The organism is Halomonas sediminis (genome assembly GCF_044871105.1).
Classification (GTDB): domain Bacteria; phylum Pseudomonadota; class Gammaproteobacteria; order Pseudomonadales; family Halomonadaceae; genus Vreelandella; species Vreelandella zhuhanensis.
In genome coordinates, this window is sequence record NZ_CP085246.1 from 1 (window position 1) to 57,671 (window position 57,671).

Consider the following 57,671-nt stretch of genomic DNA (forward strand, 5'->3'; position numbering starts at 1 on the left):
GTGTCGCTCGCGCTCTGGCAGCAGTGCCTGGATTACCTGCAGGACGAACTGAATTCCCAGCAGTTCAATACCTGGATTCGCCCATTGCAGGCGGAAGAAGGGGAGTCCAATGAACTGTGTTTGCTGGCACCCAATCGCTTTGTACGCGATTGGGTGAGCGACAAGTACGCCAAGCGTATCAGTGAGCTGATGCGCGAGCTGGCACCGGCCAAACCTCCTAAGGTGAGCCTGACGGTGGGCAGTCGTCGTCCCGCTACGTCGGCACCGCAACTTCGGGAGTTAGGTCATCCTGTCTCTGCTGCACCGCACAGATCAGTGGCACCCACGCCGCATACGCAGCGCCGGGGTGATATTGGCGATGAGCGTGAAATCGATCAATTGCGTGAGGAAAATGCCGCTCATCGTCGACGCGGTAACGCCCGCCAGGTTCAGGTGGAAGGTAGTCTCAAGCATGGTAGTGGACTGAATCCGAATTTCACTTTCGATACCTTTGTGGAAGGCAAATCCAACCAGTTGGCGCGCGCGGCGTCACGTCAGGTATCGGAAAACCCCGGTGGGGCTTACAACCCTTTGTTTCTCTACGGTGGGGTAGGCTTGGGTAAAACCCATTTGATGCATGCCGTGGGCAATGCGTTAGCCACGCGGCGGGAAAACGCCCGTGTGGTGTATCTGCATTCCGAGCGCTTTGTCGCGGATATGGTAAAAGCGCTACAGCTCAATGCGATCAACGATTTCAAACGTTTCTATCGCAGTGTCGATGCGCTACTGATTGATGACATTCAGTTTTTTGCCGGCAAAGAGCGCTCTCAGGAAGAATTCTTTCACACCTTCAATGCCCTTCTGGAAGGTGGTCAGCAAATGATTCTGACCTCCGATCGTTATCCCAAGGAGATCAGTGGGGTGGAGGAGCGCTTGAAGTCGCGGTTTGGCTGGGGCTTGACCGTTGCAATCGAACCGCCCGAGCTTGAAACCCGGGTGGCGATTCTGATGAAGAAGGCCGACCAGGCCAAGGTCGATTTGCCGCATGATGCCGCCTTCTTTATCGCTCAGAAAATTCGTTCCAACGTGCGGGAGCTGGAAGGTGCCTTGAAGAAGGTGATTGCGGACTCCCATTTCATGGGCAAGACGATCACTCAGGATTTTATCCGCGAATCCCTTAAGGATCTGCTGGCTTTGCAGGACAAGCAGGTGGGTGTGGATAATATCCAGCGTACGGTGGCTGAATACTACAAGATCAAATTGGCGGATTTGCTTTCCAAGCGGCGCTCACGCTCGGTAGCCAGGCCTCGGCAGGTAGCCATGGCGTTGGCCAAGGAGTTGACCAACCACAGCTTGCCGGAGATTGGCGATGCCTTTGGCGGGCGGGACCATACCACTGTGTTGCATGCCTGTCGCAAGGTGAAGGCGCTACAGGAAGAAAATGCGGATATCCGTGAGGATTACAAGAACCTACTGCGTCTTCTGACCAGCTGATACACTGAGTCGGCCGCAAGTTGTCTGGCCAAATCGTCTGGCCAAGTTTCCAGAATAAGCCCGGAGTGTTGATGAAATTTACTATTTCCCGTGAGGCGTTGCTGCGCCCGCTGACACTGGTGGCTGGCGTGGTAGAACGACGCCAGACGCTGCCTGTGTTATCCAACGTGCTGATACAGGTAGAAGGCGATCAGGTCGCGTTGACTGGTACCGATCTGGAAGTCGAGCTGATCGGGCGTACCGTGGCAAGCCATGTGGAAACGTCCGGCAGTGCCACGGTGCCAGCGCGTAAACTGATGGATATCTGCAAGTCATTGCCGGATCAAGCGGAGATCCAGCTGGGCATGGAAGACGGACGTGCCGTACTGCGTAGCGGGCGCTCTCGCTTTACACTTTCCACCCTGCCTGTGGCGGAATTTCCCAATATTGAAGACACCGAGGGTAGTCAGGAACTGAGCCTGCCACGCGGCACCTTGAAGCATTTGATTGAAGCCACTTCCTTTGCCATGGCACAACAGGATGTTCGCTATTACCTGAATGGCATGTTGCTGGAGATTAAAAGCAATCTTGTACGTACCGTGGCCACCGACGGCCATCGTCTGGCGATGTGTTCTCGTCCGATCGACGTGGCGCTTGAACAGTCTTACAAGATCATCGTGCCTCGCAAGGGCATCCTGGAATTATCACGGTTGCTGGATGACAGTGACGAGCCTGTGAGCCTGACCTTGGGCGCGGCCCATGTGCGGGCGCATACGGGAGATTTCACGTTCACCTCGAAATTGATCGACGGTAAATTCCCTGATTATGAGCGTGTTGTACCGCGAGGCGGCGACAAGGTACTGATTGCCGAGCGTGCCCAGCTGCGCCAGGTGCTCTCACGTACCGCTATTCTATCCAACGAAAAATATCGTGGCGTTCGGCTGCACCTGGAAGAAGGCAATCTCAAGGTAATGGCCAACAATCCCGAGCAGGAAGAGGCGGAGGAAAACGTCAGCGTGGAATATAGTGGTCCGGCCATGGAGATGGGCTTCAATGTCGGTTATCTGGTGGATGTACTGGCGACACTCAATGGAGACCGTGTCCAGATGACGTTGGCAGACCCCAATAGCAGTGCCTTGCTCGAAGAGCCCGGCGGTGGGGATGCCTTGTACGTGGTGATGCCGATGCGTCTGTAAGGTGCTGGACGGATAAATGACCGGCCGGCGCGGCTGATGATTCAGTAGCGCCGTCTCCGCTTGCACATCAGTGCTTTGCCTGCTCAGTACTTTGTCTCGCCATTCTTTTCCGCTGCTTTGTCTCAGCCTTTCCTATCGAGAATCGTAATGAGCCTGGATCAATTGGTATTTCAAGGCCTGCGAAATCTTCAGTCTCTGAAGATGGCTCCGTCTGAGCGTATCAATGTAATCCACGGCGATAACGGCAGTGGTAAAACCAGTCTGTTGGAAGGTATTCATATCCTGGGCATGGGCCGCTCCTTTCGTACCCGTCACCTCAAACACGTCATTGCCCATACGGCTCCTTCGCTCACTCTTTACGGGAGTATAGCGGCTGACCCTCCAGTCACCCTAGGGGTACGCCGCAGCCGGGCAGCCAGTGAGCTGGAAATGCGGCTCAAGGGGCAAAAGGTGCCGCGTCTCTCCCAGTTAGTAGAGGCATTACCTATCCAGCTGATAAATCCCGACGCTTTTCGGTTATTGGAAGGTTCTCCGAGTGGACGGCGGGAATTTCTCGATTGGGGAGTGTTTCACGTGAAACATGAATTTCTGACTATCTGGAAGCGAGTCAGGAGGGCGTTGAAACATCGGAATGCACTTCTCAGGCATGGTAGAATAGAGCCGAATCTGTTATCGGCTTGGGAAAGAGAATTGGCCGTTTGGGGTGACCAGATAGATAGGTTACGCCAAACCTGGTTCAAGGAGTTTCTGCCAATGTTCGAAGAAACTCTCCAGGCGCTGCTCCCCCTTACCGGGTTAACGTTGAGTTATTCGCGTGGCTGGGATAAGTCCCGGTCCTTGGCGGAAGTGCTGGTTCAGGCCAGAGGGAGCGATGGACAGATGGGATTCACGCAACAGGGGCCACAGCGTGCCGATCTCAAGATACGCCTCAACAAGCAGCCCGCTGTGGAGGTGCTTTCCAGAGGCCAGCAAAAGTTGGTAGTCAGTGCACTGAAATTAGCTCAGGGCCGGCTTCTGGAAAGCATCACAGCAAGGCATTGTGTGTACCTTATCGATGATTTGCCGGCAGAGCTTGATGTCCAGCATCGGCAACGTTTCTGTCAGCTGCTCGAGCAAATGCAGTGCCAGGCATTTATCACCAGTGTTGAACCGAGCGCCTTGAACGACGTATGGCATGCTGCCACGCCGGTACGCATGTTTCACGTGAAACATGAGAGCAACGGCGAAAGCCAGCTGCTCTTGGAAGAATAGGCGATGTTGGAACGACAGACTTCACGACGGAGTGGTCAATGAGCGAACAAGCTTACGACTCATCAAGCATTAAGGTTCTCAAGGGCCTGGATGCGGTACGCAAGCGTCCCGGTATGTATATCGGCGACACGGACGACGGGACGGGCTTGCACCATATGGTGTTCGAGCTGGTGGATAATTCCATTGATGAAGCGTTGGCCGGTCATTGCAGTGAGATCCGCGTCATCATTCATCCCGATGAATGCGTCACGGTAAGTGATAACGGGCGTGGTGTTCCCACGGAATTGCATGAGGGCGAAGGCGTTTCCGCTGCAGAAGTCATCATGACCGTGTTGCATGCAGGGGGAAAGTTTGACGACAACTCCTATAAGGTTTCCGGTGGGTTGCACGGCGTCGGTGTTTCCGTGGTCAATGCGCTATCTGAAGAGCTTCGGCTAACCATCTGGCGCCAAGGCGAAGTATTTGAGCAGATTTACCATCATGGGGTGCCTCAGGCGCCTCTAGCGGTGGTGGGCAAGACGGAAAAAAGTGGCACCCGCGTGCATTTCCGCCCCTCTACCGATACCTTCGCCAATATTGAATTTCATTTCGATATTCTCGCCAAGCGTTTGCGTGAGCTCTCCTTTCTGAATTCCGGCGTAGCCATCCGCTTGACGGATGAGCGTAGTGGCAAGGAAGAACGCTTCCATTATGAAGGTGGGTTGAAAGCCTTCGTCAACCACTTGAACACTAACAAGACCGTGTTGAACCCTGTGTTTCATTTCAATGCCGTGCGTGAGGATGGGGTTGAGGTGGAAGTGGCCATGCAATGGAATGACACCTTCACAGAAAATATCTTCTGCTACACCAATAATATCCCCCAGCGCGATGGCGGTGCCCACCTTGCGGGCTTTCGTGCCTCTTTGACGCGCACCCTGAATCATTATATTGAAGCTGAAGGATTGCTGAAAAAATCCAAAGTCAGCACCACGGGTGACGATGCACGTGAAGGGCTAACGGCGATTATTTCGGTCAAGGTTCCAGACCCGAAATTCTCCTCGCAAACCAAGGACAAATTGGTTTCGAGTGAGGTGAAAACCGCTGTTGAGCAGGAAATGGGCCGGTTGTTTTCCGAGTATCTTGTTGAAAAGCCCTCGGAAGCCAAAGCCATCGTCAATAAGATGCTAGATGCCGCTCGGGCTCGGGAAGCGGCGCGTAAGGCACGCGATATGACCCGGCGCAAGGGCGCTCTGGATATCGCGGGCCTGCCGGGTAAACTTGCAGACTGTCAGGAAAAAGATCCTAGCCGGTCGGAGCTCTACCTGGTCGAGGGTGATTCAGCCGGGGGCAGCGCCAAGCAGGGGCGTGACCGGCGTACCCAAGCTATTTTGCCACTCAAGGGCAAGATACTGAACGTCGAGAAGGCGCGTTTTGACAAGATGCTTTCTTCTGCTGAAGTGGGTACCTTGATTACCGCCTTGGGGTGCGGTATTGGCCGTGAAGAATTCAACCCGGATAAGCTGCGTTACCATTCGATCATTATCATGACCGATGCCGACGTTGATGGCTCGCACATCCGTACGCTTTTATTGACCTTCTTCTTTCGCCAGATGGCGGAGCTGATTGAACGTGGTCATGTATTTATTGCCCAGCCTCCGCTATATAAGATCAAGCGTGGCAAGCAAGAGCTCTATCTGAAAGACGAGCAAGCCATGGTGGATTATCTCACCACCACCGCTTTGGACGGTGCGCGCCTGTACGTCAATGCGGATGCACCGGGTATCTCCGGTTCTCAGCTTGAAGCGTTGGTTGTCCAGTATCGTGACGTGATGAAGCGGATTGATCGTCTATCACGGGTCTATCCCAAGGAAGCTCTGCGCAAAGTGGTGCATGCGGCGCGTTTGAATGGCGAGCAGAGCCTGAAAGATCGCATTACCATGCAGCACTGGATCGACTATCTGCAACAACAAATGGACGCGATGGTGGCTTATGAGGGCGGGCCACGTTATTACTTCCGCCTGGAAGAGGACACTGAGCGCGGCCTGTTTTTACCCGCGGTTTCGTTGGTCGCACATGGTGTGACGACGGACTATCAATGGGAACTCGATTTCTTCGAGAGCATTGACTACCGTGCGATGGCAAGCCTAGGTGAAACGCTGGATAGTTTGCTGGAAGAGGGTGCTTACATTGCGCGTGGTGAACGGCAGAAGCCTATCCATACCTTTAGTGAGGTGTTGGAATGGCTGATGCATGAAGGGCAACGTGGTCTTTCCGTGCAGCGCTATAAGGGATTGGGCGAAATGAACCCGGACCAACTATGGGATACCACCATGGACCCTGATAGTCGCCGTATGCTGCGTGTGACGATTGAAGATGCTGTTGCTGCGGACATGATGTTCAATACATTGATGGGAGACGAAGTTGAGCCACGGCGTGACTTCATTGAAACCAATGCGCTGGCTGCCAACCTAGATGTTTGAGTATAGATGTTTCACGTGAAACATAAAAAACGCCGCCTTGAGCGGCGTTTTTTATACATTAGCATATGAGGTGATTTTTTTTGAGAGCAGCCAATCAGTAAACGTTTCGAGATTTTCAAACACACGAACATTTTCCAATCCCTTACCCTGAGCCTCAGTCCACGTTCCTTTTCCGGTTCTAACTAGAACAGGCTGGCATCCTCGAGCTTCTCCTGCTTCCAGGTCGCGCAGACTATCTCCCACCATCCAGCTACCTTCAAGCGTCTCTAGCTGTAATGCGTGGCGAATTTCATCTAGAAGCCCTGGCTTGGGCTTACGACATTCACAGTTATCATTTGGCCCATGAGGGCAGACTGCGATATACGCAATCTTTCCTCCCGCCTGACTAACCAACTGATGCAGGCGACTGTGCATGGCTTCCAGGGTAGCAGTATCATAGTAGCCACGGCTGATTCCGGATTGATTGGTGGCTACGGCTACCGTAAAGCCTGCCTTCGAAAGTCGAGCTATAGCGTGTATTGACGAGGCGTAAGGAATCCATTCATCCAATGATTTTACATAGGCGTCGGAGTCCTGATTGATCACGCCATCTCGGTCAAGAATAACCAGCTTCTGTGCAGAAAGCATAAATGGGCCTAGGGAACTAAGGAAATTTTCAATGTTTCACGTGAAACATAGCATGACTGAAAAGCACGAGAACCAAGGTGTTTCACGTGAAACAAAAAACCCGACATAAACCGCCGGGTTAGGAAATAGTAGATAAAAAATGCTGCTGACAAGGTTACTGTTGCAATTGCGCGATATCCGCGACTTCCAGAAATAGAGCTTGCAGGCTGGCGAGTAGCGCCATTCGGTTACGCCGGATGGCATCGTCTTCGGCCATCACCATCACCTGATCAAAAAAAGCATCGACCGGCTCACGCAATGTGGCTAACGCATCAAGCGCTTCCATGTAATGCGCTGCGGCAAAAAGCGGCATGACGCTATCGCGACGTGTCGACAAGGCCTTGAACAGCGCCTGTTCAGCAGGTTCTTGGAGAAGCTCGCCCTGTACTTGAGTACTGCCGTCATGGTTTTGTTTGCTCAAGATATTGGAAACGCGCTTGTTGGCTGCCGCCAGGGCGGCGGCTTCTTCACGGTGAGTGAAGTTCTTGACCGCGCGAAGCCTGCGAGCAAAGTCGAGCGGCTTGGACACCGGACGTGAACGCACCGCCAGGTACACTTCGGCGGAAATCCCTTCTTCCTGACCCCAGGCACGGAAGCGATCCAGCAGATAGGTGAGAACTTCCTCTACCAATCCTTCCGTCTTGGGCAGGTTGCTGTGCTGCGCCACGGCCAGTTCGAGAAGCTCACGCAAGTCGAGATTCAGCTCACCCTTGACCAGGATGTTGAGTACGCCGATAGCGGCACGGCGTAGCGCAAAGGGATCTTTTGCGCCGGTGGGGCGCTGTCCGATGCCGAAGATACCGACCAGGGTATCCAGGCGATCCGCCAATGCCAAGGCCTTGCCGGTGGAGGTGTGCGGAATGATATCGCTGGCAAAGCGTGGCAGGTATTGCTCTTCAATGGCCTCGGCGACTTCCTTGGGCTCACCATCCTGGGCAGCATAGTAGTGCCCCATGATGCCTTGGAGCTCGGGAAATTCCAGTACCATTTCGGTAACCAGGTCACACTTGGCAAGCTCGGCAGCGCGTTCGGCGTAGCTCACGTTTGAATGAGTACGCTCGGCAATAGCGCCAGCGACTGCACCAATACGTCGTGCCTTGTCGGCCAGGGTGCCCAGTTGCTGCTGGAATACCACGTTTTCCAGGTCAGACAGGCGAGCGGCCAAGGGTTGCTTGCGATCCGTTTGATAAAAGAAAACGGCATCGGCCAGACGCGGGCGAATGACCTTTTCATTGCCGGCAATCACCTGCTGAGGATCGTGGCTGTCGATATTGGAAACCGTGATGAACAGCGGCTTGAGCTTGCCGTCGGCATCGAGAAGATGGAAGTATTTCTGGTTGGCCTTCATCGAAGAGATCAGGCATTCCGCCGGCACTTCCAGAAAGCGTTCATCGAAACTTCCTGTCAAGGCGACGGGCCATTCCACCAAGCCGCTGACTTCGGTGAGCAGTGCTTCGTCAATCACCGCTTCGGCGTGCTGGACTTCCGCTTCGGCAAGCACCTGCTCACGAATGCGTTCGCGTCGCCGCTGACGGTCCACCAGTACATAGGCGTCTTCCAATACGCTGACATAATTTTCGGCGTGAGAAAGCTCGATTGCCTCGGGTGCATGAAAGCGATGCCCGCGCGTGGTACGTCCAGCGTCCAACCCCAAGGCTTGGGTCGGCACCACCTCGTTGCCGTAAAGTACCACTAGCCAATGAACGGGGCGGGAAAATTCCACCCGGGAGGCGCCCCAACGCATATTCTTGGGAACCGGCAGGGCGGCGATCGCTTGGCGAATGATCTCAGGGAGGAGAGTTTGAATGGCCTCGCCTTGTTGCTGCTCGCGATAGCCCAGCCAGGTGCCCTTGTCGGTTTCCAGATGAATCAGTTCATCCACACCGACGCCGCAGGAGCGGGCGAAACCTTGCGCTGCCTTGGTGGGCATGCCTTCCTTGAACGCCGCCGCCAGGGCAGGACCACGGCGTTCTACATTACGGTCAGGCTGCTTGTCGGCTAGCTCCTTGACTTGAACGGCCAGCCGTCTTGGGGTGGCATAGGCGGTTATTGAAGAAAAACCGACCTCGGCTTGCTTGAGGCCGTTATGGATGCCTGTGGCCAGTGCATCGGAGAGAGCATCGAGGGCCGTGGGTGGGAGTTCTTCGGTGCCTAGTTCCAGCAGTAAGGTGGTCGCAGCCATTTATGCATCTCCCTGTTCGGCGAGTAGTTCACGGCGTAACGCTTCCGGTGCCATGGGGAAGCCGGCGGCCTTGCGTGATTCCAGATAGGCGTGAGCCACATCGCGTGCCAAGGTGCGAACACGCAGGATAAAGCGCTGGCGTTCGGTCACGGAAATCGCGTGGCGGGCATCCAGAAGATTAAAGGTGTGCGAGGCCTTGAGCACTTGCTCGTAAGCGGGTAATGGCAACCTGGCTTCCAGCAACTTTCCGCACTCGCGTTCCTGATGGTCAAAGGCGGCGAACAAGTGCTCCACATCCGCGTGTTCGAAGTTATACGCCGATTGCTCACGCTCATTCTGTAGATAGACGTCGCCATAGGTAACTCGGCTACCATCCGGGGCGATTGCCCATACCAGATCGTAGACACTGTCCACGTCCTGAAGGTACATGGCAATGCGTTCCAGGCCGTAGGTCAGCTCACCAGTCACCGGGTAGCATTCAATGCCCCCGGCTTGCTGGAAATAAGTGAACTGGGTCACTTCCATGCCGTTGAGCCAGATTTCCCAGCCCAGCCCCCAGGCTCCCAGGGTGGGTGACTCCCAGTTATCTTCGACAAAGCGAATGTCATGAACCAAGGGGTCGAGGCCGAGGTGTTTGAGTGATCCTAGGTAGAGCTCCTGGATCTCGCTGGGTGAAGGCTTCATCACTACCTGAAATTGATAGTAATGTTGCAGGCGGTTGGGGTTTTCCCCGTAACGGCCATCGGTAGGGCGGCGCGAAGGCTGTACATAGGCCGCATTCCAGGTCTCAGGGCCGATGGCGCGAAGAAAGGTCGCGGGATGAAAGGTCCCTGCACCCACTTCCATGTCCAGTGGCTGGAGGATCACACAGCCTTTTTCTGCCCAATATTGTTGCAAGGCGAGAATCAAGCCTTGAAAGGTCGACACGTCTGGTGTCGGCCCGGTTGTCGAGCTGTTTGTCGAGACAGTCATCGCGGAAAGCACCGTTGGCCATGAATTCAGAAGAGGTCAAGTATACAATCCCAGGGACAGGGGTTATAGGCACGCAGGCCAAGACTCTTAACATGAGGGAGAAAGCAGCATGATAGTAGTCACAGGCGGTGCCGGATTTATCGGATCAAATCTGGTCAAGGCACTCAACGACCGTGGACGCAGCGATATCCTGGTAGTGGATGATCTGCGCGATGGAACCAAGTTCGTCAATCTGGCGGATGCAACGCTGGGCGACTACTTGGATAAGGATGATTTCCTGGCACGTGTGAAGGCGGCTTTGCACGGTGAAATAAGTGACTTGCCTGACATCGAAGCCATCTTTCATGAAGGTGCCTGTTCGGATACCACCGAATGGGATGGGCGTTTCATGCTGGAGAACAACTTTGAGTATTCCAAGGTATTGTTGAATTTCTGCCAGCAGCGCGGCATTCCCTTTCTGTACGCTTCTTCAGCCGCCACCTATGGGGGCAGCGAGGTGTTTCAAGAAACCCCGGAATGCGAGAAGCCGCTGAATGTTTACGGCTACTCCAAACTGCTATTCGATCAATACGTGCGTTCACGCTGGAGCGAACTGACCGCGCAAGTGGTAGGGTTTCGTTATTTTAATGTGTATGGGCCACGTGAACAGCACAAGGGCAAGATGGCAAGCGTGGCTTATCATCATCATATCCAGGTACGCAACGGGGAAACGCTCAAGTTATTCGGTGCCTGGGATGGCTATGACGCCGGCATGCAAAGTCGTGATTTCATCTACGTAGGCGATGTGGTGGATGTGAATTTATGGTTTCTTGACCATCCGCAAAAATCCGGCATTTTTAACTTGGGTACTGGCCGAGCGGAACCGTTCAAGGCCATTGGTGAAGCGGTAATTGGCTATTATCAGCAAGGAAAAATCGACTATATTCCTTTTCCCGAAGAGCTCAAGGGGCGTTATCAAAGTTATACCCGGGCGGATATCAGTCGCTTGCGCGAAGCGGGTTGCGATATTGACTTCAAGACCGTCGCTCAAGGTGTGCAAGCCTATATGGAGCGCTTGAATGGTGGATAATGCACCTCGCATTCTGGTGGTGGGTCCTTCCTGGGTCGGTGACATGGTCATGACCCAGAGTCTTTTTATCACCTTGAAAAGACGCTATCCGGGAAGTTACCTAGGGGTGGTCGCTCCGGCCTGGTCACAGCCGATTCTTGGTCGTATGCCCGAAGTCGACGAGGTGATACCGCTGACGGTGGGACATGGCGAATTCGGCTTTTCAGCACGCCGTGAATTGGCCAAACGCCTGGAAGGGCGCTTTGACCAGGCGATTGTGCTGCCGCGTTCTTGGAAAGCGGCCTTGGTGCCGTTTATGGCACGCATTCCCCGGCGTATCGGATTCTTGGGTGAGCAGCGTTACGGCCTGCTCAATGAACGACGCAAGCTGAATAAAAGCATGCTCAACCAAACCGTCAAACGCTTTGTCTCGCTCGGCCTTTCGCAGGAGCAAGCCGTCTCGGGAACGTTTGCTATGCCTGCACCGCGCCTGGAAATCGACTGCGATAATCTGGTCAATCTGCGCCTGGCGCATGGGCTTTCCTCACGTCCGGCGATCGGCATGATGCCGGGGGCGGAATACGGTCCGGCCAAGCAGTGGCCATTGGCCCATTTTCATGCCCTGGCCAAACAGCTGGTTGAGGATGGTTTCGAGATTCGCGTGCTAGGCGGCCCCAAGGATGTCGCCGCCGGCGATAGCATTGTCGAGGGGTTGGTGCATGCGCATAACCTCTGTGGCAAGACGCAGCTGGCCGATGCAGTTGACTTGCTGGCGGATTGCCAGCAAGTGGTGACCAATGATTCAGGTCTGATGCATGTGGCAGCGGCAGTGGGCACCCGGGTACAAGCCATTTATGGCTCGTCATCACCCCTCTATACGCCGCCGTTGACTGATAATGCCGCCATCCATAGCCTTGAGCTTTCCTGCTCGCCTTGTTTCAAGCGCACTTGCCCGTTGGGCCATACCAACTGCTTGAACCAGTTGGAAGTGTCGCGGCTGTATCAGGCGATTGCCCGTGATGCGAAGGCGCCGTCCAGCCTGATACCTACCCGACAGGATTGAGAAGAGCGCTTAATGCGTGATAGTGATTTGATCGGCCTGGTCAGCCGGTGTTTCCAGCATCTGATCGAAAGGGAATTCCTCGGAAGAGCGACTCTTGGGTGCCAGGCCTTCCCACAAGCGTTGTTGCAGGGCGGTTTCTTCTTGCAGGCGTTCATTGACGACGTCCAGCCCATGCTTCTCCACCAATGTAGCGGGGGAGTCACGCAGCAGAGATACGCCTAACCCGGCGCGCCCTTCCTCGGGAGCGAATCCCAGGGCATCGAGTAACGTGGGAAAGACATCCAGCATGGAGGATTCACGCTGTATACGCGCCGGCTCAAGGTCATCACTGAGCATGATGAGGGTATTGTCGCGCTCCATCGTGACCAATTCATCCCATACGGATACTCGCATGGTGAGATGGTCACTCATAAGCACTACCAAGGTGTTATCGAGCAAACCTTCTGCCTGGAGCCGTTCAATGAGATTGCGCGCCAGCCAAGAGGAACATTCCACGGAATAAAGAATATCCTGACTATCGAATTCTCCCTGACGTTCACGACAGGCGCGTGTTGGATAACCGCTTGGTGCGTGACCGGTGATGCTCAGGTTGACCAGCCCCCAAGGGCCATCTTTTGCCGCCAACCGCCGAATTTCTTCGACGGTGATGTCATACAGGGAATCGTCATAGATGCCCCAGCTGTTGGTGTACTCGGGGTCATCGAGTTGGGGTTCGAGTTCTTCTTTACCCTGTACCCTGTCGAAGCCGTGGCCACGATAGAACAGCCCCTTACCGGCAAATTGCGTGCTGGCCCCCCCCAGATAGCTCAATTGATAACCACGTTCGGCAAGGAGATCGCCGAGACAATCTACACCCGGCACCACTTTGGATAGCGGTTCAAATTGGCTATCGTGCAATAGTCCTGCCGGCATCAAGGGGACGCCGCATTGGCTGGCGATCATGCCCGCCATGGTCCAGCCGGTATTGTCCATCTGACGCACTCCCTCGAATACCACGCCTGTCTCGCCCAATTTATCGAGGCTGGTATAGGCCTCACCGAATCGCTCATCGGCATAGGTGCGCTCGATGCTTTCCAGATACATCAGCAAGAGGTTGGGGGGATTTTCTTGTTCCGAGAGTACGGGAGGTGTGTAGCGGCGTTCCAGCCAGGCACCGTCATCGGTAACGATGGATGCACTGCGTTGGCCGAGACCATAAAGCAGGGGATTGGCGGCTAACAACACCAGCGCGAGAAACCTTTCCGTCCGTCGCCAGCGCTGGTCGCGGCGTACCAGCCAGGTGACCGAAAATAACAAGGCCACCATGCTGAGTGTATAAAGTACAGCTGCCACCGTTCGACCTGAACCACCGTGCTCGCTCATCCCCGCCTGAAGATGAAAGAACACAGCACCCAAATCAACGTTACCGAAGCTGGCGGCCAGGTAGACGTAGAGTCCCCACAGCACGAGGGGTACCAACGACCAAGGCCATACCTTGCGGTAACGCAGCTGAGCAGCAGGGTCGCCCCATTTCCACTTGAGACCGGCCGCTACCCACACGGTTGCGATGGGTAACAACGACCAGAGAGGTAAACGCGTCAATACAGCAACGGTGTAGCCAAGGCATAGACCGATGATGGATAGGGCCCAGTGATGTGTTTTGATGGATGACATGGGAAAAAATATTCTCAACATGATAAAATTTTCTGTTAGATTCGAATTTAATGAAGCCGTAAATTATACTAATCGATGCCTCATAGAGTGAAATTCTTTTTTACGGATTTTTAATTACAAGCCTGATAAAACTAGGTTTTTAAAATGATTAGTGCCAATATTATAACATTGAATGAAGAGTCAAACATTGGAGAATGTATAGATTCTGTGCTTCAGGTATGCGATGAAGTTGTCGTGGTGGATTCTGGAAGTATTGATAAAACAGTGGAAATAGCTAAATCAAAGGGTGCGAAAGTAGTTTTTCAGAACTATTTAGGCGATGGTTTTCAAAAGAATATTGCTAATGAATATGTAAAAAATAAGTGGATCTTAAGCATTGATGCCGATGAAAGATTAATGCCTGAGGCGGTGAAAAGCATAAACGAAATAGATTTTGAAAATGCTTCTTTCAATGCTTATGCTTTTCGCCGTCGAAACATGATTGGTTCCAGGTGGATTCGTCAATGTGGGTGGTATCCAGATTTTTGTGTGCGTCTTTATAACAAAGATATATGTCAGTTTAAGAAAGTAGAACAGCACTCTAGTATTGAGACAGATAATGTAAAATTTATTGACGCGGACTTAGTTCATTATTCATTCTCAAATATAGGTGAGTTGTTTGCTAAGCCCGGAAGGAATTTTAGTGGGCGAGCGGCAAAAATTTTGTATAAAAAAGGAAAAAAAGTAAATTCTTTTTCTCCGTTTATTCATGGAAGTAGTGCTTTTTTAAAGAAATATTTATTCCAGCGAGGGTTTTTGGAGGGAGTCGATGGAATGACAGTTTCCATGAGTGCAGCGATTAGTAGTTATTTAAAATATGCTAAGCTCCTTGAGTATAATCGTGACCCTTTTGTGCGTGAAAAAGAAGATTTTAATAAAATCTGGTAGTTATTGAAAGGAGAAAATCTTGAAACTGGTCCATGTAAATTTGGCAAAAGGCTTTGGAGGTGGCGAACGGCAGACAGCTTTATTGATTAAGGCTCTCTCTAGTTACAATGATTTACAGCAAATTTTGGTATGTCGAAAAGATTCACCTTTGCGTAAGCTTCTATCAGAGGTAGTTGGGCTAAAATTTATCAAGACAAACCATCAGTTAGCAGGTCACTCCTTGATAAAAGATGCTGACATTGTACATGCTCATGATGCAAAAGGTGTACATTGGGCTTGTTGGCACTATCTTACCAAACGAACGCCCTATATTATAACCCGGCGGGTGAACTCACCGGTGCGCAAAAAGGCAAGCAATCAATGGTGTTACCGTCACGCTGCGCGACGAATTGCTATTTCCTATTCTATCCAAAAGGCACTTAGTGATCGTGGGTGGGGAGAGTTAGATTTAATTGCTGATGCTTATTCAGGCTTCAGTTTTTCAAAAAAAATTAGCCAGTCTTTTAGAAATGAATTTGCTGGTAAATTCTTGGTTGGTCATGCTGGCGCATTGGTGGATAGGACAAAAGGCCAGCGTGTCTTATTGGAAACAGCTCGGTTAGTAGAAGTAGAGTATCCGGATATTCATTTTGTTTTTTTTGGTGAAGGAAAAGATGGCGCGATTCTTCAACAGGAGTCAGCGGATCAGGCTAATGTCACATGGATGGGATTCAAGGAAAATATTGGTGATTACTTGGCTGGATTGGATGTGTTTGCCTTCCCTTCTCGTAATGAAGGACTGGGCTCTGTTTTGCTAGATGTTATGGATGCAGGAGTTCCCGTCATTGCATCGAATGTAGGAGGCATCCCAGACATAGTAAAACATGGAGAAACGGGACTCCTATTTGCTTCGGGGAGTGCCTCACAGCTGACGGATAGACTGAGAAAACTCTATTTGTCTACTGAGCTAAGGAAAAGGCTGCAGACCCAAGCCTATGCCCAAGTGAAAAAATATGCGCCTGAAATGATGGCAAGAAAATATCTGAATGTGTATCAATCCACTCTAAATTCTACTCCGAGGTGAACCTTGGCATATGACATTCCCTATATACCGGCTACTTCTTTTGTTAATTTAACAGAAGCTGACTTGATAGGAAGAGGAAATAAAAGAGCCTGCTATAAGCACCCGGATGATTCGAGACTGTGTATTAAAGTGGCGCGTAATGCCGGTGCCTGGCATGAAAATGTCATTGAATGGATTTATATTAACCATCTCAAGCAACAAGGTGTACCTCTCGATCACTTGATCGACTGTTACGACTGGACCAATACCAATTTTGGCCCGGGGCTGGTATTCGAGCGGGTCATGGATGAAGATGGCACTCCCTCTCCGACTCTGGCGGAAGCGATCAGGACCAGAAGGGTTGAAATAAGCGATATCTCTCCCATGCTGGTATATTTAAAGGAATGGGCTATTGGTTATAGTGTGGTAGTGGCTGAGCTTAATAGCGTCAATTTGCTTTTGCAGAAAAAAAATGGTGGCTACAACCTGATGATGGTAGATGGGGTAGGGGGGAGAGATAGAATTACCTGGAAATTTTACATGTATCGAAAGTCAAAATTGTTTTCACGCATGAAAACGCGAAAGCAAATAAAGCGCTTGGAGCCGGTATTGTTTGATGAGGTTAGTAATATATGTGCCTATGATAGATATGATATTTGATTAGGTTTCTGGTAAATTTTAAAGTTAAAGAGACGATGATGAATAGAGCGCACAAAAACTCAAAAAAGTTTTTGTTTTATTTAAGGTCTTATTTTTATTGTCTGATGCCTTCTTTTATTTGGAGTGGTTTGTTTTTTAAAGATTTGAAAGTTTTTTGTCAAAAAGAAAGTTCGAAATATATAGAGTTTAGGGTTAGTTATTATAATTCTATTGTCAATGATTTTACACCCTCCTCTGCTGCAGTAACAAATAATAAGTTTAAAAGAGATGGAGAGATATCATCCTATTTTTTTGATATGAAACCGTTGGTTAATGGTTTTCCTGAGGGATTGAGATTTGATTATATTTTTGGAGATGTTAGGGGAGTTCCGGATTGTCCAGCATTCGTCAAGAGTCGCCCCATTTGTACAGATAATTCAAACTCAGTATTGCTTAAATTAAATAGTGTAAGGCATTATTATTTTTATCCTGATAAGTTCGATTATGATGAGAAAAAACCATATTTAGTGTGGCGAGGTGCAAGCCACCAGCCTCACAGAAAGTTCTTTGTAGAGAATTTCTATAATCATCCGATGTGCAATGTGGGAGATGTACATAAAAAATCTTTGGGAGAGCCATGGCACAAGGACGTTATGTCAATAAAGGAGCAGTTAAAATATAAATTTATTCTTAGTATAGAAGGGAACGAAGTTGCAACTAATTTGAAGTGGATTATGGCTTCGAATTCCTTGTGTTTCATGACTAAGCCTAAGTTTGAAACCTGGTTCATGGAAGGGACGTTACAAGCTGGTGTGCATTATGTGGAACTGAAAGATGATTATTCTGATCTGGAAGCCAAGATTACTTATTATAGAGAACACCCCGAAGAAGCCAAGCGAATCATTGGCCACGCCAACGCTTATGTAGCGCAATTCATGGATGAGAAGCGTGAGAGGCTGATAGGGCTACTGGTTATGCGTAAATATTTTGAAAAATCGGGTCAGTTACCTCCATTATTGTAATATCCCTGATAAATCATTGGCATGGTCGGGGAGTCGGTAAATTTCTTCACAGATCTCTCAAGCCTGCCCAGGTTAGACTGCTGCCATTTACCCGGTCGGCGCAGCCGACAGCGATCCAGGTCAATCAGCCATACCTGATCTTGGTTATTCACGAGCAGGTTGCGTGCATTGAGGTCGACGTGGTCCAGGCCTGCCTCGTGAAAACGTCGGACTGTTTCTCCCACCTGTCTGAGCAAGGTGGTATCAGCGCTACCCTCCAGCAAACGGTCCGCCAGGGCGCGGGCGCCGGGGATGCGCACGGTGATCAGTGCCGCTTCATAGGTGAGGCCATGGCGCGTCACACTTGCGGCAACCGGCCTGGGTACTGGCAGGCCGCGCTCGAAAAGCTCAGCGGTAAGACGCAGTTCGCGAAAGGCGCGCGTTTTTTCAAGGCCTGTCCAGAGGTAGCGAGCATCGCTGAGCCTGGCGATCAAGCCGCCACGGCGGTAGGGCCTAAGTACCCACTGAGCATTGCCTGCGTCCAGAAAAAGACTCGAGCCTCGGCCCGGTGCTTCCCCGACTACCTTGCCCTGGCGACGCCAGTGATCAGGCTCGAACCATGCGCAACCGATTTGGTGGGAAAGGCCGGCGTCACATAAACTGTCCACCTCATGTAAAATGAGACTCTTTCCCTGCTGGAGTGTCGCCAAGCGCATGAAGTCCCCTTTGCCTGTTAATCCCGAACATATCGCCATTCTTCGCCTTTCCGCGCTGGGCGATGTGTGCAATCTGGTGCCGACGGTGCGTGCCTTGCAGCGCCAATGGCCGAATGCACGCATCACCTGGATCATCGGCAAGGGAGAATACAGTTTACTGGCCGGGCTTTCCGGGGTCGAGTTCATCGTTTACGACAAGGCGACAGGGCTTGCCGGCATGCGCACGCTGTGGCGGGAGCTTTCCGCGACGCGTTTCGATGCGTTGCTGCACATGCAGCAAGCCATTCGCGCAAGCATCCTGTCGCTGGGCCTGAAAGCTGAGGTGCGTGTCGGTTACGACAAGGCGCGCGCCAAGGATGCCCAGCACTGGTTCACTCAGTACCAGCTGGCTCCGCATCCCCGTGCGCATGTACTGGAATCGTTCATGGATTTCGCCCGGCTGCTGGGAGTGGAAGATGACTCCCTGGAATGGAACATGCCGGTGCCCGGCATCGCCTATGAAGAGGCCTTATCACTGAGTGGCGAAGCCCCTTATCTGGTGATCAACCCTTGCAGCAATGCGCGCTTGCGTAATTTTCGCAACTGGTCGGTGCAGGGCTATGCCAGTGTGATCGAGCATGCCTGGGTGCAGCATGGCCTGAAAAGTGTGTTGACCGGAGGAGGAAGCTCCCAGGAGCGCGAAATCGGTGACCAGATTCAGCAGCTGTGCCAACCGCAAAGCATCATCAACGCCATTGGCGGTACCTCACTGAAAGGCGTCCTGGCCTTGATCGATAACGCCCGAGCCGTGATTGCGCCCGATACCGGTCCGATTCACATGGCCAACGCGCTAGGCACTCCGGCATTGGGCCTCTACGCCACTACCAATCCGGAGCGGGCCGCGCCTTATCAGTGGCGCGAGTATGCCGTCAATGCCTACCCGGATGCAGTGCGTACCTACTTGCACAAAAGTGTGGAAGAAGTGAGTTGGGGGCAACGTGTACGCCACCCCGATGCCATGGAGCTCATTAGCGCCGAGCATGTAATCGCCAAGCTGGATAGTCTTTTGGCCGATACCGTGCCGCAACCACCCGATTATTCATCCGAGACAGGAAGCGCCCATGAAAGTTGATCTCACCGCCTTCGAGCAAGCTCGGGTACTGGTCGTCGGTGACGTCATGCTGGATCGCTATTGGCATGGCGGTACCTCGCGCATTTCCCCCGAGGCGCCGGTACCGGTGGTGCGAGTGGAAAATGCTGAGGACCGCCCCGGCGGCGCCGCCAACGTGGCATTGAACGTAGCGGCACTGGGCGGGCATGCCGCCTTGGCCGGTGTGGTCGGCTGCGATGAAAATGCCCGCCTGTTGGAAGAACGGCTGGTTTCCGCCGAAGTAAATACTTACTTTCAGCGCAGCAACGAGGTGCCGACCATCACCAAGCTGCGGGTGATGAGTCGCAACCAGCAGTTACTGCGCCTGGATTTCGAAGACCCCCTTGAAGCGGTGAATACCGATGAGTTGCTGGTATCGGTGGAACGAGCCTTGCCCGCCTGTGACGTGGTGGTGCTTTCCGATTATGGCAAGGGAACCCTTGATCAGATCGAGCGTTTGATCGACTTGGCTCGCGCCCATGGCAAGCGTGTCTTGGTCGACCCTAAAGGCCGGGATTTTTCACGTTACCGAGGCGCCAGTGTGATAACGCCTAACCTGGCGGAATTCGAAGCCATTGCTGGACCTTGCCGTACGGATGCAGAGCTTGCCCAGCGTGGTGAAGCCCTGCGTGCGGAACTCGCACTGGAAGCGTTGCTGATCACTCGCAGTGAAAAGGGCATGACCTTGATTCGTGAAGGGCACGCCCCCTTGCACTTGCCCACCCGTGCCCAGGAAGTGTTCGATGTCACCGGCGCCGGCGATACGGTAATCGGAGTGCTGGGGCTGGCATTGGCGGCGGGACACGGCCTGCCTGAAGCGATGATGCTGGCCAACCTGGCAGCGGGCTTGGTCGTGGCCAAGCCTGGCACCGCCACGCTCTCGGTTGCTGAGCTGTATACCGCGCTGCACGGTGACAAACTGGCCGAATTCGGCGTGATAGACCCAACGCTGCTGGTGGAAGCGGTACGCGCGGCTCAGGCCCGCGGTGAGCGCGTGGTAATGACCAATGGCTGCTTCGACATTCTGCACGCCGGACACGTGGCCTATCTCGAGCAGGCCAAGCGATTAGGCGAGCGGCTGATCGTGGCGGTCAACGACGATGCCTCGATCGCACGCCTGAAAGGGCCTCAGCGACCAATCAATCCGCTGGCCAGACGCATGCAGGTATTGGCAGGGTTGGGCGCAGTCGACTGGGTGGTCCCGTTTGCCGAGGACACGCCGCAAGCGCTGATCGAGGCGGTATTGCCTGACGTCCTTGTAAAGGGTGGTGACTATCATCCCGATGACATCGCCGGCGGTGCTGCCGTGCGGGCCAATGGCGGCGAGGTCAGGGTGCTGGGGTTCGAAGACGGCGTTTCCACCACGGCCATGATCGCGACCATCGTTGATCGTGAGCGCTGATGGGCCTCTCGAAAAAGCTTCCGCGCTATCTTTACAGCACCGCACTCTATGCGCTTTCCCCCCTGATCTGGTGGCGAATACATAAAGAGCAAGTACACACTAACTCACGCTGGGAACGATTGGGTTTCTTTCCAAGCTTACCCGCCGATGCACCTGTGATCTGGCTGCATTGTGCTTCGGTGGGTGAAGTCCGTGCTGCCAGGCCGTTGCTTGAGGCGCTCCTGGCGCGCTATCCCGCTCATAGCGTGCTGCTTACCACCATGACGGCGACCGGCGCCCAGCAGGCCCAGGCTCTCATGGCTGAAAAAGGTAGTTCGCGCCTTGCTCACGGGTTCTTGCCCCTGGACTTTCCCGGTGCCGCCCGGCGATTTGTACGCCGCGTTCGCCCGGTGCTGGCGCTGATGTTCGAAACGGAACTCTGGCCTAACCTTCTTGATGCCTGTCATCGCCGCAAGGTGCCAGTGGCCGTGGTGAATGGGCGGTTATCGCCCGGTGCCTTTAGCCGCTATCAGCGCATTCGTCCGTTATTGAGTACCGCTTTGCAGCAAGTCACCTGGTTGGCGGCCAAGTCCGAGGCGGATGCCGAGCGTTTTCGGGCACTGGGCATGGCCCGGGATAAAACCACGGTGATAGGGTCGCTGAAATTCGATATGCCCTCTCAGGATAAGGCGCTAAAAGAAGGTGAGCACTTACGTCACGGTTTCGGAAAACGGCCTGTGTGGGTGGCCGGTTCCACCCGTGACGGCGAAGAAAAATTGCTGCTGGAAGCCCATCGGCAATTACGCCAAAAGCTGCCCGAGGCATTGCTGATCCTCGTGCCGCGCCATCCCCAACGCTTCGAGGAAGTCGCCAGGTTATGTGAAAGCTTTGGGCTATCCACGGTGAGGCGCAGTCGGAATCAAGCCGTGCAGCCGCATACGGCGGTGTATCTCGGCGATACGTTGGGCGAGCTTGCCATGCTTTACGCGGCGGGCGACATGGCGTTTGTCGGCGGTAGCCTGGTGCCGTTGGGCGGGCATAATGTGCTGGAACCGGCAGCCTTGGGCCTACCAGTGATTAGCGGGCCGTCATGGGAGAATTTCGAGGATGTCGCCCCACTGCTGTATCAGGCCGGCGCCTTGACCCGCGTCGACAACAGCCAATCGCTCAGCGAGGCGCTTTATCAGTTGGCTTGTCAGCCAGCGCTACGTCAGCAGCAGGGTGACTCTGCACAAAACGTGGTGAAAGCCCATCAAGGGGCGCTGCAGCGCACGCTCGATGGACTTGAGAGGTTATTGCCAGCGACGGTTTCACAACTTGGCTCAAGTGAGCCAACTTAGCGCAGCGCTGTACGCTCCACACCGCCCTCCTTGCCCAGCAGCAGCACATCGGCGCCCCGAGCGGCAAACAAGCCGTTGGTTACCACTCCCACGATATTGTTGAGCTGGGTTTCCATGGCGAGAGGGTCTTCGATCATGAAATCGAAACAATCGATGATCTGGTTACCGTTATCGGTGATCACCCCTTCGCGATAAACCGGATCAGCGCCTAGCTTGACCAATTCGCGGGCTACATAGGAGCGCGCCATGGGAATCACTTCAATGGGCAGCGGAAAGGCGCCCAATTGAGCGACGTACTTGGAGCCGTCGGCGATGCAGATGAAGCGTTCGGCGCAGGCGGCTACAACCTTTTCTTGAGTGAGGGCGGCACCGCCACCCTTGATCATATGCAAGCGAGCGGTTACTTCGTCGGCACCGTCGATGTAAAAAGGCACGGTGCCCACGCTATTGAGCGGTAACACTTCGATGCCATGACGTTCCAGGCGTTCGGCACTGGCTTTGGAGCTGGCCACGGCGCCCTTGAAGTAGCCACTGTGCTTTGCCAGTCGATCGATAAACAGGTTGGCGGTGGATCCCGTGCCGACCCCTAACACCGTGTCTTTATCCAGCCAAGGTTCGATTTCACGGAGAGCGGCGTCGGCGACGGCGGATTTGAGTTCGTCTTGGGTCATGAGGGACTGCCTTTGCAAGGTCGGGAAAGATAGCGGCAATGCTGAGCCATTATATCGTTCAAATGTGGGTCTGCCGAGGATGAGTGCTGGACGTCACGGCTAGCGATCTGCTACGAATAAGGGCTTTATTCGCGCCGACAAGGCGCTTTGCCAAGTTTTTGGGATAATAGAATGCTCGAAGCTACCGTCAAGAAAATTCTCCAGGCACGGGTGTATGAAGCCGCTTGGGAAACCCCGATGTCACCTGCTCCCTTTTTGTCGCGTCGCTTCGATAACCAGATTCTGATTAAACGCGAAGATCTGCAACCAGTGTACTCGTTCAAGATTCGCGGCGCCTACAACAAGATGGCGCAGCTCAGCGAGGAGCAAAAGGCCAAGGGCGTGATCGCGGCATCCGCCGGGAATCATGCTCAAGGACTGGCCATGGCGGCCAAGTTGATGGGGGTAAAGGCAGTCATTGTGATGCCGCGTATCACCCCGGATATCAAGGTGGCTGCGGTGCGCGCCCGTGGCGCGAAAGTGATTCTCAAGGGCGATGCCTTTGCCGAAGCGGCGGAGCATGCCCAGCAGCTGATCAAGGAACATGGTTACACCTACATTCCCCCCTTTGACGATATCGATGTAGTGGCCGGTCAAGGCACCGTGGCCATGGAAATCTTGCGTCAGCATAGTGGCCCCTTGGATGCGATCTTCGTCCCGGTGGGTGGTGGTGGTCTCATTGCCGGGGTGGCGGCGTACGTGAAGTACCTGCGCCCGGACATCAAGGTGATCGGTGTGGAAGCCGAAGACAGCGCTTGTCTCAAGGCGGCAATGGACGCCGGTGAGCGGGTGGTGCTGGACCAGGTCGGCGTCTTCGCTGAAGGGGTCGCGGTGGCTCAGATCGGGGAGGTTCCGTTTTCGATCATGCGTGACCTGATTGATGGCGTGATCACCGTCACTACCGACGAGATCTGTGCTGCGGTCAAGGATATCTTCGAGGACACCCGGGCGGTTTCGGAAACCTCAGGCGCCTTGTCCTTGGCGGGCCTTAAGAAATACGTTCAGCAAACCGGGGTGAAAGGACAAACGCTGGTGTGCATTAACTCGGGCGCCAATACCAATTTCGATCGTTTGCAGCATATTGCTGAACGTACCGAGCTGGGAGAGCAGCGCGAAGCCATTCTGGCAGTGACCATTGCCGAAAAACCGGGCAGTTTCAAGAAGTTCTGCCGTACGCTGGGCAAACGCATGGTGACTGAATTCAGCTACCGATACGCGGACACTGACGACGCGCATATTTTTGTGGGTATTCAGGTAAAGCCCGGCGGTGAGGATCGCCAGGCGGTGTTGACCAAGCTGCGAGAAGCCGACTATGACGTGGAAGACCTGACCGACAATGAGCTGGCCAAGCTGCATATCCGTCATCTCGCCGGCGGGCGCCCTTGCGAGGAATTTACCGAAGAGCTTTATCGCTTCGAGTTTCCCGAACGTCCCGGTGCCTTGATGAACTTCCTGACCCGGCTTCCGCATAACTGGAATATTTCCCTGTTCCATTATCGTAATCATGGAGCAGCCTACGGCCGTGTGCTGGTAGGAATGCAGGTGCCCAACGGCGACCGGGTGCATGTGGAAGACTATCTGGATACCATTGGTTATCGTTACTGGAAGGAAAGTGATAATCCTGCCTACCGGCTGTTCATGGCGTAACAAAAGTAAGCGTTTGCTAATCTGAGGGGCTAGCAATTGAAAGGGGTTCTCTGAATGATTCAATTGGGTGGTCAAATAACGTTGACAACAGTTGTCATAGGGCCGCTTGTGGCCCTATAGTCACGCCACTATCGGCAAGGCCGCGCTAATGCCTTTGAGCCCCCATTTTTGATGGCGCCGAAAACCGGCGCCGTTATCATCGCAAACCGTTGGAGAAGATACATGCGGCGTAGAAAGCCTGACCTGGTAATGGCTTTGATGATGGTGTTCGCCTTGGGCGTGTTGGTTACTGGATATGCCCAGGCGCTGTCGGGTGGTTGATCCGGCAAACGATCTATCGCAAAGAACATTCCATTCGCAAAGATTATTATTACCAGTCAGAAAATATGGGTCCGCTCTACCGAGCTGACCCATATTTTTATTCACATCATGCTTAAGGCCGCACGACTTCCTGGTCACTGACAATGGCCTGCAGAGAAATGTCCCAAGGCTCGGGCGGCAAATGGGGCACCTGCTGACAGCTGTGCGCCACGCCGATCAGCCAAGGACGCGGCCGACGCCGCCGAGTGAAGGCCAGGGTACGATCATAGAATCCGCCTCCCATCCCCATGCGGTTGCCTTGCGCATCAAACCCGACTAGCGGAACGATCATCACATCCAGCCCCCAGGCAGGCAGGCGGTTGCGGCGCTGGGCACTGTAACGGGGTGCAGGCTCAAAAATGCCGAAGCGATTTTTTATCATCGGCGTATTGGGCCGGTATTCGACCAGCCATAAGTGATTCTCGGCAAACGGCCGCAAAACTGGCAGATAGACGCGTACATTGCGGCGACGTAGCCAGCCGATAAGTGGCGTAGGGTCGATTTCTCCACCGACCGGCAAATACAGGCTGATGCGTCGGGCACGGCGTATTTCCGGCAACTGCTTTAGTCGCTGGCAGAGGCGTCGTGAGGCGTCACGTTGTTGACGAGGCGTGAGCCCACGCCGGCGTCGGCGTAATTCGCGACGTAGCGAAGGTTTATCGATCGGGTGGGAAGCTGACAAAGAAGCAGGGTGGGCGATGTCGGCGTAAGGTGGCATGGTGTTCCCCAGAGTGCCGCTGTCATTCTGGCCCTGAACCCATTGGTTCAAGGTGGGTGGCCGCAGCCAAGCCGTCAGGCTTTCCGTAGCACGGACATGCACACGGGCTTGGCTAGCATTTGGCCCCCTGGGTATTGCGCATAGGCTCAAGGACGATAAATGACTGGCAAACACCCCAGGGAACCTCCTTATTCTAACAGAGGCTGGCGTAATGCCAAAGACCCGTATCAATTACCTCTTGAATCAGGCAATGCTTTCTCGAGACGCTCATTCAAACGGGTGATGGTTACTTCCCCGGCACGCCGCTCATCCAAGGTTTCAAGCAGTTCATGGGTGATATTGAGGGCGGCCATCACGGCAGTACGCTCGTTGCCGAGAACATTACCTTGAGCATGAATTCCATGCATGGCGCGGTCCAGATAGCGAGCGGCGCGTTCGAGCTTGGCTTCCTCGCCGGGGTCGCAGGCAATCTTGTAATGGCGCCCGAGTAGGGTGATTTCGGCTGTCGGCCGCTTGGCGTCGCTCATGAAAGGCTCCGGCGCGGGCCAGTTGGTGGCCCGATGCGTTAACATCACATCAGGTGATGGATGTATCAGCGCTCACTATAAGAGAGCCGCTTGCGGGCGGTCAACGCGATACGCCGGTTCGACCCGCTAATTCAACGGAGTTTTGTTATGTCCCTACTCGATGAACGACAGGATTTTTCTGATATCGCCGATGTCTTCTTGTTGCACGGCAGCATGCAGTCACCGGCATTTCTTGATGGACGTCTATGCGCGCTGCTGGCACTGCATGAGGTCACTCCCCAGGCCTGGTTGGAAGAAGTCTGCCAGGGGCTGGGTGTTGAACAGCCGCGTGATCCGGCCAGCGCCGAGCGGCTGCTAGGTTGGCGGCGGCAAACGTTGGAGGCGTTGGCCGCCAGCGAAATGAATTACGAGCCAATTCTGCCGGATGAACTGTATTCCCTGGCTGAACAAGCCACCGGACTCAAGGAGTGGGCACAGGGCTTTCTGGAACTGGTGGATGAAGCCGACGAGGCCCAACGCAAGCAGTGGTCGGATACCCTTAAAGAGGTGTTGGCCGACTTGCATGGCCTGGAGCAGATTGAAACCGACATCGACGATAGCCCGGAAAATGAAAACGATCTTTTTGCCTTGACGGAACATGCGCGTATGGCCGCGATGTTGCTTTATACCGAACAGCATCCCGGCAAGCCGCAGGTCGAACAGGTCGATGCTCCCGTCCATTGATTCCCCCATTCGCAGGAGTACCCATGCTTCCCGAGATTTTGCCGCGCCCGGCCCCCATTTCCTCCGCGGAATATCGCAGCCGCCGCGAAACACTGATGGCACGCTTGCCTCCTAAGGCAGCCGTGTTGGTGCCTGGCGCCTGCTTGGCGACACGTTCTCGCGATAGTGATTATCCGTTTCGCCAGAACAGTGATTTTTACTACTTGACCGGCTGCGTAGAGCCAGAGGCGTTGTTGGTGTTGTTGCCAGGACGCACTGAAGGCGAAAGCGTAGTGTTCTGCCAGGACCGGGACCCGGCGATGGAGGCCTGGAATGGCATTCGCCTGGGTGCGGAAGGGGCGGTGGCAACCCATGGGGTCGATCAAGCCTTCGAGAATGCCGAGCGTGACGACTGTTTGCAGACGCTTCTCGAGGGGCGGGAACTGCTTTACTTGCCTCTGGACGATACCTCCGCACTGGAATTGGCCGAGGAGACCTTTCAGCAAGCGCTAGCCCGACAACGGCGGGGAGGGTTGGGAGTACAAGGCTTTGTCGATGTAGCGCCTTTTATTCATGAGCAGCGTCTGATCAAAAGCGACGCCGAGCTTGCACTGATGCGGCATGCCGCCGCCATTTCCGCGCGCGCCCATCAACGGGCCATGCGGGGCGCGCGACCGGGGCTTTTTGAATACCACCTTCAGGCAGAATTGGAGCACGAATTTGTCTGGCAAGGTGGTAGCGGCCCAGCTTACAGCACGATTGTGGGCGGTGGCGCCAATGCTTGTGTGCTGCACTATATTGAAAATAGCGCCCCCCTCAATGACGGCGACCTGGTGCTGATCGATGCCGGTGCCGAATTCGATCTATATGCCGGTGACATTACGCGCACCTTTCCCATAAACGGTCGTTTCAGCGATGCCCAGCGTGCGCTGTATCAGGTGGTGCTCAGGGCACAGGAAAATGCGGTGGCGGCGGTACGCCCCGGCACCACCCTGGTGGATATTCATGCGGGGGTGGTACGTGACCTGACGGAAGGATTGGTCGCCTTGGGGCTGTTGCAAGGCGATATCCAGGCATGTATCGATGAGCAACGCTATCGGCGTTTTTACCTGCATTCCACCTCGCATTGGCTGGGACTGGATGTGCATGACGTGGGAACGCCTCGTCTGGATCCTGAAACGCCCCGCCCTCTGGCTCCCGGTATGGTACTGACCGTCGAGCCAGGGCTTTATATTCCGGCTGACGACGACATTCCGCTGGCGTTGCGTGGCATAGGTATCCGTATCGAAGACGATGTGCTGGTAACGGCTGAAAGCCATGAGGTATTGACCGCCGGCGTGCCCAAACAGCTTGCTGATATCGAAGCGCTAATGGCTAAAAAACAACCAGTTTAATGATGGTCTTTTTCGTCATTATGTAATGTACGTTACGAAATGAGGTGCTCGGTAGCCATGAACAACCCTGTAAAGGCGTCTTCAGCCTCTGTGGATATTGCAATTATTGGCGGCGGCCTGGTGGGCGCCAGCCTGGGCTGTGCACTGGCACCGCTGGTCGATCGCCATGGCTGGCGAGTGGCGGTCATCGAAGCCACCGCCTTGCCGAAAGCCTCGGAGATGAGCTGGCAGCCGAGTTTCGATGCGCGCGCCAGTGCGATTGCCGAGGGGTCGGCGCAGCGTTTTCGTCAGCTGGGAGTGTGGCCTGCCATGGCCGAGCAAGCGGCCACGATTGCCCGCATCCATATCAGTGAGCGTGGCCGCATGGGGACGACGCGTTTGAGCGCCGATGAGCTGGGCGTAAAAGCGCTGGGGCATGTGATTCCCAATGCCTGGATGGGACAGGTATTACATCGGCGGTTGGCGGAACTGCCTCTGGAATGGCATTGCCCGGCTCGCGTGGAAACGATTACCCCCGAGGCGGGAGGGCATCGGTTACGTCTGTCAGATGGCAGCGAATTAACCCCTGCCTTGACCGTGCTGGCTGACGGCGGGCGCTCCGGGCTGAAAGAGCAATTGGGAATCAGCAGCGAGAAGGTGCCCTATGACCAGACGGCGCTGATAACCAATGTGGCGGTAAGCAAGCCCCATCAAGGAATAGCCTACGAGCGTTTCACCCAGGACGGGCCGATTGCCTTGTTGCCGCTCCCGGGGCAGGCTATGGAGCTGGTGTGGACCCATCAGCATGGGAGTGAAAAAAGCCGTATGGCGCTTTCCGACGGTGCTTTCCTGCAACAGTTACAGCAGGCTTTCGGTGATCGTGCCGGGCGTTTTACCCGTGTGGGCAGCCGCCATGCCTACCCCCTCTCGTTGGTGACGGCCCAGGAGACGGTACGTCCGGGATTGGCGGTGCTGGGCAATGCCGCTCATGCGCTGCATCCGGTGGCAGGGCAAGGCTTCAATCTGGCCTTGCGGGGGGTCATGGATCTGGTCGAGGCGCTGGAGACAGGAAAACAGCACGGCCATCGGCTTGGGTCGATGGAGACACTGCTGGATTTCGAGCAGCGTCGTGCCCGCGATCGCCACAACGTGATACGTTTCAGCGATGGGCTGGTGCGCCTGTTCGGTGTCAATCATCCATTGCTGTCTCACGCCCGGGCTGCCGGGCTGGTCGGGCTGAATCTACTCGGTCCCTTGCGCAAAAGCCTGGCACGGCGCGCTATGGGGCTGGAGCGTTAAGCGCATGAATACCCAGTTCGGTTTTGAGATGAACGTCATCAAACAAAGGAGTGGTTATGACCGAAGAAGCTAACGCCGAGGCCGCGTACTTTGATGTCATCGTGGTGGGTGGTGGCATGGTAGGCGCAGCGCTGACCACTCTGTTGGCGGAAGCCGGTATGCAGGTGGCCATGGTGGAGGCCCGGCCGGCCCCCTTGGGGCTTGAAAACGTGGGCACTGGGTTGCCTGCTCCGCGGGTAAGTGCCTTGACCCCGGTATCGCAGCGCTTGTTGACCCATCTAGGCGCATGGCCGTTGATGCAGGCCAAGCGCGTGACGCCCTATCGCTATATGCAGGTATGGGATGCGGAGGGTAGCGGGGAAGTGAAATTTTCCGCCGAGCAAGCCGGAGTGACGGTGCTAGGGCATATTGTCGAGAATGATGTCACCCAGGCGGCCCTGGAAACCCGGCTTGCGCGGCACTCCCAGGCCCACCTGTATTACGCTGCCAAAGTGAGCGCATTACATTCTTCTTCCACCGGCGCGCGCCGGCTGGTGCTGGACGATGGTCGTGAGCTGGAGGCGCCCTTGATAGTGGCGGCGGATGGCGCGCATTCCTCTCTACGCCGCATGGCAGGCATCAGTGTGAGTCGGGAAGATACCGGCCAGTATGCCGTGGTGACCACCGTACGCTGTGCGAAGCCGCATGGGGGTAACGCACGTCAAGCATTCCTGGCCGGTTCGCCATTGGCTTTCTTGCCCTTGACGGTCGACGGTGATGAGCATTATTGCTCCATCGTATGGTCGACCTCAGCCGAGCATGCCGAAGCGTTATGTGCGATGTCGCGTGCGGAGCTCGGCGATGCCTTGAGCGCGGCATTCGGTGAGCATTCAGGTGAGGTTCAGGTATGTGATGACGCCCGCTGTTTTCCACTGATACAGCGACATGCCCATCATTACGTCCTGAACGGCCTGGCCCTGGTCGGCGATGCCGCCCACAGTATCCATCCGCTGGCAGGACAAGGGGTGAACCTGGGATTTATGGATGCCGCCGTACTGGCGGAAGAAGTGGTCACTGCCTGGCGGCGGGGCGCCCCTTGGGGAGACGCCCGTATTCTTGCGCGTTACGAGCGCCGTCGGCGTTGGGATAACACCAGCATGCTGGCGCTGATGATGGGGTTCAGGCAGTTATTCGGTGCGCGCCACCCGGCGGTTACCCTAGTGCGAAATCTGGGCTTGAACAGTGTTGATCGGGTTTCTCTGATCAAACGGTTGTTGATGCGTCAGGCAACTGGCGAACGCGGGCGGTTGCCGGCCAGCTGTCGCTGAACCGGCTTGCCGGTAAAAGCCCTAGCGTCGACGTCGGTCGACGACATTGAGCGCCTTGAGCAGGTTCAAGGCTTCTCCAAGTTGGTAATCGTCGCGTAGCCGCTGAGCGACCTCCTGGCGATCGCGCGGCGCCTCGAGCGAACGCAAGTGGCCTTCCAAGTCGGCCTCGCGAATTTCACGGCGAGATTCGGCGACTTCCAGGCGGCCACGCACCACCTCCACATCGGGTTCGATGCCTTGGGCCTGAATTGAACGCCCGTTGGGCGTGAAATACAGCGCAGTGGTCAGTTTCAGGCCTTCCCCGTTACCCAAGGGCATGACTTGTTGCACCGAGCCCTTGCCGAAGCTGTCGGTACCCATCACCACGCCACGACGCTGATCCTGCAAGGCGCCGGCGACGATTTCTGCTGCCGAGGCGCTACCGCTGTTGATCAATATCACCAGTGGCACCTCGGCGGCAGGGGTGGAGGGGGTGGCGGAAAATTCCATCTGGTTATCGGAGAGCCGCCCTTCGGTGTAGACGATCAAGCCTTCATCAAGAAAGATGTCAGCCACATCCACTGCGGCCTGAAGCACACCGCCGGGGTTGTTGCGCAGGTCCAGCACCAGCCCTTCGAGGGGTTGGTCGCGTGACATTCTTTCCAGCGCTTCCTGGGTCTGTTGCGCGGTGCGCGCCTGAAACTGGCTGATGCGCAAGTAACCATAGCCCGGCTCCAGCAAGTCGTGTTTGACACTCTCGGTGCGCACGATTTCGCGGGTCAGGGTCACTTCGCGAGGTGCGTCGTCACCACTGCGCAAAAGCATCAGCTGGATATCGGTGCCGGGCTCGCCGCGCATCAGGTTGACGGCTTCCTGAAGTGACATGCCTTCGGTCGGGGTGCCTTCGATACTGATGATAAGGTCGCGTGGTTGGAGCCCCGCACGTGACGCCGGGGTGTCATCGATCGGTGTGACGACCGTTAATTGGCCGTTCTCCATGCCCACTTCAATACCGATGCCGCCAAACTCACCTTGAGTCGACTCACGCAGGCTCTGATATTCCTCGCTATCGAGATAGGCGGAATGCGGATCGAGCTCGCTAAGCATGCCGCGCATGGCGTTGCGCAATAAGGTGCGGTCATCGACTTCTTCCACGTAGGCACGCTTGATACGTTCGAACACTTCGGCAAAGGTTTGAATGTCTTCCAGCGGAAGCTCATCGGTAGCCGGACTTTGCTGGGCGATACCGGGCAGCGGCGCCGCCAGCAGCACAACCGGAAGCAAGCTCAGCAAAAAGCGCTTGGCGGGAACCGGAAGGTGATTAACAGTTAGCGTCATGCAAACTCCGCAAGGCAGGGGCAGTACACTGCGCTTTATATGGTCAGGATTTTTGTGGTCAAGGTTTTATAGTCAGGATGGCTGTCAGCTTATCCCTTCCGTGGCGTGAGAGGAAAGCGTAGCTCCACGCTTAACGGTTAGCGATCCAGCGTTGGGGGTTGATCGGCTCCCCCCCTTGGCGAACTTCAAAATACAGCGCCGCCTCGGGCCTGCCGCCGCTGTCACCCACGCGGCCCAATTCATCGCCACGTGCAATCTTCTGACCCGGTCGAACACTGAAATGTTGCAGATGGGCATGCAGGGTCATGATCTGGTCGCCGTGATCAACGATCAGTAAATTACCAAAGCCACGCATCCAGTCGGCAAACACCACGCGGCCGGTGTGTACGGCGGTCACCGTTGTGCCGGCACTGGCCTGTATCACGATACCGTTATGATGCACGCCCTCGCTATTTTGAAAGCGCGAGGTGATCGTGCCTTGTACCGGCCAGGGCAAGTCGCCTTGGGTGCGCGCCATCTGGGTGCTGGGCGTGGGTTGTGCCAGGCGTGCAAGCTCCGCCTGTATTTCGCGCAGGGTACGTTCAGCTTGGTCGCGATTCTGATTGAGGCTTTCCAGGCGGGCTTCTTCCGTGGCGTAGCGGGCGTCCAGGCCACTAAGCAACTGGCGCCGTTCGGCCGTTTGTTGGGCTAACTGGGCACCTTGGGTCTCTAGCTGCTCTGAGAGCTTGTGCAGGCGTTCACTGCGGGTGGCCAGTTCGCGCTGAGTGTCTAAAAGGGCAGCGTCGAGTCGGGCGATAGTGGTCAGGCGCTGCGCGCGAGCCTCGGTCATATGGTTGAGATAGGCTTGCATGCGGTCCAGCTCCGCCGGGTCGTCCTGGTTGAGCAAGAGTTTCAGCTGAGGGGTGGCGCCAAGACGATAAAGGGCGTCAAGCTGCGCGCCCAGTGCCTGCTGTTGGGTGTCACGCTCGTTTTCCAGGGTTTCACGGTGGGCGTTGAGTTGCTTGGTTTCGGCATTCAACTGGCGACGCTGCGCCTGAAGGTGGTCCAGGCGTTGGTGGGTGTCGGCCAGTTGGGTTTCCACGGCACGCAATTCGCTCCCGGCCTTGTCGCGGGCTTCGCGGGTGTCGCCCAGGCGCCGGGAAAGCGCCTGAATCTGTTCGCCGACCGCATCGAGCTGTTGGCGGGCCGCCTCTTCACCCATGCTGGCGTGGCCGGCGGAGGTTATTCCCAGCGCCAGAAGCAACACCGCCAAGAACTCGAGGTGGCGTTTGCGCATGGGGCTCACTCGAGACGAATCAATGGTTTTCCCGTCATGGCAGTGGGAACAGGCTGGTTCATCAGGGTCAGCAAGGTGGGAGCAAGGTCGCATAGGCGTCCGTCTTCGAGGTGTGCCGGACGCTTGCCGACATAAATAAGCGGCACTTCAAAGGTGGTGTGAGACGTCTGAGTAACGCCGGTTTCCGGGTTGACCATTTGTTCGGCATTGCCGTGATCGGCAGTGATTAGGCAGGCGCCGCCGACACGTTCAATGGCTTCCACCACACGGGCAACGCATTGATCCACTGTTTCAATCGCTTTGACCGCTGCATCGAAGTCGCCGCTGTGACCCACCATGTCGCCGTTGGCGTAGTTGCACACGATCAGGTCGAAGGCTTGGCTATCAATCGCTTCGACCAGCTTGTCGGTGACTTCGACGGCGCTCATTTCGGGTTTTTCGTCGTAGGTTTTAACGTCCTGGGGGGAAGGCACCAGGATGCGCGTTTCTCCATCAAACTCCGTCTCACGACCACCGGAGAAGAAAAACGTCACATGGGCGTACTTCTCGGTTTCGGCGATACGCAGCTGGGTTAAGCCGCGATTTTCCATGACTTCACCCAACGTATCGGCCAGATCCGCGGGAGGAAAGGCGGCTGGCGCAGGGATATTGGCGGCGTATTGGGTCAGCATCACCAAGCCGTCAGCAGCCAGGACGGGGTGAACACGCCGTGGAAAACCGTTGAAGTCGGGGTCGACAAAGGCGCGAGTCAATTCGCGGGCACGGTCGGCTCGGAAGTTCATGAAAATCGCTGCATCGCCGTCTTCAATAGCGACGGTCTGGCCATTAGGGCGAATGCTGGTGGCGTGAACGAATTCATCGGTTTCATTGCGAGCATAGGCGGCATGCAGGGCACTTTCAGCGCTACTTGCCTGATACTCGCTTTCACCTTCGGTCAGCAAGCGGTAGGCCTGCTCCACCCGCTCCCAGCGATTGTCACGATCCAGGGCGTAAAAACGCCCGATAATGGAAGCGACAAAGCCATTTTCCGCACCGACCAGTTCGGCCAGGCGTTGATTGGCACGCTCAAGCGAAGGCTGAGCGCTCTGGGGAGGCATGTCACGGCCATCGAGAAAGGCGTGAAAATAAATGCGTTGTGCCCCACGGCGTGCGGCAAGCTCGGCCATGGCAAGAAAGTGGTCTTCATGGCTGTGAACCCCACCGGGCGAAAGCAGACCTAACAGGTGAACGGCGCCCCCCTGGGCTACCGCGGCATCAATGGGCGCAGTCAGGGTGGTGTTGGCATCCAGCTCACCGTCTTCAACCGCCTTGGTGATCCGGGTGAAGTCCTGGTAGACGATACGCCCGGCCCCCAGGTTCATGTGGCCCACCTCGGAGTTACCCATTTGGCCATCCGGCAAACCAACATGGCGCCCGTCGGTATGCACCAGCGCATGGGGACATTGCGACCACAGCTGATCCATGGTCGGCGTATGGGCCGCTGCCACCGCATTATGAGCGGTGTCCGGATTGTGGCCGTAGCCATCAAGAATAATCAACGCCACCGGGCGCGGAGTTGCTGAAATGTCCATGAAAACCTCGTTGTTCTGGCACGTCGGGGTTGGCAAGCGATACGCGCTATTGAGCGGATCAAGGTCGCGACGGGCGTCGGCTTGGGGCATCATAGCGCAGGCAACCCTTGGGCGTCATGGCAGATGCCTGCGCACTAAAGGGTGTGGCGTGTATACTTGTCGCGTTTCATCCACGGCTCGGCCGTTTTTTTCCGCATAGACCAAGAGATTGTGTACGCGATGATCGATCAGCTGTTCGAATTCGTGCAAAACCATCCCCTGCTTGTCGGGGCTTTCCTGCTGGTATTGATCACCTGGCTTGTCTACGAGGCACGTAGCGCTGCGACCAATGCAGTGACGTCGCCTCAAGCGACCCAGCTTATCAACCGCGAAGACGCGGTAGTGGTGGATATCCGCGAGGAAAAGGACTTCAAGGCCGGCCATATCGCCGGTGCACGCCATCTTCCGCAGAGTAAGCTGGAAAGCCGGATGTCAGAGCTGGAGAAGCTCAAGAGCCAGCCGATCATTCTGGTTTGCAAGCATGGCCAGAGTGCCGGTGCAGCGCAGGCTAAGCTCACCAAGGCAGGATTTGAGCATGTTCATAAGCTCAAGGGTGGCATGGCGCAATGGCAAGCCGATGGCCTGCCGGTGGTTAGAAAGTAAGCTCGGTTGACCAAGCTGACGCTTTCTACTTTATTTTTTACTGTTATATGACAAGGAGTTTCCCATGGCGGAAGACAATAACCAGAGTGCCGGCGCGCAGGCAGCCGCCGAAGGCGAAAAACCGCAGCTGAAATTTTCGCTGCAGCGCATTTACGTCAAGGATATTTCCTTTGAGTCGCCCAATTCGCCGGGGGTGTTTCAGCAGGCTTTCAAACCCAAGGTCAGCCTTGACTTGAATACCAGCAGCCAGAAAGTGGATGACAACCTCTATGAAGTGGTGATCAAGGTCACCGCTCAGGTCAAAGATAACGAAACTGAAATGACCTCCTTTCTGGCGGAGATCGAACAGGCCGGCCTGTTCCGCATTTCCGGGATTGAAGGTGCACAGCTGGATCAAACCCTGGGCGCGTTCTGCCCCAACCTTCTGTTCCCGTACGCACGTGAATGTGTGGACAACCTGGTAAACCGCGGTGGTTTCCCGCCGTTGATGTTGGCGCCGGTCAATTTCGAAGCGATGTACGCCCAGAAGAAACAGCGTGAAGCCCAGCAGGCTGAGCAGACACAGTAAGTAAATGCTGACGTCTTCTGATTGGTATGCCCAGCACGGCAAGATGCCGCGTCTGTACGTACCCGTGGCGTTTGCGCCAGGGGCTCAGGTGGTGTTGCCGGAAGGTCCGGCACGCCACCTGACGCGGGTGCTGCGTATGGGTGTGGGCGCAACGCTGGTAATGTTCGATGGCCAAGGGCGTGAAGCCGGCGCTCGGTTGAGCGAGGTGAATCGCAAGCAAACCGTAGTTGAGATAGAGGCTTGCTGGCCGGGACAGGCGGAATCCCCGCTTGCCGTGCATCTGGGCCAAGCGATTTCCAAGGGGGATCGCATGGACTACGCTATCCAGAAAGCGGTGGAGCTGGGCGTTGCCGCCATTACCCCCCTTTATACCGAGCACGGTGATGTGCGCTTGAAAGGCGAGCGAGAGGCGAAAAAGCTCGCGCATTGGCAAGCGGTGGCGGTGAGCGCTTGTGAGCAATGTGGCCGCGCCACGGTGCCGCCGGTGCATCCACCCCTCGCCTTGGCCGACTGGCTTGCCAAGCGTGATGAAAGCTTATGTCTGGTTCTGCATCCTGCCACTCAAGGGGCGCTCGAACAGGCAGTTTCCCCCGAGAAGGTGGCGCTGTTGATCGGCCCTGAAGGTGGGCTATCCTCCCAGGAGGTCGAGGCAGCACTGGCCGCCGAATTTTCTTCGCTGACGCTGGGTCCGCGTATCCTGCGCACTGAAACCGCGCCGGTGGTGGCTCTTTCTCTCCTTCAGGATCGTTTTGGGGATCTTTGAGTTTATTTTTCCCCAGCCAGCTATTTTTTTTGCATCAGTTTTTGTCTGCACCACCATTTTTTCTTCGGCATTCTTTTTCCAGGAAGACACCAATGGCTCATGAACCCCAAGTGCCTGCTCCCGGGCTGCTCGTTTCAGGTAAGGCTCAACCCGGGGATGTGGCCTATTTGAAGGTAGTCACGGTGAATGATACCGGGGCTTTTCTCGACTGGGGCCAGCCCAAGGATCTGTTGCTACCCTACAGCGAACAGCGCTTTCGTCCTGATCCGGGCAAGCGCGTGCTGGTGAAGGTATATGAAGACGAACGCGGCAGACCGGTTGCGACGATGCGTCTGGATCGCTTCCTGACCGACGACGCCTGGGTGCTGGAAGAAGGCGAAGCGGTGAACTTGGTCGTTGCGGATGCCACCGATCTGGGGATGAAAGTGGTGGTCAATCATCGCTACTGGGGATTGATCTTTCAGGATGACATTACCCAGCCGCTGAGGCGCGGCCAAGCACTCACTGGCTATGTCAAACAGCGCCGTGACGATGGGCGGTTGGATATTTCCTTGTTACCGCCGGGCGCCGCTCGTCTGGATGTGGTGGGTGACAAGATTCTGGAGGCTCTGCGTTTGAGCGGAGGCTATTTACCCTTGGGCGACAAGAGTGCCGCTAATGAAATCAAGGCGCGCCTGGGTGTCAGCAAAAGTGCCTACAAGCAGGCCATTGGCCGTCTTTACAAACAACGCCTGATCTCTCTTGAACCGAATGCTATTCGCCTGCTTCCGGGAGCTTTGGATGAATGAGTGCATTATCCAGGATTGTTGGACGAGAGCCAGCCGTGCGGCATACTGCCAGTCTATTGTTCTTGCCGGAATGTTGCCTAGATGAGCCAAAATAGCTTCAAGCTCGGCGTGGTAATGGATACCATTGCCGACCTCGCCTACAAGAAAGATTCGACCCTGGCCATGTTATGGGCCGCTCAGGATCGCGGTCACTCACTGCATTACATGGAACAGCAGGATCTGTTTCTGAATGCAGGCCAGGCTTATGCCCGCATCCGCCCCTTAACGGTACATCGTGACCCGGTTCGCTGGTTCACATTGGGTGAAGCAGAGGCACGGCCGCTGGCTGAGCTGGATGCGATCCTTATGCGCAAGGATCCCCCGGTGGATCTCGAGTTTACCAACGCCATTCACCTCTTGGGCTTTGCCGAACGTGAGGGCGTATTGGTGGTCAATCCCACCAGGGCGTTGCTTGAATGTAATGAAAAGCTATTTGCCCAGCAATTTCCCCAGTGTTGCCCGCCGTCGCTGGTGGCCAGCAATGTCGATGTGTTGCGTGCCTTCCATGCTGAGCATGGGGATGTGATCTTCAAGCCGCTGGATGGCATGGGCGGCACGGGTATCTTCCACATTACCCCTGAGGGTCGCAATCTGGGCGCGGTGCTCGAACAACTGACGCTACAAGGCCACCGGCAGATCATGGCGCAGCGCTATTTGCCGGCAATCAAGGAGGGGGATACCCGAATTCTGCTGGTTGATGGTGAACCCGTGCCCTATGGCTTGGCACGCATACCCTCCGCTGGGGAGACTCGCGGTAACCTGGCGGCAGGAGGACAGGGTGTCACCCGCGAATTGACCGAACGCGATCACTGGCTGATTCAACAGATACAGCCCATGATTCGTGAAAAGAACCTGATATTCGTAGGGCTGGATGTGATTGGTGATTATATTACTGAAATCAACGTCACCAGCCCCACTTGTGTGCGTGAAATCGACGACCAGCGGGGCACCGATATCGCTGGCCTGTTGCTGGATGCCATCGAGCGTCGTCTAGCGTAATGCGTCCGCTTTTTTATTGTTTAGCCGGCCGGGACAGGGTGCCTGTGGCGCTGTGGTTTACGTTCCGGTCAGGCATCGATCAGATGGAGCGTCGGCACTTGCCTGAACGCCCGGGAGCCTCATGCAAAGTTTGAAACATCATTTCCTTCTTGCCATGCCGCATCAGGAAGACCCCAACTTTTCCGGTAGTCTGGTCTATCTCTGTGACCATGATGAAAACGGCAGCATGGGAGTGATCGTCAATCATCCTTTGGATGTTGCCTTGGATGCTCTCTTCGATCAGCTGGAGTTGGGAGGCGAGGAAAGTCCGCATCGTGAGACGCCGGTATATTTCGGAGGACCGATGCACAAGGACCGTGGCTTTATTCTGCATCGCGGTGACAGCGACGATTGGGACTCCAGTATCCAAGTCGAAGACGGAATTGCGCTGACCACCTCCATGGATATTTTGCAGGCCCTGGCGGTCGGCCGAGGCCCTGAGCATTTTCTGGTGTGCCTTGGCTGCGCAGGCTGGGACGCCGGGCATATGGAAGAGGAGCTCAAGGATAATGCCTGGCTGACGGTGGAAGGGCAGAGCAATATCCTGTTCAGCATGCCTCCCGCCGAGCGCCTGTCGGCAGCGGCGGGGGTGCTGGGTATTGATCTCAATCTGATGACGCGAGACGCGGGGCACGCCTGATGGCCGAGGTAGGGCAGCGTCTGGTGTTGGCATTCGATTATGGTACGCGCCGCATCGGGGTAGCCGTCGGCAATGAAATGCTGCATAGCGCGCGGGAGCTTTCTGCGCTACCGGCCCGCGATGGCATTCCCGATTGGAATGTCGTCGCCCGGCTCATCGACGAATGGCAACCGGATGTTTTCGTGGTGGGGCTGCCGATCAACATGGATGGCAGTGAATCTGCAATGAGTACGCGCGCGCGTAAATTCGGCAACCGACTCCATGGGCGTTACGGCAAGCCTTGCGAAATGATCGATGAACGCGGCTCCACTCGTGAAGCCAAGTCGATTGCTCGCGAAGCCGGCCATCGTGGCAACTATCGCGAGCACAGCGTGGACGGTATCGCTGCGGTATTGATTCTTGAAGGTTGGTTCGCCCACAGAGAAGGGTTGCCAGGTGGGCGAAGCGCGCTTTAATGAAGTAACCTCGGTTTAGCGATCCAGGACGCCAATCTGCTTGGGTACGAACCAGCGTACCGGGCGCATATTCTCTTCGATCAAATCCTCCACCTTTAACAAGGTAGCGAAAATCGCCATACGCATGGGGATGCCGTTATCAGTCTGGCGAAAGATCGCCAGGCGTGGGTCACCGTTCAAATCCACATTGAGATCGTTAGCACCGGACCGGCTGTCGCGAGGCAACGGATGCATCACAATGGTGGTCGGTGAACAGTGCTGGTCAAGAAAAGCGCGGTCGACGATGAAGTCCTGGGAGACACCACTAAAACTCTCATTCATTTCCGTGGTGAAACGTTCTTTCTGGATACGCGTGGTATACACCACATCCAAGTCAGAAAAATCGCACGACAAGGTGTCGCGCTGTTCAATCTGATGCCCGCGAGATGCTACGAGATCGATCAGATATCCCGGCATTTCCAATCCCGGTGGGGAAACCAAGGTGATGCGCAAGGGATCGTAGAGCGATAACAGTTTGATCAATGAATGCACTGTCCGGCCATACTTCAGGTCACCAGTGAGCAGAATGTGAGCTCCAGCCAGTTTTTTGCCTAGCCGAGCAAATTCCTTGTCGATGGTATAAAGATCCAGCAATGCCTGGCTTGGGTGTTCGCCGGGGCCATCCCCCCCATTGATGACAGGCACATTCGTTGCAGCGGCAAATTCCGCCACTGAGCCTTGTTCAGGATGACGCATCACTATGGCGTCTACATAGCCGCTCATTACGCGACTGGTATCATAAAGCGATTCCCCTTTCGCCATTGAAGAAAACGTGAACCCGGTGGTGTCGCATACGCTGCCCCCTAGCCGGCAGAAGGCGGCATTGAAACTCACACGGGTTCGGGTGCTGGCCTCAAAGAATAAATTGCCCAGAACAGCACCCTCAAGCACGCGAGTAATCCGGCGGCGTTGAGCGATCGGTTCCATGCGTGCGGCAACGCGCAGTAGGTGATCAACGTTTTCGCGCTCTAGGGAGTCGACGGAAAGCAGGTGGGAACTCATCTCGAACCTCGGCGATTAGGGAAGTAGCCTCTAGTGTAACCGTGTGGGCTGGCTACCCCGAAGGGCTTTTATAGGAGGTTTCCGGTCTTTTTGGGGTTTTTTATCTCCAGGGCTTGCCAGTGTCCCGGCCAGGGGGTAGAGTACGCATCCGCTGCCGGGAACGCCAGGCGTTTCCAGCGGTGGAGCTTGCTGAAAAGCAAGCAGTGTCAAGGGGTTAGCGCTTTTTTTCAAAGCCTGGCTCGCCGAAGGAAGGAGATGAAATGATCGCCTTCAGTTCAATCGGTCCTTGACATTCTCGGTTAACGGCGTAGAATACGTCTTCCTCGCCGGGTGCTGATGAGGCGCAAGCCGGACAGCGACCGCGAGATGCTCTTTAACAATTGATCAGGTAATTCATGTGGGCGCTTGCCGATGAGGGTGACAATGTCACCGAAAATCAAGGCAAGCGACTCAAGCAATAAGGTTTTTCGGAACCTGTGTTGAATGAAATCGTTTGAACCTTGAGCCAAGTTTGATCCACTTCTGTGACTTTCGAGTGACAGGCAAGGATCACAATGATTTGAAACTGAAGAGTTTGATCATGGCTCAGATTGAACGCTGGCGGCAGGCCTAACACATGCAAGTCGAGCGGTAACAGGCCCTTCGGGGCGCTGACGAGCGGCGGACGGGTGAGTACTGCATAGGAATCTACCCGGTAGTGGGGGATAACCTGGGGAAACTCAGGCTAATACCGCATACGTCCTACGGGAGAAAGCAGGGGCCTTTTGGCCTTGCGCTATCGGATGAGCCTATGCCGGATTAGCTGGTTGGTGAGGTAATGGCTCACCAAGGCGACGATCCGTAGCTGGTCTGAGAGGATGATCAGCCACATCGGGACTGAGACACGGCCCGAACTCCTACGGGAGGCAGCAGTGGGGAATATTGGACAATGGGGGCAACCCTGATCCAGCCATGCCGCGTGTGTGAAGAAGGCCTTCGGGTTGTAAAGCACTTTCAGCGAGGAAGAACGCCTGGCGGTTAATACCCGCCAGGAAAGACATCACTCGCAGAAGAAGCACCGGCTAACTCCGTGCCAGCAGCCGCGGTAATACGGAGGGTGCGAGCGTTAATCGGAATTACTGGGCGTAAAGCGCGCGTAGGCGGCGTGATAAGCCGGTTGTGAAAGCCCTGGGCTCAACCTGGGAACTGCATCCGGAACTGTCAGGCTAGAGTGCAGGAGAGGAAGGTAGAATTCCCGGTGTAGCGGTGAAATGCGTAGAGATCGGGAGGAATACCAGTGGCGAAGGCGGCCTTCTGGACTGACACTGACGCTGAGGTGCGAAAGCGTGGGTAGCAAACAGGATTAGATACCCTGGTAGTCCACGCCGTAAACGATGTCGACCAGCCGTTGGGTGCCTTGAGCACTTTGTGGCGAAGTTAACGCGATAAGTCGACCGCCTGGGGAGTACGGCCGCAAGGTTAAAACTCAAATGAATTGACGGGGGCCCGCACAAGCGGTGGAGCATGTGGTTTAATTCGATGCAACGCGAAGAACCTTACCTACCCTTGACATCCTGCGAAGCCGGAAGAGATTCTGGTGTGCCTTCGGGAGCGCAGAGACAGGTGCTGCATGGCTGTCGTCAGCTCGTGTTGTGAAATGTTGGGTTAAGTCCCGTAACGAGCGCAACCCTTGTCCTTATTTGCCAGCGGGTCATGCCGGGAACTCTAAGGAGACTGCCGGTGACAAACCGGAGGAAGGTGGGGACGACGTCAAGTCATCATGGCCCTTACGGGTAGGGCTACACACGTGCTACAATGGCCGGTACAAAGGGTTGCGAGCTCGCGAGAGTCAGCGAATCCCAGAAAGCCGGTCTCAGTCCGGATCGGAGTCTGCAACTCGACTCCGTGAAGTCGGAATCGCTAGTAATCGTGAATCAGAATGTCACGGTGAATACGTTCCCGGGCCTTGTACACACCGCCCGTCACACCATGGGAGTGGACTGCACCAGAAGTGGTTAGCCTAACGCAAGAGGGCGATCACCACGGTGTGGTTCATGACTGGGGTGAAGTCGTAACAAGGTAGCCGTAGGGGAACCTGCGGCTGGATCACCTCCTTAAACGACACGTCAGCCCTTGCGGCAAGCGCTCACAATGAATTACCTGATCAAGACGCTGAGAGTAAGCAGTGAACAACCATCTAAGCGGTTAGCGATAGATGCTTTTTCACTGCTTATCAGCAGTCGCTCTTTAACAATGTATATCATGCTGATGAACGCAGAAGACGCAAGTCTTCTGCATGTTGTCATTGCGACCCAGACTCCTTCGGGTTATAGGGTCAAGCAATGAAGCGCACACGGTGGATGCCTAGGCAGCCAGAGGCGATGAAAGACGTGGCAGCCTGCGATAAGGCTCGGCGAGGTGGCAAACAACCTGTGACCCGGGCATTTCTGAATGGGGAAACCCACTCATCACAAGATGAGTATCGTGCACTGAATACATAGGTGTACGAGGCGAACCAGGGGAACTGAAACATCTAAGTACCCTGAGGAAAAGAAATCAACCGAGATTCCCCTAGTAGCGGCGAGCGAACGGGGACCAGCCCTTAAGCGTGTGACTGATTAGGCGAACAAGCTGGGAAGCTTGGCCGTAGCGGGTGATAGCCCCGTAGTCGAAAATCTGATCACGTGAAATCGAGTAGGTCGGGGCACGAGAAACCTTGACTGAACATGGGGGGACCATCCTCCAAGGCTAAATACTCCTGGCTGACCGATAGTGAACCAGTACCGTGAGGGAAAGGCGAAAAGAACCCCGGAGAGGGGAGTGAAATAGATCCTGAAACCGTGTGCGTACAAGCAGTCGGAGCCCACTTGTTGGGTGACGGCGTACCTTTTGTATAATGGGTCAGCGACTTATTTTCAGTGGCGAGGTTAACCGTATAGGGGAGCCGTAGGGAAACCGAGTCTTAACTGGGCGCGCTAGTCGCTGGAAATAGACCCGAAACCGGGCGATCTATCCATGAGCAGGGTGAAGGTTGAGTAACATCAACTGGAGGCCCGAACCAGGATCTGTTGAAAAAGATTTGGATGACTTGTGGATCGGAGTGAAAGGCTAATCAAGCCCGGAGATAGCTGGTTCTCCTCGAAAGCTATTTAGGTAGCGCCTCATGTATCACCACCGGGGGTAGAGCACTGTTTCGGCTAGGGGGTCATCCCGACTTACCAACCCGAGGCAAACTCCGAATACCGGTGAGTGCAGCGTGGGAGACACACAGCGGGTGCTAACGTCCGTTGTGAAAAGGGAAACAACCCAGACCGTCAGCTAAGGTCCCCAAATCCTGGTTAAGTGGGAAACGATGTGGGAAGGCTCAGACAGCTAGGAGGTTGGCTTAGAAGCAGCCACCCTTTAAAGAAAGCGTAATAGCTCACTAGTCGAGTCGGCCTGCGCGGAAGATGTAACGGGGCTAAACCAGGTACCGAAGCTACGGGTGCGTTCTTAGGAATGCGCGGTAGAGGAGCGTCGTGTACGCCGATGAAGGTGGATTGAGAAGTCTGCTGGAGGTATCACGAGTGCGAATGCTGACATGAGTAACGATAAAGGGCGTGAAAAACGCCCTCGCCGGAAGACCAAGGGTTTCTGTTCGACGCTAATCGGAGCAGAGTGAGTCGGCCCCTAAGGCGAGGCCGAAAGGCGTAGTCGATGGAAAACGGGTCAATATTCCCGTACCGGACATGATTGCGATGGGGGGACGGAGAAGGCTAGGTGGGCCAGGCGTTGGTTGTCCTGGTGAAAGTGAGTAGGCCGAGGTCCTAGGCAAATCCGGGACCTTAACGCCGAGACACGAGATGAACTGACTACGGTCAGGAAGTCACTGATGCCACGCTTCCAGGAAAAGCCTCTAAGCTTCAGATCATGTGCGACCGTACCCCAAACCGACACAGGTGGTCAGGGAGAGAATCCCAAGGCGCTTGAGAGAACTCGGGTGAAGGAACTAGGCAAAATGGTGCCGTAACTTCGGGAGAAGGCACGCCGGCGTAGGGTGACGGGACTTGCTCCCTGAGCCCGAACCGGTCGAAGATACCAGGTGGCTGCAACTGTTTATTAAAAACACAGCACTCTGCCAACGCGCAAGCGGACGTATAGGGTGTGACGCCTGCCCGGTGCCGGAAGGTTAAATGATGGTGTTAGCCCTCGGGCGAAGCTCTTGATTGAAGCCCCGGTAAACGGCGGCCGTAACTATAACGGTCCTAAGGTAGCGAAATTCCTTGTCGGGTAAGTTCCGACCTGCACGAATGGCGTAATGATGGCCACGCTGTCTCCACCCGAGACTCAGTGAAATTGAAATCGCCGTGAAGATGCGGTGTACCCGCGGCTAGACGGAAAGACCCCGTGAACCTTTACTATAGCTTCACACTGGACGCTGATGTTGCCTGTGTAGGATAGCTGGGAGGCTAGGAACCCCGGACGCCAGTTCGGGGGGAGCCAACCTTGAAATACCAGCCTGGCATCATTGGCGTTCTCACTCAGGTCCCTTATCGGGATCGAGGACAGTGTGTGGTGGGTAGTTTGACTGGGGCGGTCTCCTCCCAAAGCGTAACGGAGGAGCACGAAGGTACCCTCAGCACGGTCGGACATCGTGCATTGAGTGCAAGAGCATAAGGGTGCTTGACTGCGAGACAGACACGTCGAGCAGGTGCGAAAGCAGGTTCTAGTGATCCGGTGGTTCTGTATGGAAGGGCCATCGCTCAACGGATAAAAGGTACTCCGGGGATAACAGGCTGATACCGCCCAAGAGTTCACATCGACGGCGGTGTTTGGCACCTCGATGTCGGCTCATCACATCCTGGGGCTGAAGTCGGTCCCAAGGGTATGGCTGTTCGCCATTTAAAGTGGTACGCGAGCTGGGTTTAGAACGTCGTGAGACAGTTCGGTCCCTATCTGCCGTGGGCGTTGGACGTTTGAGAAGGGCTGCTCCTAGTACGAGAGGACCGGAGTGGACGACCCTCTGGTGTTCCGGTTGTCACGCCAGTGGCATTGCCGGGTAGCTATGGTCGGACGGGATAACCGCTGAAAGCATCTAAGCGGGAAGCCCCCTTCAAGATGAGACGTCCCCGAGGCCTTGAGCCTCCTGAAGGGCCCAGCGAGACCAGCTGGTTGATAGGCACGGTGTGGAAGCGCTGCAAGGCGTTGAGCTAACGTGTACTAATGGCCCGTGAGGCTTGACCCTATAACACCCAAGGGGTCTGATCGCAGGACAACAGACAATCAGCCCGTCGCCCAGGCGACGTGCCCTCAGCATGATAGACATTAAAGTTTTGCCTGACGACCATAGCGTCCGGGAACCACCTGATCCCTTGCCGAACTCAGTCGTGAAACCGTTCCGCGCCGATGGTAGTGTGGGGTCTCCCCATGCGAGAGTAGGTCATCGTCAGGCACCTATTCGAAAAAATCCCCCGAGGCTACCCGCCCCGGGGGATTTTTTTTGCCCGGAAAACAGGCCCAGAGGTTTTGTGCCAGAATGGCGCTATTGAACCCTCCGACGATTCATTCAAAGAATAGAATCGCGGATTCCCATCACTCTCACGCGCTTTGTTGCCAAAGTGTGGAGAGCGTGACCGGAGTTCGCGGTGTGCGAGTCGACGTTTGCGAGCTCACACGGGCGGTAGCCTTGCGGCCACGCCCTTGGTAAACAACATGCCCGCGGGCGGCGATGTTATAAGCAGCATTAAGGTCCGCGTGGTAGCGCTTGCCGGTGCTAAACGTACACTGACTATAATTGTCCTTATCGCGTTTCACCGGCCCTGACCCGTCGAACGCTTTCGGACGCCAGCCTTTCAGGTCTTCGATGGCAATGGCTTGGCAGCCGTGGTCGAACGCGAGATTCACCAGCTGCCGACTGATCTGATGGGCCTGGTTATCCGCCAGACTGGTCAGCCGTTGGTGATCGCGGCGGCAGAAGCCCGGTGGCAACCGGCTTCCGTGCCGGGTTTGCTTCCGTGCCTGACGGCGGATGCGTTGCATGAGCCGATACTCCCGGTCTTTATCCGTGCGCGAGAGAAACCCGCGTGCGTGGACAGTGCCTTGAGCATCGACGACCGCCCAGGTCGCCGCCGTGTTAATGCCAACGTCCACCGCAAGCACCCGGTCAGGGGCGCCTTTGGCGGGCTTGGGTGGATCGAACTGTTCGGGCAACGAGAGCTGCCATTGTCGACCGTCAGTGGTCAGTAGCGGGGATTTGGCCCTGCCTTTCCCCCGGAACCGGCATATTCCCTTGAGCCGAAATCCCATCCAGACCCAATCATTGTGCTGTCGCACCTTGATAAAGGCATGGCTGGCATCGGCATTGATCTTGGCGCACTGGCTCCCGTAAAGGCTCGGAAAGGTCTTGGTGCTGGATGTCAGGCGCGGTGGTTTGGCGTGCAGGTGTTTACGATCACCGCTGCGCCACGCCTCAAACCGTGTCACGAAGGAGCGGACTTGACCGACCGCATCCATAATAGCGACACGGCGAAGGTACGATGGAAATTTGTAGTAGCGTTTAGCAAAGGACGTGTAGCGTACCTGTGGTCGTTTTTGGGTGGGATGTATCAGCCGTTCTATTACCTCGACCACCGCGTTCCCTTCGCAGACGCCGACCTGCGGCCAGTGCGTATACGCCACGGTCATGAAATCGCGCACCAATCGCCGATACAGCGCCAGCGTATTCGTCAGAGCGGTCTGTTGGTCGGCACTGGTGACGTGTAGCGCCAAGGAGTCGGAACGGATGATTGGCATAAGAAAACTATATATCCAACCAGTTATAAGAACAAGCAAGGCTGACGCCTTGCCCTGTCTTAACTGCCGATTCATTCAAAGAATCGAATCGCAGAATGCGGCACGATTTTGTTCAAGGAGGGAAGCCCATGACCCAAATGCGCTGGGAACGATTACTTTCTCCGCAACGTCTGCACGATAGCCGACCGGGAGGATCTCAGGAAATCGGCCGTAGTCCCTTTCATAAGGATCATGACCGCATTGTCTTTTCCGGCTCGTTTCGTCGCTTGGGGCGAAAGACCCAAGTGCACCCGCTGACCGAAAACGATCATATACATACACGCCTGACGCACTCTCTGGAAGTCGGTTGCGTCGGGCGCTCCCTTGGCATGATTGTGGGTGAGCTGTTGCGTGACCATTTACCTGCCTGGATTACTCCTGCTGATATGGGTGTTATCGTACAGACCGCTTGCCTGGGACACGATATCGGTAATCCGCCCTTTGGCCATGCGGGCGAGTATGCCATCCGCGATTGGTTTCAGCGCGCTGAGACTAGCGGCTTGCTTAAAGGCCTCTCGCAGGCTGAGCGGGAAGATCTTCTAACCTACGAAGGCAATGCTCAGGGGTTCCGCGTAATTACTCAGATCGAATATAACCAGTTCAATGGTGGTATGCGCTTGAGCGCTGCAACGCTGGGGACTCTGCTGAAATATCCCTGGACGGTGGAACATGCCGGCCAAGCAGGAAAATTTGGCTGTTATCAGTCCGAAAAAGCCTTACTGGATGAAGTTGCCACAGCACTTGGTTTGATTCCGCAAGGGCCACAGCGCTGGTGTCGCCATCCTTTGGCCTGGTTAGTCGAAGCTGCCGATGATATTTGTTATGCCCTTCTTGATCTGGAAGATGGTCTGGAAATGGGCATTCTACGCTATTCGGAAGTTTCTGAAATTCTTCAACAAATTGCGGGAGATATTCCACCGGATTATGCTGCCATGCAGGCTCGGGGTGCCTCGCAGCGACGCTGCATTGCCTTATTGCGAGGTGCAGCAATGGAGCGAGCAGTCAATGAAGTGGGAGCGGTATTCGTGCAGCATGAAAATGCTTTGCTTAATGGCTCGCTACAACAGGACTTGCTAGAGCTATGCCATCCGGATTTAGGCTGGGGTGTCCAGGCAGCCAAACAATTGGCTCGCGAGCGGATTTTCCAGAATGAACGCAAAGCTAAATTGGAGATTGGCGCTTACACCACCCTGGGCATTCTTCTGGAGGCTTTCATCGGAGCGGCTTTCGAATTGCATCACACCGGCCATTCCTCTTTCAAACACCAGCGCGTACTGGCCTTGATTGGTGAAAATACCCCTCTACCTTCGTGGCCGTTATATGCCAGCTATCGGCGCATGCTCGACTTTATCGGTGGCATGACCGATCACTATGCTGTGGATTTGGCTCAAGAGATGGGAGGGCGCCTGCGCGGTTAAACCGACGGCTGCTTGAAGCGCTTGAGTTGCAAGGTTTGTGAACGCTCTACAAGCAGGCGAATGACCTTGTCATGAATGGCTTGGCTCATAGTGCCGGGTGTCAGCTCGGTCAGCTGCCGTGCCAAGGTTTCACCACTGACCACCAATATATCGGCTGCGGCTTCTCGGGTATCGATTTCCCATCCAGGCAATGCTAAAACACCCTGCACAGGGACTGCCACACCGCAATGCTGAGTTAGCCATTGGCTCATCCAGCGCGTTCCTTGGCGTGTCTTATATAGCGGTCGGCGTTCCTGCCAGTGAGGAAAACGTAAACGCTCCCGCTCCACAGCCACCTGCTTGAGTTCACGCCCATCCGTGGTAACCGGCCAGGCACGTGCTCTAGTTTCAACCACAAAAATGCCATGCGGGGTTACTGCTACATGATCGATGGTAAAACTATCGGTAGGCACATCATGAAAAACATAATAAGGGTGGGCTTCTGGCCGAATCAGTTGCTCAAGTTCCTGGCCGATTGCAAGGTCACAAGCCAGGCCCAGTTTGAGTCGTCGGATCCGTTGGTAATCCCGAATCAACAGTAGAGAGAAAGCCAATACCAGCCCAGTACTCAGCAACCCATACAGCGCCCATTCGACCCAATCCTGCTGGGGAGCGAACAGCATTCTTCCCATGCCATAGACAAGAGGGGCAAGGCTAATAATGGGGCCTAAGGCACCGTTGATAAATAAGCTGGAAAAGGCATTATCCAGCCGGTCACGCAATGCTTGCCCCGGCTCTCTGAGCAAGTGTGCATCGAGAGGTGAATGCACCCGGGCATCATGCAAGTTTCGCAGGGTCACCACGATGCCGGCCATTGCCGCCATGGGAAACAAGAATATCAGGGGTAAAAGGTATTCCAGCCAAACCATTGGATTTCCTTGCCCCGGAAGGGTGAGTGATAAAGTGAAACGAGCGGGCGGTGATGGAATCGCTGCATCGAGATAGTGAACTAGCCCCCGGCGAGTTTGACCGTGTAGCCTTGCCGGCTCAATTCCTCGCGTAGGGTCTCGCGGTGATCGCCCTGAATTTCAATGATACCGTCTTTCACTGCACCGCCGGTACCGCATCGTTTCTTGAGCTGTTTGGCCAAATTTTTCAATTCGGCTTCGGGTAGCGGAAGACCGGCTACGGTAGTAACGCCCTTGCCCTTTCGGCCGCTGGTTTCACGTCGTATGCGTACGGTGCCATCCAGTAATGCAAGACGCTCTTGTTGAGCCAATTCTTCGCACTGGCACTGCTCGACCGGCTGGCGGCAGGCAGGGCATGTTTCACCATGCTCGGTAGAATACACTAGTCCGGTGTGCTGATCTCTGGAAGAGGCCATGGCTAAGCTCCTTGATACTCGCGTTACGGTACATTGCGTACAGGGTAAGATGATGTTTTACGCATCGACACTAGGTTAGCCACCATTGCCGGAAGCTGAAACATACTAGTGATCATGATAGCCCCTTCCGGGGTTAGCTCGGCATCTGGATAGCGGTTCACGTGAATTACCGTCATGCCTGCTTCCAGCGCTGCACGCACTCCCACAATGGCGTCATCAATGGCGATACAGTCGCGAGCAGCAAACCCCATGATGCTGGCAGCATGTAAATGCAGACAAGGCTCTGGTTTCCAGCAATTGGCGGTATACCCACTGAACAACCGTTCCCCGAAGTAATGGGTTAGGCCGGTGACTTTCAGTGCGGCACGGATTTTGGTTTCTGGCCCATTGGAGACCACCGCGCTGGGGTAGTCTGAAAGCGCCTCGAGTGCTTCGATGGCTCCGGGAATAGGGGTCAGCTCAAGCTCTAGTCGTCGTGCCAGATTGGCACGCATCGCAGTTTCCATGATATTGAGTTGCTCGGTATCAACGGCACCATGTCGTTGCTGCAACTCAGCCACAATGCGCCTGAAGCGTGTTCCACGAAACTCGCCCAGATAATCTTCGGCCACGAAAGGCAGTCCCACGGCATTTAAACTGATCGCCATTTCTTCGGCCAGCAGTGGTTCACTGTCAACCAAGGTTCCGTCGCAATCAAATAGCAGGCAGAGTGGGCGAGACATTAGAGTTCCCTTGCAAGCGATTCAGCAGATAGCCAGTGTCACATAAGTCGCCGAACAATGGCTATTGAACGCAATTTTTGCCCTTTTGTGAACAGTGTTTTGTAATTTTTTGACAAATACGCTTAGAAAGCATGGAATAGTTCGGAAGGGTGACTTCAGTCTATGAAAAGATTTTTACCTAGCGACGCAAGGTCATAGTGAGGCACTGCGTAACTTGATCTCACTGAAGCTGGTGTCTGGTTGCGCTATATATCGCCTAGAGAAAAGCAACAAAAACAAAAAAGGCAGCCTCTAAGGGCCGCCCGGTCAAGCACCACTGTGATGTTATCTTACCTTGGGGTTTAGCTCGCCACGCTCATAACGCATGGACATTTCTTCAAGCGTGATCGGCTTGATGCGGCTGGCATTGCCTGCAGTGCCGAAGGCTTCATAGCGAGCGACACAGATGTCGCGCATGGCGTCGACGGTTGCCTTGAGAAATTTGCGCGGATCGAATTCTGAGGGGTTCTGGGCCAGAAAACGGCGAACCGCTCCAGTGGATGCCAAACGCAGATCGGTATCAATATTGACCTTGCGAACCCCGTGTTTGATGCCTTCAACGATTTCCGAAACGGGTACGCCATAGGTTTCGGGAATCTCGCCGCCGTACTGGTTGATCACATCCAGCCATTCCTGGGGCACCGAGGAAGAACCGTGCATGACCAGATGGGTATCCGGAATACGGGCATGGATCTCCTTGATACGCTGAATAGAGAGTGTATCGCCGGTGGGCGGCTGGGTGAACTTGTAAGCGCCGTGGCTGGTACCGATGGCAATAGCTAGGGCATCCACATGGGTGGCCTTGACGAAATCGGCGGCTTCTTCCGGGTCGGTGAGCATCTGCTCATGGGACAGTTGGCCTTCGGCACCGATGCCGTCTTCCTCGCCGGCCATCCCGGTTTCCAAACTACCCAGACAACCCAACTCGCCTTCCACGGAAACGCCGCAAGCATGGGCCATTTCCACGGTGCGGCGAGTAACGTCGACGTTATAGGCATAATCCATCGGCGTTTTGCCATCTTCACCCAGTGAGCCGTCCATCATCACTGAAGAAAAGCCCAGCTGGATGGAACGCTGACATATAGCGGGGCTGGTGCCGTGATCCTGGTGCATGGCCACGGGAATATGTGGAAACTCTTCCACGGCAGCAAGAATCAGATGGCGCAGAAAAGGGGCGCCAGCGTATTTGCGTGCCCCGGCGGAAGCTTGAATGATTACCGGCGAATCGGTGGCGTCGGCGGCTTCCATGATGGCGCGCATCTGTTCCAGATTGTTGACGTTGAAAGCCGGGATGCCATAACCGCGCTCAGCGGCGTGGTCGAGCATTTGGCGCATGCTGATCAGTGCCATGGTGTTACCTTTTGCAAAAATGAGTGATTAACGTATTGAATTAATATGCGGCCGCTGCCTCGAGGGCGGCGACGGCAGGCAGTTGCTTGCCTTCCACGTATTCGAGAAAAGCGCCGCCGCCAGTAGAAATATACGAAACCTGGTCAGCGATAGCGTATTTATCGATGGCCGCCAGGGTGTCGCCACCGCCGGCGATGGAAAATGCCTGGCTCTCGGCGATAGCACGAGCGATGATTTCCGTTCCCTTGCCGAACTGGTCGATTTCAAACACGCCCACCGGGCCGTTCCAAAGAATCGTCCCGGCATCCTTGAGCATGGCGGCCAGACGAGCGGCGGTCTCGGGGCCGATATCCAGGATCATTTCATTATCGCTTACCTGGTCAACCGGTTTGATCACCGCTTCGGCCTGTTCGGAAAACTCCGTGGCCACGACCACATCGCTCGGTAGCGGTATGTTGACCTTGGCCATCAAGGTCTTGGCCTGGCCAATGAGATCGGCCTCATACAGCGACTTGCCTACGTTGTAACCGGCGGCCGCGATGAAAGTATTGGCGATGCCTCCGCCGACGATCAACTGATCGCATGTCTCGGAAAGTGCACTGAGCACTTCCAGCTTAGTCGATACCTTGGCGCCACCGACAATCGCAATCATCGGGCGTGCTGGGGTCGCCAATGCCTTTTCCAGCGCATGCAGTTCACCGGCAAGCAAGGGGCCCGCGCAGGCTTTCGGCGCGAAACGTGCCACGCCGTGAGTGGAAGCCTGGGCACGGTGGGCGGTACCGAAGGCGTCCATCACGAAGATGTCACACAGAGCGGCGTATTGCTTGGAAAGCATTTCGTCGTCTTTCTTTTCGCCCTCGTTGAAGCGCACGTTTTCAAGCAGTACCACCTCGCCGTCAGCTAGATCCAAAGCGACGTCCAGGTAGTCCTTGATCAGGGTCACCGGGCGGCCGAGTAGATCACCGAGACGTGCAGCGACCGGGGCTAGGGAAAACTCCTCTGTAAGTTCGCCTTCGGTAGGACGGCCAAGGTGACTCATCAGCATGACTTTGGCCCCGGCGGCCGTCGCCGCCTGGATAGTGGGCAATGCGGCGCGCAAGCGAGCATCGCTGCTGACGCTGCCATGCTTGACCGGTACGTTGAGATCCTCACGGATCAATACGCGCTGACCCGCTAGGGGCAGGTCGGTCATCTTGTGCACATTCATGTGAGCGAGTTCCTCATGTTGTCAAAGCTTTAAAATAACGCTGCCGAAACGTTAATGAGTGGGCGGAAGCTTGGCCAACTGGCGACCGATATCGAGCATGCGATTGGCGAACCCCCATTCATTGTCGAACCAGCAGAGCAGTTTTACCAATTGTCCCCCGGCGACCCTTGTCTGGGTGGCGTCCACGATACCTGAGCGTGGGTCGTGGTTGAAATCGCTCGACGCCATGGGTTCTTCGGTATAGCCCAGCACCCCGACAAGCCGCTCACGGCTGGCTTGGCGCAACAGAGCGTTGACTTCGCTGGCCGATGTCTGGCGATTCACGCAAAGCGACATGTCCATGGCCGAGACATTGATGGTCGGTACACGCATGTGCAAGCATTCGAAACGCCCCGCCAGGTGAGGCATCAACCGGTTGATGCCAAGCGCCAGGTTGGTATCCACCGGGACGATCGAATGCATGGCCGAGCGTGTCAGGCGCAGATCGGTTTGGTGATAGGCATCAATCACCGGCTGGTCATTCATCGCTGAGTGAATGGTAGTGGTGACGCCATGGGCCAGCCCCAAGGCTTCATCGAGCACCGTCAATACCGGGATCAGGCAGTTGGTGGTGCAGGAAGCCGCCGACAGGATGCGTTGCGAGCGCGACAAGCGGTGGTCGTTGATGCCACAGACGATGGTCGCGTCGACATCGCTTTCCGCTGGTTGGGAAAACAGTAATTGCTTGGCGCCCGCTTCAAGGTGTTTCTTAGCGGTATGGCGATCCTTGAAGCTACCTGAACATTCCAGCACCAAGTCGATGTCGAGTACTCCCCAAGGCAGACACTCAGGGTCGGGCTCGCAGAGCACACGAATGGGACGACCATTGACTATCAAGTCACCATCACGACTTTCGACATGGCCGGGGAAACGACCGTGAGTCGTATCGTAGCGGGTCAGATAGGTAATGGTGGCCAGGTCGGAAAGCTCGTTGATGGCAACGACTTCGATATCCGTGTCACCCAGCTCCACCAACGCGCGGAGTACGCACTGTCCAATACGGCCATAGCCATTGATTGCGATGCGAAATACCGAAGGGGAGTAGGCCATGAAAGGGCTGACGCTCTGGATAGCAATAAAATGAATTAACGTAAGCGGGTGCCGATAATAGCGTATTTCAGCTAGTTACGCTCATACCGATAGCGCCTACCAGCCGCCAGGCCAGTGGCAGCAGCAGGGCCGTGAAGATACCCGTCAGGCTCATCCCCAAGGAGGCGAATGCCCCGGCGGTGGGGCTGATCTCAAAGGCGCGTACCGTACCGATCGCATGGCCGTTGAGCCCCAAGGCAAACCCAATGATGCGTTCATCCTTGATCTTCATCCAGCGTGCCAACAGGCTGACGAAAGCGATGGCCGCCACACCAGTGACCAGCAAGCCTCCCATCAGCAAGGCAATGGAGCCGCCCAGCTGTTGGGTAATGCCGATGGCGATGGGTGCGGTGACCGACTTTGCCGCCAGTGACGCAAGAATCGGCTGCGAGGCGCCCATCAACCAGGCAATGCCCAAGGCGTAAAGTATTGCCAGGCTAGCCGCCAGCGGTAAGCTGACCACTAATGGACGCCATAACTCGCGGATGCGGGACAATTGTTGATAGAGCGGCATGCCCAGTGCCACCGTGGCCGGGCCGAGCAGGATCGTCAGCCAGGTAGCACCTTCCCTGTACTCGGGGTAGGGAATGCCGCTCAGTGCCAAGAGAGCCGCCAGAAGGAGCGCGGCGATGAGTATGGCGGGTAGCCATGTGGGTTGTCCGAGGTGGCGAAATATCCCCATGCCCAATAGATAGGCGGCTAGAGTAAGCGCCACGGCAAATAACGGCGTGGCCAGCAGCGTGTCGCGGAGCGATTCAATCTGGTGCATGGTAACCCTGCATCAAGCGCTGCATCAGCCACAGGGTAGTGGCGACACTCAGCAGGGTACCGACAATCAAGGCGGAGAGAATGGCCATCCAGTAACCGGCCATTTCATCGAGGATGAAGAATACTCCCACCACGCCCGGCATGATCAGCATGGCCAGCAAGGCGATCAGCGGTTGTGCGGCGGCGGCCAGGCTTTCGGGTACTCCGCCACGCACCATCAGCGTAGCGCTGAGCAGTAACATGCCCACCACCCCGGCGGAGGCCGGCAGGCCGGTGAGCGTAACCACTGTTTCGCCGACCAGCCAGAAGCCCACCAGCCACAGAAAACCGCCTACGGCAGGCATGGCTTATTACCCGAGCAGTTCGTTGGCTTGGGTGACGATATTTTCCACCGTGAAGCCGAAGTGCTTGAACAGATCGCCGGCCGGCGCGGACTCGCCGTAGGTGGTCATGCCGATCACCCGCCCTTCCAGGCCCACATACTTGTACCAGTAGTCGGCATGTCCGGCCTCGATGGCGATTCGCTTGGTCACGCTTGGCGGCAGTACGCTTTCGCGGTAATCGGCACTCTGTCCGTTGAAGCGATAGGCGGACGGCATGGAAACCACGCGTACCTCCTTGCCTTGGGCTTCCAGCTCGGCGGCGGCTTCCATGGCCAGGGAAACTTCCGAACCGGTAGCAATCAGTATCAGCGCTGGCGTGCCGCCACTGTCTTTCAGCACATAAGCCCCGCGCTGGATATTGGCCAGCTGCTCCTTGGTGCGCGTCTGGTGCGGCAGGTTCTGACGCGAAAGCACCAGAGCGGTAGGACCCGAATGGCGCTTGATCGCGGCATCCCAGGAGGCGGCGGTTTCCACCGCATCGCAAGGCCGCCAAGTGCACAGATTCGGCGTAGTGCGCAGGCTGGTCAGCTGTTCGACAGGCTGATGCGTCGGGCCGTCTTCGCCCAGACCGATAGAGTCGTGGGTGAAGACGTAGATCACCTGCTGCCCCATCAAGGCTGCCATGCGCAGGGAGTTGCGCATGTATTCCATGAAGATCAGGAAGGTGGCGCCGTAAGGCACGAAACCGCCGTGCAGGGCGATACCGTTCATGATCGCCCCCATGCCGAATTCACGTACCCCGTAATGCAGGTAGTTGCCGCTGGCATCTAGGGGGGTAATCGCCTTGGCGCCGTCCCAGAACGTCAAGTTGGAAGGGGCAAGGTCGGCACTGCCGCCGAGCAGTTCGGGCATTTGTGGGCCTAGGGCGTTGAGTGCCGCGAGGGAGGCCTTGCGCGAGGCAATGCTTTCGCCTTTTTCCTGAGCCTTTTCGATCAGCGCTTCGCTGGTGATCTCCGCCGGCAGCTGGCGCTTCAGGCGACGCTTGAGCTCCCGAGCTTGTTCAGGAAATGCTTTGCTGTAGCGCTCGAAGCGTGATTTCCACTCGTCCTGACGGGCCTTGCCTTCCCTGCGAGCATCCCAGCCGGAGTAGACAGGCTCCGGAATATGAAACGGGGCATGGGGCCAGTCGAGCTCCTTGCGTGCAGCGGCGACTTCATCCTCGCCCAGTGGTGCCCCGTGGGCATCTTCCTTGCCCTGTTTGTTGGGGGCGCCGAAACCGATCACGGTCTTGCAGATAATCAGGCTGGGCTTGTCGTCATGGCTTTTGGCCAATTCGATCGCCGCCTTGATTTCGTTCGGATTATGACCGTCGACATTGGATACCACATGCCAGCCGTAAGCGTCGAACCGCTTGGCGGTATCATCGGTGAACCAGCCTTCGACTTCACCGTCGATGGAAATGCCGTTGTCGTCATAAAACACTACCAGCTTGCCCAGTTCCTGGGTGCCGGCGAGTGACGCGACTTCATGAGAGATGCCTTCCATCAAGCAGCCATCACCCACGAAGCACCAAGTGGTGTGATCTATGAGCGTATGGCCGGGGCGGTTGAACTGTGCCGCCAGCGTCTTTTCAGCCAACGCCATTCCCACTGCATTGGCCAGGCCT

General features: G+C 55.6%; 48 protein-coding genes, 3 rRNA genes and 1 other RNA gene (1 of these 52 running past the window's edge). 29 read left to right on the forward strand and 23 right to left on the reverse strand.

Annotated elements, in window-relative coordinates; all coding sequences use genetic code 11:
- The 4 genes from dnaA (at position 1) to gyrB (ending at position 6,358) form a co-directional block, all read left to right on the forward strand.
- Positions 1-1,473, forward strand: coding sequence for a chromosomal replication initiator protein DnaA (gene dnaA, locus LG290_RS00005; protein WP_160419533.1), 1,473 nt, complete (start codon positions 1-3; stop codon positions 1,471-1,473).
- A gap of 71 nt (positions 1,474-1,544) precedes the next feature.
- Positions 1,545-2,648 carry a DNA polymerase III subunit beta gene (gene dnaN, locus LG290_RS00010; protein ID WP_499835725.1) on the forward strand — a complete coding sequence of 368 codons (1,104 nt, stop codon included), beginning with the start codon at positions 1,545-1,547 and terminating at the stop codon, positions 2,646-2,648.
- Between the two features lie 147 nt (positions 2,649-2,795).
- A complete protein-coding gene (gene recF, locus LG290_RS00015; protein ID WP_499835726.1) occupies positions 2,796-3,899 on the forward strand; it encodes a DNA replication/repair protein RecF in 1,104 nt (367 codons plus the stop codon).
- 38 nt (positions 3,900-3,937) lie between these two features.
- On the forward strand, positions 3,938-6,358 hold the full coding sequence (gene gyrB / locus LG290_RS00020) for a DNA topoisomerase (ATP-hydrolyzing) subunit B (RefSeq protein WP_160419530.1): 2,421 nt from the start codon (positions 3,938-3,940) through the stop codon (positions 6,356-6,358).
- 51 nt (positions 6,359-6,409) lie between these two features.
- Here gyrB and gmhB read toward each other — a convergent pair whose 3' ends face one another.
- From gmhB to glyQ, 3 genes are all read right to left on the reverse strand, one after another.
- On the reverse strand, positions 6,410-6,985 hold the full coding sequence (gene gmhB, locus LG290_RS00025) for a D-glycero-beta-D-manno-heptose 1,7-bisphosphate 7-phosphatase (protein ID WP_499835727.1): 576 nt from the start codon (positions 6,983-6,985) through the stop codon (positions 6,410-6,412).
- 154 nt (positions 6,986-7,139) lie between these two features.
- Positions 7,140-9,206, reverse strand: coding sequence for a glycine--tRNA ligase subunit beta (gene glyS / locus LG290_RS00030; RefSeq protein WP_499835728.1), 2,067 nt, complete (start codon positions 9,204-9,206; stop codon positions 7,140-7,142).
- Positions 9,207-10,178, reverse strand: coding sequence for a glycine--tRNA ligase subunit alpha (gene glyQ, locus LG290_RS00035; protein ID WP_499835729.1), 972 nt, complete (start codon positions 10,176-10,178; stop codon positions 9,207-9,209).
- Positions 10,179-10,287: 109 nt separating this feature from the next.
- Here glyQ and rfaD point away from each other — a divergent pair, with 109 nt between their 5' ends.
- Together rfaD and waaF are read left to right on the forward strand one after the other, a co-directional pair.
- On the forward strand, positions 10,288-11,247 hold the full coding sequence (gene rfaD / locus LG290_RS00040) for an ADP-glyceromanno-heptose 6-epimerase (protein WP_499835730.1): 960 nt from the start codon (positions 10,288-10,290) through the stop codon (positions 11,245-11,247).
- Positions 11,237-12,289: a lipopolysaccharide heptosyltransferase II gene (waaF, locus tag LG290_RS00045; RefSeq protein WP_499835731.1), complete on the forward strand. Its 1,053-nt coding sequence runs from the start codon at positions 11,237-11,239 to the stop codon at positions 12,287-12,289. The genes rfaD and waaF overlap by 11 nt, the downstream gene beginning before the upstream one ends.
- Positions 12,290-12,298: 9 nt before the next feature.
- Here the strand turns inward: waaF and LG290_RS00050 are convergent, their stop codons facing one another.
- Positions 12,299-13,942, reverse strand: a complete 1,644-nt coding sequence (locus tag LG290_RS00050) for a sulfatase-like hydrolase/transferase (RefSeq protein ID WP_499835732.1) — start codon at positions 13,940-13,942, stop codon at positions 12,299-12,301.
- A gap of 144 nt (positions 13,943-14,086) precedes the next feature.
- On the opposite strand from LG290_RS00050, the gene LG290_RS00055 reads away from it, so the two are divergent.
- Genes LG290_RS00055 through LG290_RS00070 form a run of 4 tightly spaced genes read left to right on the forward strand, consistent with a single transcriptional unit; the run spans position 14,087 to position 17,572 of the window.
- Positions 14,087-14,869 carry a glycosyltransferase family 2 protein gene (locus LG290_RS00055; RefSeq protein ID WP_499835733.1) on the forward strand — a complete coding sequence of 261 codons (783 nt, stop codon included), beginning with the start codon at positions 14,087-14,089 and terminating at the stop codon, positions 14,867-14,869.
- Between the two features lie 19 nt (positions 14,870-14,888).
- Positions 14,889-15,932 (forward strand): glycosyltransferase family 4 protein, encoded by a 1,044-nt coding sequence (locus tag LG290_RS00060; RefSeq protein ID WP_499835734.1) that lies wholly within the window; start codon positions 14,889-14,891, stop codon positions 15,930-15,932.
- Between the two features lie 3 nt (positions 15,933-15,935).
- Positions 15,936-16,571, forward strand: a complete 636-nt coding sequence (locus LG290_RS00065) for a YrbL family protein (RefSeq protein ID WP_499835735.1) — start codon at positions 15,936-15,938, stop codon at positions 16,569-16,571.
- A gap of 35 nt (positions 16,572-16,606) precedes the next feature.
- On the forward strand, positions 16,607-17,572 hold the full coding sequence (locus LG290_RS00070; protein ID WP_499835736.1) for a glycosyl transferase family 90: 966 nt from the start codon (positions 16,607-16,609) through the stop codon (positions 17,570-17,572).
- Here LG290_RS00070 and LG290_RS00075 read toward each other — a convergent pair.
- The gene (locus LG290_RS00075) at positions 17,551-18,267 is read right to left on the reverse strand and encodes a 3-deoxy-D-manno-octulosonic acid kinase (protein ID WP_499835737.1); all 717 of its coding nucleotides are present in this window, start codon (positions 18,265-18,267) and stop codon (positions 17,551-17,553) included. The genes LG290_RS00070 and LG290_RS00075 overlap by 22 nt on opposite strands.
- Here LG290_RS00075 and LG290_RS00080 point away from each other — a divergent pair.
- From LG290_RS00080 to waaA, 3 genes are read left to right on the forward strand one after another with little or no spacing between them, the layout of a single operon-like run.
- A complete protein-coding gene (locus LG290_RS00080) occupies positions 18,266-19,378 on the forward strand; it encodes a glycosyltransferase family 9 protein (protein ID WP_499835738.1) in 1,113 nt (370 codons plus the stop codon). The two genes, LG290_RS00075 and LG290_RS00080, sit on opposite strands and share 2 nt — an antisense overlap.
- The gene (gene hldE, locus LG290_RS00085) at positions 19,368-20,798 is read left to right on the forward strand and encodes a bifunctional D-glycero-beta-D-manno-heptose-7-phosphate kinase/D-glycero-beta-D-manno-heptose 1-phosphate adenylyltransferase HldE (protein ID WP_499835739.1); all 1,431 of its coding nucleotides are present in this window, start codon (positions 19,368-19,370) and stop codon (positions 20,796-20,798) included. The genes LG290_RS00080 and hldE overlap by 11 nt, the downstream gene beginning before the upstream one ends.
- On the forward strand, positions 20,798-22,117 hold the full coding sequence (gene waaA, locus LG290_RS00090) for a lipid IV(A) 3-deoxy-D-manno-octulosonic acid transferase (protein WP_499835740.1): 1,320 nt from the start codon (positions 20,798-20,800) through the stop codon (positions 22,115-22,117). Before hldE ends, waaA begins: the two co-directional genes overlap by 1 nt.
- Here the strand turns inward: waaA and rpiA are convergent.
- Positions 22,114-22,788, reverse strand: coding sequence for a ribose-5-phosphate isomerase RpiA (rpiA, locus tag LG290_RS00095; protein ID WP_499835741.1), 675 nt, complete (start codon positions 22,786-22,788; stop codon positions 22,114-22,116). The two genes, waaA and rpiA, sit on opposite strands and share 4 nt — an antisense overlap.
- Positions 22,789-22,959: 171 nt before the next feature.
- Here rpiA and ilvA point away from each other — a divergent pair, with 171 nt between their 5' ends.
- Positions 22,960-24,474 carry a threonine ammonia-lyase, biosynthetic gene (gene ilvA / locus LG290_RS00100; protein WP_499835742.1) on the forward strand — a complete coding sequence of 505 codons (1,515 nt, stop codon included), beginning with the start codon at positions 22,960-22,962 and terminating at the stop codon, positions 24,472-24,474.
- 433 nt (positions 24,475-24,907) lie between these two features.
- Here ilvA and LG290_RS00105 read toward each other — a convergent pair whose 3' ends face one another.
- From LG290_RS00105 to LG290_RS00115, 3 genes are all read right to left on the reverse strand, one after another.
- Complete coding sequence (locus LG290_RS00105) at positions 24,908-25,552, reverse strand: 5-formyltetrahydrofolate cyclo-ligase (protein ID WP_499835743.1); 645 nt, start codon at positions 25,550-25,552, stop codon at positions 24,908-24,910.
- Between the two features lies 1 nt (position 25,553).
- Positions 25,554-25,737, reverse strand: a non-coding RNA gene (gene ssrS, locus LG290_RS00110) — 6S RNA.
- Between the two features lie 42 nt (positions 25,738-25,779).
- On the reverse strand, positions 25,780-26,079 hold the full coding sequence (locus LG290_RS00115; protein WP_499835744.1) for a cell division protein ZapA: 300 nt from the start codon (positions 26,077-26,079) through the stop codon (positions 25,780-25,782).
- A gap of 147 nt (positions 26,080-26,226) precedes the next feature.
- Between LG290_RS00115 and LG290_RS00120 the strand changes: the two genes are divergently transcribed.
- The 4 genes from LG290_RS00120 to LG290_RS00135 are packed head-to-tail and all read left to right on the forward strand — an operon-like array spanning position 26,227 to position 30,760.
- Positions 26,227-26,802, forward strand: a complete 576-nt coding sequence (locus LG290_RS00120; protein WP_499835745.1) for a UPF0149 family protein — start codon at positions 26,227-26,229, stop codon at positions 26,800-26,802.
- Positions 26,803-26,825: 23 nt separating this feature from the next.
- Positions 26,826-28,175: a Xaa-Pro aminopeptidase gene (gene pepP, locus LG290_RS00125; protein ID WP_499835746.1), complete on the forward strand. Its 1,350-nt coding sequence runs from the start codon at positions 26,826-26,828 to the stop codon at positions 28,173-28,175.
- A gap of 57 nt (positions 28,176-28,232) precedes the next feature.
- On the forward strand, positions 28,233-29,453 hold the full coding sequence (gene ubiH, locus LG290_RS00130; RefSeq protein ID WP_160419510.1) for a 2-octaprenyl-6-methoxyphenyl hydroxylase: 1,221 nt from the start codon (positions 28,233-28,235) through the stop codon (positions 29,451-29,453).
- Between the two features lie 56 nt (positions 29,454-29,509).
- The gene (locus LG290_RS00135; RefSeq protein ID WP_499835747.1) at positions 29,510-30,760 is read left to right on the forward strand and encodes a UbiH/UbiF/VisC/COQ6 family ubiquinone biosynthesis hydroxylase; all 1,251 of its coding nucleotides are present in this window, start codon (positions 29,510-29,512) and stop codon (positions 30,758-30,760) included.
- Positions 30,761-30,781: 21 nt separating this feature from the next.
- On the opposite strand, the gene LG290_RS00140 is transcribed toward LG290_RS00135, so the two are convergent.
- The 3 genes from LG290_RS00140 to gpmI form a co-directional block, all read right to left on the reverse strand.
- Positions 30,782-32,077 (reverse strand): S41 family peptidase, encoded by a 1,296-nt coding sequence (locus LG290_RS00140; RefSeq protein WP_499835748.1) that lies wholly within the window; start codon positions 32,075-32,077, stop codon positions 30,782-30,784.
- 130 nt (positions 32,078-32,207) lie between these two features.
- Positions 32,208-33,353 (reverse strand): murein hydrolase activator EnvC family protein, encoded by a 1,146-nt coding sequence (locus LG290_RS00145; protein ID WP_499835749.1) that lies wholly within the window; start codon positions 33,351-33,353, stop codon positions 32,208-32,210.
- A gap of 5 nt (positions 33,354-33,358) precedes the next feature.
- Complete coding sequence (gene gpmI, locus LG290_RS00150; RefSeq protein WP_499835750.1) at positions 33,359-34,924, reverse strand: 2,3-bisphosphoglycerate-independent phosphoglycerate mutase; 1,566 nt, start codon at positions 34,922-34,924, stop codon at positions 33,359-33,361.
- Between the two features lie 219 nt (positions 34,925-35,143).
- On the opposite strand from gpmI, the gene LG290_RS00155 reads away from it, so the two are divergent.
- From LG290_RS00155 to ruvX, 7 genes are all read left to right on the forward strand, one after another.
- Positions 35,144-35,566 carry a rhodanese-like domain-containing protein gene (locus LG290_RS00155; RefSeq protein WP_160419505.1) on the forward strand — a complete coding sequence of 141 codons (423 nt, stop codon included), beginning with the start codon at positions 35,144-35,146 and terminating at the stop codon, positions 35,564-35,566.
- Positions 35,567-35,630: 64 nt separating this feature from the next.
- A complete protein-coding gene (gene secB, locus LG290_RS00160; protein ID WP_160419504.1) occupies positions 35,631-36,134 on the forward strand; it encodes a protein-export chaperone SecB in 504 nt (167 codons plus the stop codon).
- A 4-nt stretch (positions 36,135-36,138) separates the two neighbouring features.
- Entirely contained in the window at positions 36,139-36,897 is a 759-nt protein-coding gene (locus LG290_RS00165) for a 16S rRNA (uracil(1498)-N(3))-methyltransferase (protein ID WP_499835751.1), read from the forward strand.
- Positions 36,898-36,989: 92 nt separating this feature from the next.
- Positions 36,990-37,685 carry a CvfB family protein gene (locus LG290_RS00170; protein ID WP_499835752.1) on the forward strand — a complete coding sequence of 232 codons (696 nt, stop codon included), beginning with the start codon at positions 36,990-36,992 and terminating at the stop codon, positions 37,683-37,685.
- Between the two features lie 81 nt (positions 37,686-37,766).
- Entirely contained in the window at positions 37,767-38,723 is a 957-nt protein-coding gene (gene gshB, locus LG290_RS00175) for a glutathione synthase (RefSeq protein ID WP_160419502.1), read from the forward strand.
- A gap of 121 nt (positions 38,724-38,844) precedes the next feature.
- The gene (locus LG290_RS00180; RefSeq protein WP_499835753.1) at positions 38,845-39,402 is read left to right on the forward strand and encodes a YqgE/AlgH family protein; all 558 of its coding nucleotides are present in this window, start codon (positions 38,845-38,847) and stop codon (positions 39,400-39,402) included.
- On the forward strand, positions 39,402-39,857 hold the full coding sequence (ruvX, locus tag LG290_RS00185) for a Holliday junction resolvase RuvX (RefSeq protein ID WP_160419500.1): 456 nt from the start codon (positions 39,402-39,404) through the stop codon (positions 39,855-39,857). Before LG290_RS00180 ends, ruvX begins: the two co-directional genes overlap by 1 nt.
- Positions 39,858-39,872: 15 nt before the next feature.
- On the opposite strand, the gene LG290_RS00190 is transcribed toward ruvX, so the two are convergent.
- Positions 39,873-40,898, reverse strand: coding sequence for an aspartate carbamoyltransferase (locus LG290_RS00190; protein ID WP_160419499.1), 1,026 nt, complete (start codon positions 40,896-40,898; stop codon positions 39,873-39,875).
- 562 nt (positions 40,899-41,460) lie between these two features.
- Between LG290_RS00190 and LG290_RS00195 the strand changes: the two genes are divergently transcribed.
- The 3 genes from LG290_RS00195 to rrf all read left to right on the forward strand — a co-directional run bounded on the left by LG290_RS00195 (position 41,461) and on the right by rrf (position 46,308).
- Positions 41,461-42,994 (forward strand): 16S ribosomal RNA (locus LG290_RS00195).
- A gap of 216 nt (positions 42,995-43,210) precedes the next feature.
- Positions 43,211-46,101, forward strand: a 23S ribosomal RNA gene (locus tag LG290_RS00200).
- 91 nt (positions 46,102-46,192) lie between these two features.
- Positions 46,193-46,308: ribosomal RNA gene (gene rrf / locus LG290_RS00205) — 5S ribosomal RNA — on the forward strand.
- Together the 16S, 23S and 5S rRNA genes form the textbook arrangement of a ribosomal RNA operon.
- Positions 46,309-46,454: 146 nt before the next feature.
- Here the strand turns inward: rrf and LG290_RS00210 are convergent.
- Entirely contained in the window at positions 46,455-47,648 is a 1,194-nt protein-coding gene (locus LG290_RS00210; RefSeq protein WP_499835754.1) for a nuclease/transposase family protein, read from the reverse strand.
- 128 nt (positions 47,649-47,776) lie between these two features.
- Here LG290_RS00210 and LG290_RS00215 point away from each other — a divergent pair, with 128 nt between their 5' ends.
- Complete coding sequence (locus LG290_RS00215; RefSeq protein WP_499835755.1) at positions 47,777-49,105, forward strand: deoxyguanosinetriphosphate triphosphohydrolase; 1,329 nt, start codon at positions 47,777-47,779, stop codon at positions 49,103-49,105.
- On the opposite strand, the gene LG290_RS00220 is transcribed toward LG290_RS00215, so the two are convergent.
- The 9 genes from LG290_RS00220 to tkt all read right to left on the reverse strand — a co-directional run.
- Positions 49,102-50,013, reverse strand: coding sequence for a nuclease-related domain-containing protein (locus LG290_RS00220; protein ID WP_499835756.1), 912 nt, complete (start codon positions 50,011-50,013; stop codon positions 49,102-49,104). The genes LG290_RS00215 and LG290_RS00220 overlap by 4 nt on opposite strands.
- 80 nt (positions 50,014-50,093) lie before the next feature.
- On the reverse strand, positions 50,094-50,468 hold the full coding sequence (locus tag LG290_RS00225; RefSeq protein ID WP_499835757.1) for a translation initiation factor Sui1: 375 nt from the start codon (positions 50,466-50,468) through the stop codon (positions 50,094-50,096).
- Between the two features lie 23 nt (positions 50,469-50,491).
- Positions 50,492-51,190 (reverse strand): HAD-IA family hydrolase, encoded by a 699-nt coding sequence (locus LG290_RS00230; RefSeq protein ID WP_499835758.1) that lies wholly within the window; start codon positions 51,188-51,190, stop codon positions 50,492-50,494.
- A 324-nt stretch (positions 51,191-51,514) separates the two neighbouring features.
- Positions 51,515-52,579, reverse strand: a complete 1,065-nt coding sequence (gene fba, locus LG290_RS00235; protein WP_499835759.1) for a class II fructose-bisphosphate aldolase — start codon at positions 52,577-52,579, stop codon at positions 51,515-51,517.
- Positions 52,580-52,619: 40 nt separating this feature from the next.
- Complete coding sequence (locus LG290_RS00240; protein ID WP_499835760.1) at positions 52,620-53,786, reverse strand: phosphoglycerate kinase; 1,167 nt, start codon at positions 53,784-53,786, stop codon at positions 52,620-52,622.
- Positions 53,787-53,837: 51 nt separating this feature from the next.
- A complete protein-coding gene (locus tag LG290_RS00245) occupies positions 53,838-54,875 on the reverse strand; it encodes a type I glyceraldehyde-3-phosphate dehydrogenase (protein ID WP_499835761.1) in 1,038 nt (345 codons plus the stop codon).
- 67 nt (positions 54,876-54,942) lie between these two features.
- Positions 54,943-55,683, reverse strand: coding sequence for an LrgB family protein (locus tag LG290_RS00250; protein WP_499835762.1), 741 nt, complete (start codon positions 55,681-55,683; stop codon positions 54,943-54,945).
- Positions 55,670-56,026, reverse strand: a complete 357-nt coding sequence (locus LG290_RS00255) for a CidA/LrgA family protein (RefSeq protein ID WP_499835763.1) — start codon at positions 56,024-56,026, stop codon at positions 55,670-55,672. Before LG290_RS00255 ends, LG290_RS00250 begins: the two co-directional genes overlap by 14 nt.
- 6 nt (positions 56,027-56,032) lie before the next feature.
- Positions 56,033-57,671 carry the 3' portion of a transketolase gene (tkt, locus tag LG290_RS00260; protein ID WP_499835764.1) on the reverse strand. The gene runs 353 nt beyond the window's last position, so 1,639 of the gene's 1,992 nt are visible here — the last part of the coding sequence; the start codon falls outside the window, past its right edge; its stop codon occupies positions 56,033-56,035.

What these genes read in the sequence shown, in the direction of transcription:
- ruvX (WP_160419500.1), top strand. Translation starts at nt 39,402, where the DNA reads ATGGCCGAGGTAGGGCAGCGTCTGGTGTTGGCATTCGATTATGGTACG.
- LG290_RS00105 (WP_499835743.1), bottom strand. Translation starts at nt 25,552, where the DNA reads ATGCCACCTTACGCCGACATCGCCCACCCTGCTTCTTTGTCAGCTTCC.
- LG290_RS00165 (WP_499835751.1), top strand. Translation starts at nt 36,139, where the DNA reads ATGCTGACGTCTTCTGATTGGTATGCCCAGCACGGCAAGATGCCGCGT.
- LG290_RS00075 (WP_499835737.1), bottom strand. Translation starts at nt 18,267, where the DNA reads ATGCGCTTGGCGACACTCCAGCAGGGAAAGAGTCTCATTTTACATGAG.
- fba (WP_499835759.1), bottom strand. Translation starts at nt 52,579, where the DNA reads ATGGCACTGATCAGCATGCGCCAAATGCTCGACCACGCCGCTGAGCGC.
- LG290_RS00120 (WP_499835745.1), top strand. Translation starts at nt 26,227, where the DNA reads ATGTCCCTACTCGATGAACGACAGGATTTTTCTGATATCGCCGATGTC.
- LG290_RS00080 (WP_499835738.1), top strand. Translation starts at nt 18,266, where the DNA reads ATGAAGTCCCCTTTGCCTGTTAATCCCGAACATATCGCCATTCTTCGC.
- glyS (WP_499835728.1), bottom strand. Translation starts at nt 9,206, where the DNA reads ATGGCTGCGACCACCTTACTGCTGGAACTAGGCACCGAAGAACTCCCA.
- LG290_RS00115 (WP_499835744.1), bottom strand. Translation starts at nt 26,079, where the DNA reads ATGAGCGACGCCAAGCGGCCGACAGCCGAAATCACCCTACTCGGGCGC.
- ilvA (WP_499835742.1), top strand. Translation starts at nt 22,960, where the DNA reads ATGCTCGAAGCTACCGTCAAGAAAATTCTCCAGGCACGGGTGTATGAA.
- LG290_RS00245 (WP_499835761.1), bottom strand. Translation starts at nt 54,875, where the DNA reads ATGGCCTACTCCCCTTCGGTATTTCGCATCGCAATCAATGGCTATGGC.
- ubiH (WP_160419510.1), top strand. Translation starts at nt 28,233, where the DNA reads ATGAACAACCCTGTAAAGGCGTCTTCAGCCTCTGTGGATATTGCAATT.
- LG290_RS00210 (WP_499835754.1), bottom strand. Translation starts at nt 47,648, where the DNA reads ATGCCAATCATCCGTTCCGACTCCTTGGCGCTACACGTCACCAGTGCC.
- glyQ (WP_499835729.1), bottom strand. Translation starts at nt 10,178, where the DNA reads ATGACTGTCTCGACAAACAGCTCGACAACCGGGCCGACACCAGACGTG.
- LG290_RS00240 (WP_499835760.1), bottom strand. Translation starts at nt 53,786, where the DNA reads ATGAATGTGCACAAGATGACCGACCTGCCCCTAGCGGGTCAGCGCGTA.
- gpmI (WP_499835750.1), bottom strand. Translation starts at nt 34,924, where the DNA reads ATGGACATTTCAGCAACTCCGCGCCCGGTGGCGTTGATTATTCTTGAT.
- hldE (WP_499835739.1), top strand. Translation starts at nt 19,368, where the DNA reads ATGAAAGTTGATCTCACCGCCTTCGAGCAAGCTCGGGTACTGGTCGTC.
- waaA (WP_499835740.1), top strand. Translation starts at nt 20,798, where the DNA reads ATGGGCCTCTCGAAAAAGCTTCCGCGCTATCTTTACAGCACCGCACTC.
- LG290_RS00170 (WP_499835752.1), top strand. Translation starts at nt 36,990, where the DNA reads ATGGCTCATGAACCCCAAGTGCCTGCTCCCGGGCTGCTCGTTTCAGGT.
- LG290_RS00250 (WP_499835762.1), bottom strand. Translation starts at nt 55,683, where the DNA reads ATGCACCAGATTGAATCGCTCCGCGACACGCTGCTGGCCACGCCGTTA.
- gyrB (WP_160419530.1), top strand. Translation starts at nt 3,938, where the DNA reads ATGAGCGAACAAGCTTACGACTCATCAAGCATTAAGGTTCTCAAGGGC.
- rfaD (WP_499835730.1), top strand. Translation starts at nt 10,288, where the DNA reads ATGATAGTAGTCACAGGCGGTGCCGGATTTATCGGATCAAATCTGGTC.
- rpiA (WP_499835741.1), bottom strand. Translation starts at nt 22,788, where the DNA reads ATGACCCAAGACGAACTCAAATCCGCCGTCGCCGACGCCGCTCTCCGT.
- LG290_RS00255 (WP_499835763.1), bottom strand. Translation starts at nt 56,026, where the DNA reads ATGCCTGCCGTAGGCGGTTTTCTGTGGCTGGTGGGCTTCTGGCTGGTC.
- waaF (WP_499835731.1), top strand. Translation starts at nt 11,237, where the DNA reads ATGGTGGATAATGCACCTCGCATTCTGGTGGTGGGTCCTTCCTGGGTC.
- dnaN (WP_499835725.1), top strand. Translation starts at nt 1,545, where the DNA reads ATGAAATTTACTATTTCCCGTGAGGCGTTGCTGCGCCCGCTGACACTG.
- LG290_RS00155 (WP_160419505.1), top strand. Translation starts at nt 35,144, where the DNA reads ATGATCGATCAGCTGTTCGAATTCGTGCAAAACCATCCCCTGCTTGTC.
- LG290_RS00055 (WP_499835733.1), top strand. Translation starts at nt 14,087, where the DNA reads ATGATTAGTGCCAATATTATAACATTGAATGAAGAGTCAAACATTGGA.
- secB (WP_160419504.1), top strand. Translation starts at nt 35,631, where the DNA reads ATGGCGGAAGACAATAACCAGAGTGCCGGCGCGCAGGCAGCCGCCGAA.
- LG290_RS00180 (WP_499835753.1), top strand. Translation starts at nt 38,845, where the DNA reads ATGCAAAGTTTGAAACATCATTTCCTTCTTGCCATGCCGCATCAGGAA.
- LG290_RS00230 (WP_499835758.1), bottom strand. Translation starts at nt 51,190, where the DNA reads ATGTCTCGCCCACTCTGCCTGCTATTTGATTGCGACGGAACCTTGGTT.
- LG290_RS00145 (WP_499835749.1), bottom strand. Translation starts at nt 33,353, where the DNA reads ATGCGCAAACGCCACCTCGAGTTCTTGGCGGTGTTGCTTCTGGCGCTG.
- LG290_RS00220 (WP_499835756.1), bottom strand. Translation starts at nt 50,013, where the DNA reads ATGGTTTGGCTGGAATACCTTTTACCCCTGATATTCTTGTTTCCCATG.
- LG290_RS00050 (WP_499835732.1), bottom strand. Translation starts at nt 13,942, where the DNA reads ATGTCATCCATCAAAACACATCACTGGGCCCTATCCATCATCGGTCTA.
- LG290_RS00215 (WP_499835755.1), top strand. Translation starts at nt 47,777, where the DNA reads ATGACCCAAATGCGCTGGGAACGATTACTTTCTCCGCAACGTCTGCAC.
- LG290_RS00070 (WP_499835736.1), top strand. Translation starts at nt 16,607, where the DNA reads ATGATGAATAGAGCGCACAAAAACTCAAAAAAGTTTTTGTTTTATTTA.
- LG290_RS00190 (WP_160419499.1), bottom strand. Translation starts at nt 40,898, where the DNA reads ATGAGTTCCCACCTGCTTTCCGTCGACTCCCTAGAGCGCGAAAACGTT.
- pepP (WP_499835746.1), top strand. Translation starts at nt 26,826, where the DNA reads ATGCTTCCCGAGATTTTGCCGCGCCCGGCCCCCATTTCCTCCGCGGAA.
- gshB (WP_160419502.1), top strand. Translation starts at nt 37,767, where the DNA reads ATGAGCCAAAATAGCTTCAAGCTCGGCGTGGTAATGGATACCATTGCC.
- gmhB (WP_499835727.1), bottom strand. Translation starts at nt 6,985, where the DNA reads ATGCTTTCTGCACAGAAGCTGGTTATTCTTGACCGAGATGGCGTGATC.
- recF (WP_499835726.1), top strand. Translation starts at nt 2,796, where the DNA reads ATGAGCCTGGATCAATTGGTATTTCAAGGCCTGCGAAATCTTCAGTCT.
- LG290_RS00225 (WP_499835757.1), bottom strand. Translation starts at nt 50,468, where the DNA reads ATGGCCTCTTCCAGAGATCAGCACACCGGACTAGTGTATTCTACCGAG.
- LG290_RS00135 (WP_499835747.1), top strand. Translation starts at nt 29,510, where the DNA reads ATGACCGAAGAAGCTAACGCCGAGGCCGCGTACTTTGATGTCATCGTG.
- LG290_RS00140 (WP_499835748.1), bottom strand. Translation starts at nt 32,077, where the DNA reads ATGACGCTAACTGTTAATCACCTTCCGGTTCCCGCCAAGCGCTTTTTG.